Annotated in this window: 57 protein-coding genes, 1 tRNA gene and 2 pseudogenes (2 of these 60 running past the window's edge); 9 read left to right on the top strand and 51 right to left on the bottom strand. The window is 59.6% G+C overall.

What is annotated here, in order from left to right; genetic code table 11:
- The 28 genes and pseudogenes from AS189_RS05370 to rpsJ all read right to left on the bottom strand — a co-directional run.
- A protein-coding gene (locus AS189_RS05370; RefSeq protein WP_062286655.1) for a P1 family peptidase crosses the window boundary here: on the bottom strand, window positions 1–858 show its 5' portion. 135 nt of this gene lie to the left of the window's left edge; only the first 858 of its 993 coding nucleotides appear in the window; the start codon lies at window positions 856–858; its stop codon lies off the left edge, out of view.
- A 265-nt stretch (window positions 859–1,123) separates the two neighbouring features.
- Window positions 1,124–2,473: an ABC transporter substrate-binding protein gene (locus AS189_RS05365; RefSeq protein WP_062286654.1), complete on the bottom strand. Its 1,350-nt coding sequence runs from the start codon at window positions 2,471–2,473 to the stop codon at window positions 1,124–1,126.
- Window positions 2,474–2,576: 103 nt separating this feature from the next.
- Window positions 2,577–3,503, bottom strand: coding sequence for a carbohydrate ABC transporter permease (locus tag AS189_RS05360; protein ID WP_237759973.1), 927 nt, complete (start codon window positions 3,501–3,503; stop codon window positions 2,577–2,579).
- Window positions 3,503–4,396, bottom strand: a complete 894-nt coding sequence (locus tag AS189_RS05355) for a carbohydrate ABC transporter permease (protein WP_237760042.1) — start codon at window positions 4,394–4,396, stop codon at window positions 3,503–3,505. Before AS189_RS05355 ends, AS189_RS05360 begins: the two co-directional genes overlap by 1 nt.
- Window positions 4,397–4,482: 86 nt before the next feature.
- A complete protein-coding gene (locus AS189_RS05350; protein WP_129587163.1) occupies window positions 4,483–5,340 on the bottom strand; it encodes a glycerophosphodiester phosphodiesterase in 858 nt (285 codons plus the stop codon).
- 253 nt (window positions 5,341–5,593) lie between these two features.
- Complete coding sequence (gene map, locus AS189_RS05345; protein ID WP_062286651.1) at window positions 5,594–6,430, bottom strand: type I methionyl aminopeptidase; 837 nt, start codon at window positions 6,428–6,430, stop codon at window positions 5,594–5,596.
- A gap of 113 nt (window positions 6,431–6,543) precedes the next feature.
- A complete protein-coding gene (locus AS189_RS05340) occupies window positions 6,544–7,128 on the bottom strand; it encodes an adenylate kinase (RefSeq protein WP_062286650.1) in 585 nt (194 codons plus the stop codon).
- Window positions 7,125–8,450, bottom strand: coding sequence for a preprotein translocase subunit SecY (secY, locus tag AS189_RS05335; RefSeq protein ID WP_062286649.1), 1,326 nt, complete (start codon window positions 8,448–8,450; stop codon window positions 7,125–7,127). Before secY ends, AS189_RS05340 begins: the two co-directional genes overlap by 4 nt.
- Window positions 8,451–8,671: 221 nt before the next feature.
- Window positions 8,672–9,151, bottom strand: a complete 480-nt coding sequence (gene rplO / locus AS189_RS05330; protein WP_062286648.1) for a 50S ribosomal protein L15 — start codon at window positions 9,149–9,151, stop codon at window positions 8,672–8,674.
- 1 nt (window position 9,152) lies between these two features.
- Window positions 9,153–9,365 carry a 50S ribosomal protein L30 gene (gene rpmD, locus AS189_RS05325; protein WP_062286647.1) on the bottom strand — a complete coding sequence of 71 codons (213 nt, stop codon included), beginning with the start codon at window positions 9,363–9,365 and terminating at the stop codon, window positions 9,153–9,155.
- Window positions 9,365–10,048 carry a 30S ribosomal protein S5 gene (gene rpsE, locus AS189_RS05320; RefSeq protein ID WP_193393512.1) on the bottom strand — a complete coding sequence of 228 codons (684 nt, stop codon included), beginning with the start codon at window positions 10,046–10,048 and terminating at the stop codon, window positions 9,365–9,367. Before rpsE ends, rpmD begins: the two co-directional genes overlap by 1 nt.
- A 26-nt stretch (window positions 10,049–10,074) precedes the next feature.
- The gene (gene rplR, locus AS189_RS05315; protein WP_044576453.1) at window positions 10,075–10,446 is read right to left on the bottom strand and encodes a 50S ribosomal protein L18; all 372 of its coding nucleotides are present in this window, start codon (window positions 10,444–10,446) and stop codon (window positions 10,075–10,077) included.
- 2 nt (window positions 10,447–10,448) lie between these two features.
- Window positions 10,449–10,985, bottom strand: a complete 537-nt coding sequence (gene rplF / locus AS189_RS05310; RefSeq protein ID WP_062286645.1) for a 50S ribosomal protein L6 — start codon at window positions 10,983–10,985, stop codon at window positions 10,449–10,451.
- Between the two features lie 23 nt (window positions 10,986–11,008).
- Window positions 11,009–11,407 (bottom strand): 30S ribosomal protein S8, encoded by a 399-nt coding sequence (gene rpsH, locus AS189_RS05305; RefSeq protein ID WP_062286644.1) that lies wholly within the window; start codon window positions 11,405–11,407, stop codon window positions 11,009–11,011.
- A 103-nt stretch (window positions 11,408–11,510) separates the two neighbouring features.
- Complete coding sequence (gene rplE / locus AS189_RS05300; RefSeq protein WP_062286643.1) at window positions 11,511–12,095, bottom strand: 50S ribosomal protein L5; 585 nt, start codon at window positions 12,093–12,095, stop codon at window positions 11,511–11,513.
- Window positions 12,092–12,454, bottom strand: a complete 363-nt coding sequence (rplX, locus tag AS189_RS05295; RefSeq protein WP_062286642.1) for a 50S ribosomal protein L24 — start codon at window positions 12,452–12,454, stop codon at window positions 12,092–12,094. Before rplX ends, rplE begins: the two co-directional genes overlap by 4 nt.
- 3 nt (window positions 12,455–12,457) lie before the next feature.
- Window positions 12,458–12,826, bottom strand: coding sequence for a 50S ribosomal protein L14 (rplN, locus tag AS189_RS05290; RefSeq protein WP_062286641.1), 369 nt, complete (start codon window positions 12,824–12,826; stop codon window positions 12,458–12,460).
- Window positions 12,827–13,419: 593 nt separating this feature from the next.
- Complete coding sequence (rpsQ, locus tag AS189_RS05285) at window positions 13,420–13,650, bottom strand: 30S ribosomal protein S17 (protein WP_062292996.1); 231 nt, start codon at window positions 13,648–13,650, stop codon at window positions 13,420–13,422.
- A gap of 62 nt (window positions 13,651–13,712) precedes the next feature.
- Entirely contained in the window at window positions 13,713–14,036 is a 324-nt protein-coding gene (rpmC, locus tag AS189_RS05280) for a 50S ribosomal protein L29 (RefSeq protein WP_062286640.1), read from the bottom strand.
- A gap of 2 nt (window positions 14,037–14,038) precedes the next feature.
- Window positions 14,039–14,455: a 50S ribosomal protein L16 gene (rplP, locus tag AS189_RS05275; protein WP_062286639.1), complete on the bottom strand. Its 417-nt coding sequence runs from the start codon at window positions 14,453–14,455 to the stop codon at window positions 14,039–14,041.
- Window positions 14,456–15,304, bottom strand: a complete 849-nt coding sequence (gene rpsC, locus AS189_RS05270; protein WP_062286638.1) for a 30S ribosomal protein S3 — start codon at window positions 15,302–15,304, stop codon at window positions 14,456–14,458.
- Window positions 15,305–15,670: a 50S ribosomal protein L22 gene (gene rplV, locus AS189_RS05265; RefSeq protein WP_062286637.1), complete on the bottom strand. Its 366-nt coding sequence runs from the start codon at window positions 15,668–15,670 to the stop codon at window positions 15,305–15,307. It lies immediately after the preceding gene.
- A gap of 38 nt (window positions 15,671–15,708) precedes the next feature.
- Complete coding sequence (gene rpsS, locus AS189_RS05260) at window positions 15,709–15,990, bottom strand: 30S ribosomal protein S19 (RefSeq protein ID WP_019481497.1); 282 nt, start codon at window positions 15,988–15,990, stop codon at window positions 15,709–15,711.
- Between the two features lie 12 nt (window positions 15,991–16,002).
- Window positions 16,003–16,842 carry a 50S ribosomal protein L2 gene (rplB, locus tag AS189_RS05255; RefSeq protein WP_062286636.1) on the bottom strand — a complete coding sequence of 280 codons (840 nt, stop codon included), beginning with the start codon at window positions 16,840–16,842 and terminating at the stop codon, window positions 16,003–16,005.
- A 30-nt stretch (window positions 16,843–16,872) separates the two neighbouring features.
- Window positions 16,873–17,178: a 50S ribosomal protein L23 gene (gene rplW / locus AS189_RS05250; protein ID WP_062286635.1), complete on the bottom strand. Its 306-nt coding sequence runs from the start codon at window positions 17,176–17,178 to the stop codon at window positions 16,873–16,875.
- A gap of 239 nt (window positions 17,179–17,417) precedes the next feature.
- Window positions 17,418–18,011 (bottom strand): annotated as a pseudogene (rplD, locus tag AS189_RS05245) (50S ribosomal protein L4); the annotation flags it as partial.
- A 4-nt stretch (window positions 18,012–18,015) separates the two neighbouring features.
- Window positions 18,016–18,666, bottom strand: a complete 651-nt coding sequence (gene rplC / locus AS189_RS05240) for a 50S ribosomal protein L3 (protein ID WP_062286633.1) — start codon at window positions 18,664–18,666, stop codon at window positions 18,016–18,018.
- 17 nt (window positions 18,667–18,683) lie between these two features.
- Entirely contained in the window at window positions 18,684–18,992 is a 309-nt protein-coding gene (rpsJ, locus tag AS189_RS05235; RefSeq protein WP_062286632.1) for a 30S ribosomal protein S10, read from the bottom strand.
- A gap of 431 nt (window positions 18,993–19,423) precedes the next feature.
- On the opposite strand from rpsJ, the gene AS189_RS05230 reads away from it, so the two are divergent.
- A complete protein-coding gene (locus tag AS189_RS05230; protein ID WP_237759972.1) occupies window positions 19,424–20,713 on the top strand; it encodes an MFS transporter in 1,290 nt (429 codons plus the stop codon).
- 136 nt (window positions 20,714–20,849) lie between these two features.
- Here the strand turns inward: AS189_RS05230 and AS189_RS05225 are convergent, their stop codons facing one another.
- Entirely contained in the window at window positions 20,850–24,014 is a 3,165-nt protein-coding gene (locus tag AS189_RS05225) for a hypothetical protein (protein ID WP_424581244.1), read from the bottom strand.
- A 366-nt stretch (window positions 24,015–24,380) separates the two neighbouring features.
- Between AS189_RS05225 and AS189_RS21200 the strand changes: the two genes are divergently transcribed.
- Window positions 24,381–25,001, top strand: coding sequence for a hypothetical protein (locus AS189_RS21200; RefSeq protein ID WP_424581242.1), 621 nt, complete (start codon window positions 24,381–24,383; stop codon window positions 24,999–25,001).
- Between the two features lie 268 nt (window positions 25,002–25,269).
- Here the strand turns inward: AS189_RS21200 and AS189_RS05220 are convergent, their stop codons facing one another.
- The 7 genes from AS189_RS05220 to rpsL form a co-directional block, all read right to left on the bottom strand.
- Complete coding sequence (locus tag AS189_RS05220; protein ID WP_062286630.1) at window positions 25,270–25,755, bottom strand: SRPBCC family protein; 486 nt, start codon at window positions 25,753–25,755, stop codon at window positions 25,270–25,272.
- A gap of 4 nt (window positions 25,756–25,759) precedes the next feature.
- Window positions 25,760–26,311, bottom strand: a complete 552-nt coding sequence (locus tag AS189_RS05215) for a hypothetical protein (protein WP_062286629.1) — start codon at window positions 26,309–26,311, stop codon at window positions 25,760–25,762.
- A gap of 110 nt (window positions 26,312–26,421) precedes the next feature.
- Window positions 26,422–26,598 carry a hypothetical protein gene (locus tag AS189_RS20155; RefSeq protein ID WP_160320794.1) on the bottom strand — a complete coding sequence of 59 codons (177 nt, stop codon included), beginning with the start codon at window positions 26,596–26,598 and terminating at the stop codon, window positions 26,422–26,424.
- A 425-nt stretch (window positions 26,599–27,023) separates the two neighbouring features.
- On the bottom strand, window positions 27,024–28,214 hold the full coding sequence (gene tuf, locus AS189_RS05205) for an elongation factor Tu (protein WP_062286627.1): 1,191 nt from the start codon (window positions 28,212–28,214) through the stop codon (window positions 27,024–27,026).
- Between the two features lie 156 nt (window positions 28,215–28,370).
- On the bottom strand, window positions 28,371–30,485 hold the full coding sequence (gene fusA, locus AS189_RS05200) for an elongation factor G (RefSeq protein ID WP_062286626.1): 2,115 nt from the start codon (window positions 30,483–30,485) through the stop codon (window positions 28,371–28,373).
- A 73-nt stretch (window positions 30,486–30,558) separates the two neighbouring features.
- A complete protein-coding gene (gene rpsG / locus AS189_RS05195) occupies window positions 30,559–31,029 on the bottom strand; it encodes a 30S ribosomal protein S7 (RefSeq protein ID WP_038464713.1) in 471 nt (156 codons plus the stop codon).
- A gap of 1 nt (window position 31,030) precedes the next feature.
- A complete protein-coding gene (gene rpsL, locus AS189_RS05190) occupies window positions 31,031–31,405 on the bottom strand; it encodes a 30S ribosomal protein S12 (RefSeq protein WP_038464715.1) in 375 nt (124 codons plus the stop codon).
- Window positions 31,406–31,818: 413 nt separating this feature from the next.
- Between rpsL and AS189_RS05185 the strand changes: the two genes are divergently transcribed.
- The gene (locus AS189_RS05185; protein ID WP_062286625.1) at window positions 31,819–32,811 is read left to right on the top strand and encodes a patatin-like phospholipase family protein; all 993 of its coding nucleotides are present in this window, start codon (window positions 31,819–31,821) and stop codon (window positions 32,809–32,811) included.
- A 169-nt stretch (window positions 32,812–32,980) separates the two neighbouring features.
- Here the strand turns inward: AS189_RS05185 and AS189_RS05180 are convergent, their stop codons facing one another.
- Both AS189_RS05180 and rpoB read right to left on the bottom strand, forming a co-directional pair.
- Window positions 32,981–36,883 (bottom strand): DNA-directed RNA polymerase subunit beta', encoded by a 3,903-nt coding sequence (locus tag AS189_RS05180; protein ID WP_062286624.1) that lies wholly within the window; start codon window positions 36,881–36,883, stop codon window positions 32,981–32,983.
- A 101-nt stretch (window positions 36,884–36,984) separates the two neighbouring features.
- Window positions 36,985–40,503, bottom strand: coding sequence for a DNA-directed RNA polymerase subunit beta (gene rpoB / locus AS189_RS05175; RefSeq protein WP_062286623.1), 3,519 nt, complete (start codon window positions 40,501–40,503; stop codon window positions 36,985–36,987).
- Window positions 40,504–40,937: 434 nt separating this feature from the next.
- Here rpoB and AS189_RS05170 point away from each other — a divergent pair, with 434 nt between their 5' ends.
- Window positions 40,938–42,137 carry an acetyl-CoA C-acetyltransferase gene (locus tag AS189_RS05170; protein ID WP_062286622.1) on the top strand — a complete coding sequence of 400 codons (1,200 nt, stop codon included), beginning with the start codon at window positions 40,938–40,940 and terminating at the stop codon, window positions 42,135–42,137.
- Window positions 42,134–42,619: an aminoacyl-tRNA deacylase gene (locus AS189_RS05165; RefSeq protein ID WP_062286621.1), complete on the top strand. Its 486-nt coding sequence runs from the start codon at window positions 42,134–42,136 to the stop codon at window positions 42,617–42,619. Before AS189_RS05170 ends, AS189_RS05165 begins: the two co-directional genes overlap by 4 nt.
- Window positions 42,620–42,749: 130 nt before the next feature.
- On the opposite strand, the gene rplL is transcribed toward AS189_RS05165, so the two are convergent.
- The 9 genes from rplL to AS189_RS05120 all read right to left on the bottom strand — a co-directional run bounded on the left by rplL (window position 42,750) and on the right by AS189_RS05120 (window position 48,784).
- A complete protein-coding gene (gene rplL / locus AS189_RS05160; protein WP_062286620.1) occupies window positions 42,750–43,124 on the bottom strand; it encodes a 50S ribosomal protein L7/L12 in 375 nt (124 codons plus the stop codon).
- A 124-nt stretch (window positions 43,125–43,248) separates the two neighbouring features.
- The gene (gene rplJ / locus AS189_RS05155; protein ID WP_062286619.1) at window positions 43,249–43,836 is read right to left on the bottom strand and encodes a 50S ribosomal protein L10; all 588 of its coding nucleotides are present in this window, start codon (window positions 43,834–43,836) and stop codon (window positions 43,249–43,251) included.
- Window positions 43,837–44,196: 360 nt separating this feature from the next.
- On the bottom strand, window positions 44,197–45,282 hold the full coding sequence (locus tag AS189_RS05150; protein ID WP_062286618.1) for a GNAT family N-acetyltransferase: 1,086 nt from the start codon (window positions 45,280–45,282) through the stop codon (window positions 44,197–44,199).
- Between the two features lie 24 nt (window positions 45,283–45,306).
- Window positions 45,307–45,807, bottom strand: coding sequence for a GNAT family N-acetyltransferase (locus AS189_RS05145; RefSeq protein WP_237759971.1), 501 nt, complete (start codon window positions 45,805–45,807; stop codon window positions 45,307–45,309).
- 159 nt (window positions 45,808–45,966) lie between these two features.
- The gene (gene rplA / locus AS189_RS05140; RefSeq protein ID WP_062286617.1) at window positions 45,967–46,674 is read right to left on the bottom strand and encodes a 50S ribosomal protein L1; all 708 of its coding nucleotides are present in this window, start codon (window positions 46,672–46,674) and stop codon (window positions 45,967–45,969) included.
- A gap of 154 nt (window positions 46,675–46,828) precedes the next feature.
- On the bottom strand, window positions 46,829–47,260 hold the full coding sequence (rplK, locus tag AS189_RS05135; protein WP_062286616.1) for a 50S ribosomal protein L11: 432 nt from the start codon (window positions 47,258–47,260) through the stop codon (window positions 46,829–46,831).
- A 129-nt stretch (window positions 47,261–47,389) separates the two neighbouring features.
- Window positions 47,390–48,214, bottom strand: coding sequence for a transcription termination/antitermination protein NusG (nusG, locus tag AS189_RS05130; protein WP_062286615.1), 825 nt, complete (start codon window positions 48,212–48,214; stop codon window positions 47,390–47,392).
- A gap of 88 nt (window positions 48,215–48,302) precedes the next feature.
- Window positions 48,303–48,593 carry a preprotein translocase subunit SecE gene (secE, locus tag AS189_RS05125; RefSeq protein WP_062286614.1) on the bottom strand — a complete coding sequence of 97 codons (291 nt, stop codon included), beginning with the start codon at window positions 48,591–48,593 and terminating at the stop codon, window positions 48,303–48,305.
- 118 nt (window positions 48,594–48,711) lie between these two features.
- Window positions 48,712–48,784, bottom strand: a tRNA-Trp gene (locus AS189_RS05120).
- A 252-nt stretch (window positions 48,785–49,036) separates the two neighbouring features.
- On the opposite strand from AS189_RS05120, the gene AS189_RS05115 reads away from it, so the two are divergent.
- Window positions 49,037–50,269: a pyridoxal phosphate-dependent aminotransferase gene (locus tag AS189_RS05115; protein ID WP_062286613.1), complete on the top strand. Its 1,233-nt coding sequence runs from the start codon at window positions 49,037–49,039 to the stop codon at window positions 50,267–50,269.
- Window positions 50,270–50,426: 157 nt separating this feature from the next.
- Here the strand turns inward: AS189_RS05115 and AS189_RS05110 are convergent, their stop codons facing one another.
- Both AS189_RS05110 and AS189_RS05105 read right to left on the bottom strand, forming a co-directional pair.
- Window positions 50,427–51,083 (bottom strand): LuxR C-terminal-related transcriptional regulator, encoded by a 657-nt coding sequence (locus AS189_RS05110; protein ID WP_062286612.1) that lies wholly within the window; start codon window positions 51,081–51,083, stop codon window positions 50,427–50,429.
- A complete protein-coding gene (locus AS189_RS05105) occupies window positions 51,080–52,354 on the bottom strand; it encodes an ATP-binding protein (RefSeq protein WP_062286611.1) in 1,275 nt (424 codons plus the stop codon). Before AS189_RS05105 ends, AS189_RS05110 begins: the two co-directional genes overlap by 4 nt.
- A gap of 115 nt (window positions 52,355–52,469) precedes the next feature.
- Here AS189_RS05105 and AS189_RS05100 point away from each other — a divergent pair, with 115 nt between their 5' ends.
- The 3 genes and pseudogenes from AS189_RS05100 (at window position 52,470) to AS189_RS05090 (ending at window position 55,494) form a co-directional block, all read left to right on the top strand.
- Entirely contained in the window at window positions 52,470–53,942 is a 1,473-nt protein-coding gene (locus tag AS189_RS05100) for a PspC domain-containing protein (protein ID WP_062286610.1), read from the top strand.
- Window positions 53,943–53,989: 47 nt separating this feature from the next.
- Complete coding sequence (locus AS189_RS19280; RefSeq protein WP_129587162.1) at window positions 53,990–54,346, top strand: hypothetical protein; 357 nt, start codon at window positions 53,990–53,992, stop codon at window positions 54,344–54,346.
- A gap of 123 nt (window positions 54,347–54,469) precedes the next feature.
- Window positions 54,470–55,494 (top strand): annotated as a pseudogene (locus AS189_RS05090) (6-phosphofructokinase).
- Between the two features lie 185 nt (window positions 55,495–55,679).
- On the opposite strand, the gene AS189_RS05085 reads toward AS189_RS05090, so the two are convergent.
- Together AS189_RS05085 and AS189_RS05080 are read right to left on the bottom strand one after the other, a co-directional pair.
- A complete protein-coding gene (locus AS189_RS05085) occupies window positions 55,680–56,576 on the bottom strand; it encodes a class C sortase (protein ID WP_082634090.1) in 897 nt (298 codons plus the stop codon).
- Between the two features lie 78 nt (window positions 56,577–56,654).
- Window positions 56,655–57,671 carry the 3' portion of a SpaH/EbpB family LPXTG-anchored major pilin gene (locus AS189_RS05080; protein ID WP_062286609.1) on the bottom strand. It continues 438 nt past the right edge of the window, so 1,017 of the gene's 1,455 nt are visible here — the last part of the coding sequence; its start codon lies off the right edge, out of view; it ends in the stop codon at window positions 56,655–56,657.

The raw sequence follows: 57,671 nt of genomic DNA, 5'->3' as shown, positions 1-57,671 counted from the left end.
GGGCATGGCCGGGTTTGGCACCAGCAGTTCGGCACAGGTAGCGAGCGTAAAGATGGTGTCGCCGTCGGCCAGTGTGTGGACAGGGTTCAGCGCCCGTGCCATGCCGGCATGTGCTGCGGTTGACGTCCGTTTTGCCTCGGCAACCGTGAGCCGCGCGTTCGTTGCCACCACCGCCAGTGTGGTGTTCAGCCCCTCCCCCGCCAACGGCGCCCGCACACCCGGCTGCCACGGGATGCCTGCGGCGTTAACCACGGCCAGTGCCCCCACCACAATGTGCGCATTCTCGCCCGTGAGCCGCACCGATGCTGTGCCCAGTCCTCCTTTGAAGCGCCCTGCCCCAAGGGCCGCGCCTGTTCCGGCACCTACATTTCCACGAACGACGTCGGCCCCTTCCGTTGAGCTCGCTGCGTCAAGTGCCGCCTCGTACCCCATGTCCGGGGTGGGCCGTGCCGAGAAGTCACCCCCACGCCCCAGATCGAAAATGGCGGCCGCCGGAACAATGGGCACCACGCCACCGGGCACACGGAAGCCGCGGCCATTCTCTTCGCACCATCTCTGCACTCCCCCGGCGGCGGCCAGCCCGTAGGCGCTGCCTCCGGTCAGCGCCACCGCGTCAACGGTGGAGACCATGGTGGAAGGATCCAGCGCGTCAGTCTCGTGGGTGCCGGGTCCGCCACCGCGGACATCAACGGAGCCAATGGTCTCCGGCGGTGGCAGCACCACGCTGACACCGGTGAGCCAGCCGTCGGTGCGGCGTTGGGCCTGCCCCACCCGAATGCCGGGCACATCGGTGATGGATCCGAATGAACCCACGTCGGTACTTCCCTGTGTTCGTCCCTGTGTTGCTCCCTGAGACATCAGCTGAACTCCCTCGTCGCCGGTGTTGTGGTGCATTAATCTGCTGCGCGCCGAAATAACTGCGTGCCGAACTAGCTGCCGTGTCTTGATTATCTACCGGGGCTCCGACATTCACCACGTAATCGACCCGCCATCGACACAGAGCCGACACGAAATCGACAGGGGGTGTTACCTCCAACCACAAAATGGCCCGCAAGTGACGGCGAAGGGTCCCCGGGCGGAGTCTTTTCACCCGTTGATTGCGGGCCATTGAAGAGTGGATCGTTTACAGGTAAGGCTTCACGTTTTCTTCGTAAGACTTCGTGATGGAGGCCGCGGCCGTGGCAAATGCCTCGCTGGGATCGGCCTGCTGGAGCATGATCTTCTCAATCGCTGTGGTGAGGTCCTTGTCGCCATTGGGAACGAACACGCGGCCCCAGTCCTGGACACGGGTGGTGGCTAGCTGATCGACAGCTGTGCGGAACTGCGGCTTCTCGGCGTAAACGGCCTTCATGGTCTCGCCCTCCACCGCGGAGGTACGTACCGGCATGTAGCCGGTGTTGGAGGAGAAGTAGGCAGTGTTCTCGGCGTTCGTCAGGAACTTCAAGAACATGCCAGCTGCGAGCTGCTGCTCGGGCGACTTCGATGCGGGGATCGCCAAGCCGGTGCCGCCGGTGGGGCAAGCAACGCCTTTGGCGCCTTCGGGCAGGAAGCCGGTTCCGACGTCGAACTTTGCAGCGTCCAGAAGTCCTGTGAGAGATCCTGTTGAGGCAATGGTGCAACCGGTCAGCCCGGCGCCGAAGTCGGCTACCTGGTCCTTGGCGGTAACGGCGGCGCTCTTGTCCTCATACACAATCTTCTGCAGGTACTTGGCAGCCTCGAGTGCCTCCGGAGTATCCAGGGTAACGGCCCAGTCCTTGGAGTACGCTCCACCGGCGCCCCAAAGCATGTTGCAGAACCACCATGCACTCCAGGACGTGCCCTTGCCCAGACCCAACGGGGTGACGGTGGTGGCTGCTGCAATCTTGGGTGCCCATTCATCGAATTCAGTCCACGTCTTGGGTGCGCGGTCGGGCAGCCCGGCCTTCTTCCACACTGACTTGTTGTAGTAGAACAACGGTGTGGAGCGGGCGTAGGGCACGGCCCAGTGTGAATCACCGAACTGGTAATCGTTGTAGAGGGTGGTGTTGAAGTCCGCGGTGTCCATCTCCAGGTGCTTTGCGAGCTGGTCCAGCGGCAGAATCTGGCCGTTGATCATGTAGCGGAACCACCAGACGTCGCTGGCAATCACCAGGTCCGGGACGTTGCTGGAACCTGTCGAGGCCTGGAACTTCTGTGCCACCTCGTCATAGTTGGCACCAGCGGTGACGAGGTTGACCTTGATGCCGGACTCCTTGGTGAATCGGGTGATGAGCTCAGCTTCAAGGTCCTTGGACGTGCCGGGGTGGTTGGACCACCAGGTGATCTCCTTAGCGGCTGTTACAGCCGTCCAGTCGATGGCCTTCTCAGTGGCTGCGCCACCGGCTTCTCCAACCGCGGGTCCCCCGCAAGCTGCCAGCGCTGCGGATCCACCAACAAGAGCTACCAGTTGCAGCAGCTGGCGACGGTTCAGGTTGGCAAAGGGTGAAGCGTTCATGCTGTTCTCCTTGACTTTCGTTGCCTCACCCGCAGGGCTGCGGAGGGCACGATTATGGTGTTGCGGATTCGAGGGGAATTAGTGGGAAAGGGAAGAGAGCGGCTCAGCCGGACACAGCGCCGGAGGTGAGTCCCGTGACGATGCGCCGCTGCAGTAGGAAGAACACGATCAGTACCGGCACGGTGATGAGCACGGTCCCGGCCATGAGCACGCCCCAGTTGGTCACGCCGTCGTTGTTCTGCAGGAGGGTCAAGCCCACAGGCAGGGTCATCATCTCAGCACGGTCCACCACCAGCAGCGGCCAGAGGTATTCGTTCCACTCCGACACGATGGAGACAAGCGCCACGGCGGCGATGGTTGGTGCGGAAATGGGCACCACAAACGTCCACAACCGGCGCCAATGGCTGGCCCCGTCGAGCGCTGCCGCTTCAAGGACGGAGATAGGCAAGGTCAAGAAATGCTGCCGGAACAGGAACGTGCCAAATGCGCTGGCCAGGCCCGGAACGATCAGCCCCTGATAGGTGTTGATCCAGCCCAGATCAGAAATCAGGGTGTAGTTGGGGATGATCACGATCTGTTGTGGGATCAGCAGCGCGAAGACCACCAGAGCAAACACAAACTTTTTGAACGGGAACTCCAAGAACACCACCGCATAAGCAGTGGTCAGGCCCAGCGCGATCTTCAAGGTGGCGCCCACTACCGTGGTGATGAGTGAGTTGATGAAGAAGTTGCCAAACGGTACGGCCTCCAGCGCGGCGAAGTAGTTGGAGAGCTCAAAACCGGCGGGCAGCCACTGGATGGGGACGGTGTAAATTTCGTCCCGCTTCTTGAAGCTTGCCAGCATCATCCACACCAGCGGCAGAATCATGGCGGCAACGGCAACCGCGAGCAGCAGATATCCACTAAGCCGGCCCCGGGAGGCCCATCCGCCCTTGCTGGGCGTGGCCGAAATTTTCCCCTTCACCGAGCCGTTCATCGAGCCATTCACAGCGCCGTTGACAGCGTGCTTGTGTTTCGCATCAGTGCTCATCAGTAATGCACCTTCTTTTGAACAACCAGCATCTGTACCGCAGTGATGATCAGGAGCACCACGAACAACACTGTGGCAATCGCCGAGGAGTAACCGGCCCGCCCGGTAGCGAAACCTTCCTGGTAGATCTGGTACATCATGGTGGTGGTGCCCTCCAGCGGCCCGCCCTGCGTCATCGCCTGAATGATGTCGAAGGACTGCAACGAGCTCAGCAATGTGGTTACGGACAGGAAGAACGTGGTGGGGCCCAGCAGCGGCAGCACCACGTTCCTAAAGGATGCGAAGGCGCCTGCGCCGTCCAAGGTCGCGGCCTCGATCAGCTCGCGGGGCACTGCTTGCAGCGCAGCTAAATAGATCAGGGCCACGTAGCCCACGTTCTTCCACAGGTAAACCACGATGAGCATGGGTAGCGCCCATTGGGGATCGTTATACCAGTCCGGTGAGCTCAAACCCACGGCTTTCAGTACCGCCCCAAGGATCCCGAAGTTAGGGTCAAAGACAAAGAGCCAGAGAAGTCCGACGGCGACTCCGGAGAGTACGTAGGGCGCGACGACTACCGTTCGGGCCAGTCCCGTACCGCGCAGCTTGCGGTTCAGCAGGAGCGCCAGCGAGAGTCCCAGCACCATGCCGCCACCAACGGTGAATACCGTGAAGATGACGGTGACACGGACAACGTTAGCGGTGGCTGGATCGCTGAACCAGTTCGTGTAGTTATCCAGCCCAATAAAGCGGGCGGTGGCGGAGCCAATGTTCCATTGCAACAGCGAGTACTGCAACGATTGAATCAGCGGTTTGTATGTGAAGATGATCAGCAGCGCTACATTGGGGCCCGCGAAGGCGACGAACAGCAGCCAGGACTTCCACGGTGTACGCCGCTTGCGCTGCGGCACCATGGGGGCTTTTTGGGTCATTTGCCTGTTGTTGCCAGTCGCGTTGGTGCTGGGGTTGTTCTTGCCCGACTGCGCCGTGGCGAGTTGGGTCACGGTTTAGCACCCAGCGAAGCGGACTCCAACACAGCGAATTCCGGTACAGCCGACTGTGCTTCGGCTGAGCACTGCGCTGGCAAAATCTGCTGGATGAGTTCCGGGTCATCGGTGCAGACCGCATCAGCGCCCATATCAAGCAGTTCCAGTGCGCGTTCGGGATCATTGACAGTCCAGACCCAGACCTTTAGCCCGGCCGCATGGATGCGGGCAATGTCGTCCTGGTCCAGACCGCCTTCCCAAATGGAGACGCCTTCACCGCCGTTCTCAACGGCGAAATCAATGGCCGCCTGAATTCCACGGCCCGCGAACTGGTCTGCGTCGTCGTCTCCGGACAAGAGAGCGCTCAGCTTGTCTAGGTTCCCTACGCACAGTGGATACGTCTTGGCATCGGGCAACAGTCTGCGCAATTCTGCCAGCGCTCCCCAATCTGCCGAGGAAGCAAACCAATCAACACCAGTCGCCTCAGTGACTACCTGAACGACTGGCTCCACAGACGTGGCGTCTTTGAGTTCGATGTTGACACGCAGTTTCCCGGCAGCCATGGCCAGTACCTCGGACAAGGTGGGAACAGATTCCCCGGCGCCGGCATCAAGGAGCCCCAGCTGCCGGGCAGTGAATTCACCGATGTCTCCCGTGCCATTCGTGGTGCGGTCAGCGGTGTCGTCGTGAATCACTACGGGGATGCGATCAGCGGACAAGTGGACATCAAGCTCGATGCCGTCGATGCCAAGTTCAATGGCGCGCGCGAAGGCCGCTTTCGTGTTCTCCGGCAAGTGGGCTGATACGCCCCGGTGGGCAAAGATGCGCATGATGGTGCACTCCTCTTTGTGGTTTTCAAGGAGGACTGCCATTGTGTCTTTGCGCAGTCCTTGGGCTTCCTCGACCAAGGTACGCAGCGCAGTGTCCCAATGTATGGCGGCAAGGTGGACGGCAGGCAAATACGACTTAAATAGTTGAACCCCGGCTCCAGTAAAGACTGGAGCCGGGGTTCAACTGTGACTAATTGGGCCCACACTCCCGAGCAAAGCAGGGCGTTGGGCCCACGCTCCCGAGGGACCCAATTTCCAATCGCGCCAGCGATTGGAAATTGGGAGGGAGTGGGGACTAATCTAGCGCGACCGGGGTGACGCCATACGGCGCAAGTCGCTCCGCACCGCCGTCGTCCGCGGTGAGCACCCAAATGCCCTTGGCATGCACGGCCACTGAGTGTTCCCAGTGAGCTGCGCGTGACTTGTCCTTGGTGACAACCGTCCAGTCATCGTCAAGGGTGATGGTTTCCAAGTTGCCGCGGACCAGCATGGGTTCGATAGCCAGGCACATGCCTGCCTTGAGCTTGGGGCCGCGGTGCTTGGAGGAGTAGTTCAGCACGTCCGGGGGCATGTGCATGGCGGATCCGATGCCGTGACCGACGTAGTCCTCCAAAATACCTAACTCTTTGCCGGGCTGTGAGGTGACGTACTCATCGATGGCGTCGCCAATGTCGCCCACATACTTGGCCGAGGCCATGGCTGCAATGCCGGCCCACATGCTTTCTTCGGTGATGTCGGACAGACGGCGGTCAGCCGGATCCTCCGCGGCGGCGCCGCCAACAATGGTGCTGCGCGCCGAGTCGGAATGCCAGCCTTCCACAATGGCGCCGCCGTCGATGGATATCAGGTCCCCGGCTTTCAATACGCGGGCGCCGGGAATGCCGTGCACCACTTCCTCATTGACCGAGGTACAAATGGTGGCGGGGAAGTCGTAGTACCCCAAGAAGTTGGACTTGGCTCCGGCCTTTTTCAATTCCCCGGCAAAGATGGCATCCAGTTCGCCCGTGGTTACGCCCGGGGCGACAGCTGCGATGGTGGCTTTCAGTGCCGCGTCTAGGATCAGCCCGCTGCGGCGCATGATGCGCATCTGATCGATGGTCTTGTACTCAATTCTTTGCTGGCCAAACGCCATGAAAGAATCCTTTCGTTTCGAAAATGATTGAGGGCTCCTCCCCATGGTGCGGGAAGAAGCCCTCCTTCACAACCAGCGCCTGTGCGGCACGGGTTGATAAAACTACTGCATTGCTAGGCGCTCTCGCCCTTGAACTTGTTGATGGCTTCCATGACACGTGATGTCACGTCGTCCATCTCGCCGAGACCGTCGACCTTGGCCAAAATGCCGCGCTCCGCATAGCGGGACACTACAACCTCAGTCTGCTCGCGGTAGAGATCCAGCCGGTGGCGGATGACTGCTTCAGTGTCATCGCTACGACCGGTCTCCTGCGCACGGCCCAACAGGCGCTTGACGAGCTCTTCGTCGTCGGCGGTCAATTGAACGACAACGTCCAAGCTTGCGTTCACCGATCCCAGGATGTCATCCAGTTCGTCCACCTGGGGTGAGGTGCGCGGGTAGCCGTCCAAAAGGAAGCCTTCTGCCACATCACTCTGAGCGAGCCGATCGCGAACCATCCGGTTGGTGACGCTGTCAGGCACAAAGTCACCGTTGTCGATGTACTTTTTCGCCTCAACGCCTAGGGGTGTCTCACCTTTGACGTTGGCGCGGAAGATGTCGCCCGTGGAGATCGCTACGATGTTCAGTTCTCCACAGATACGTTCGGCCTGTGTGCCTTTTCCTGACCCGGGAGGTCCAATAATCAGCATTCTTGTCATCGCAATAACCCTTCGTAGTGGCGCTGTTGGAGTTGCGCATCAATTTGCTTCACTGTCTCCAAACCAACACCGACCACAATGAGGATTGAGGTTCCGCCGAATGGGAAGTTCTGGTTTGCCCCAACCATGACTAGCGCGATCAAGGGGATCAAGGCAATAATGCCCAGGTACAGCGCACCCGGGAGCGTGATGCGAGAAATAACGTACTGCAAGTAGTCCTGTGTGGGACGGCCTGCACGGATGCCGGGAATGAATCCACCGTACTTCTTCATGTTGTCTGACACTTCTTCAGGATCGAAGGTGATGGCAACGTAGAAGTATGTGAAACCGATGATCAACAGGAAGTAGAACATCATGTAGATCGGGTGGTCACCACGGGTGAGGTAGTTGTTGATCCATTCAACCCAGCCAGGCAGATCAGTGCTGTTCGCCGGCGTGGCAAACTGCGCGAGCAAGGCCGGCAGGTACAGCATCGAGGAGGCAAAGATGACGGGGATAACGCCAGCCATGTTGACCTTGATCGGGATGTACGTGCTGGTACCGCCCATGGTGCGGCGGCCAACCATGCGCTTGGCGTACTGCACAGGGATGCGTCGTTGAGACTGCTCAACGAAGACGACCAAAGCAACCACGACCAAACCAATGACCAGCACCGTCAAGAAGGTGCCCCAACCCTGAGTCTTCAGGATGGCGCCAAGGGAGGTGGGGAACTGTGCGGCGATAGCCACGAAGATCAGCAAGGACATGCCGTTGCCGACACCCTTTTCAGTGACGAGCTCACCCATCCACATGATCAATCCGGAACCGGCAGTCAAGGTGATGATGAGCAACAAGATCGTGATCAGGTTGTCGTTGGGAATCAAGGCGCCCGGGGAGCCTGCAGCACCACAACCAGCAAAGAGCTGGCCAGAGCGTGCAAGGGTTACCAAGGTGGTGGCATTGAGCAAAGCCAGTGCAATCGTCAAGTAACGCGTGTACTGGGTGAGCTTGCCCTGGCCCTGAGCACCCTCAAGGTGCAGTTCCTGGAAGCGGGGGATCACTACGCGGAGCAGCTGAACGATGATGCTAGCCGTGATGTAAGGCATGATTCCCAAAGCAAAAATGGAAACCTGAAGCAAGGCGCCGCCGCTGAACAAGTTCACAAGCTGGTAGATACCTTGGCTTGTGTCAGCAGCATTCACGCACTGTTGGACATTTCGGTAATCAATTCCAGGCGAGGGGATGAAAGCGCCCAAGCGGAAGATGGCAATAATTCCCAGCGTGAACAACAACTTGCGTCGCAGATCAGGCGTGCGAAAGGCGCGGCCAAATGCGGTAAGCAAGCGTCCTCCTGACGTGTAGTGATGAAAGTGGCTTCTTAAATGAGGCCCAAGGAAAGAGTCTAGTGGGTGATGCAGCTCGCATCGGAACTGTTACGCATAACATAGGCGGATTATCCGGGTGCTCGGAAACATCCGCATAAAACAAAAGACTCTTGGTGGACGGAACCGTAAGTTCCATCCACCAAGAGTCTAGTCGCTAGATGTGCGCATTCGTGAACTCTTTAGAGTCCAGTAGTGGTTCCACCTGCAGCAGCAATCTTGGTGATTGCGCTTGTGGAGAATGCGTGAGCGGTGATGTCAACCTTGACGGTGATATCGCCGGTGCCCAGCACCTTCACGGGCTGGTTCTTGCGAACCGCGCCCTTTTCAACGAGTGCCTCGACGGTGACGACGCCACCTTCGGGGAAGAGCTCGTTCAGCTTGTCCAGGTTAACAACCTGGAACTCAACGCGGAACGGGTTCTTGAAGCCACGCAGCTTGGGCAGACGCATGTGCAACGGCAGCTGGCCGCCAGCAAAGCCAGCCTTTACCTGGTAGCGAGCCTTGGTACCCTTGGTACCGCGACCTGCGGTCTTACCCTTGGATCCTTCACCACGGCCAACACGGGTTTTAGCCGTCTTGGCACCCGGTGCGGGACGCAGGTGGTGGACCTTGAGTGCATTCTGCTTTTCAACAGTCTCAGCAGTGTTCTTTTCAGCCACTTTACTTCGTCTCCTCAACCTTGAGCAGGTGCGGAACCGTGTTGATCATGCCAACAGTCACAGCGTCAGCCGAGCGAACAACGGAGTGACCGATGCGCTTGAGACCCAGTGAGCGAAGGGTATCCTTCTGGAACTGCTTGACGCCAACGACGCCCCTGATCTGAGTGATTTCCAGCTTCTTGTCAGAAGGCTGAACGTTCTTCGGTGTAGTCATTACAGACCCGCCTTTTGCATATTGCGCAACAGCACAGCCGGAGCAACTTCATCCAACGGCAAGCCACGGCGAGCCGCAACAGCCTTGGGGTCTTCCAGGCTCTTCAAGGCAGCAACAGTTGCGTGAACAATGTTGATGGCGTTTGAGGAACCGAGAGACTTGGACAGCACGTCATGGATGCCAACGCATTCCAAGATGGCGCGAACCGGACCACCGGCGATAACACCGGTACCAGCTGCAGCCGGACGCAACATAACGACGCCTGCAGCGGCCTCGCCCTGAACGCGGTGAGGAATGGTCTTGCCAACCATGGGAACGCGGAAGAAGGACTTCTTAGCTTCTTCAACACCCTTGGCGATAGCGGCAGGAACTTCCTTAGCCTTACCGTAGCCAACACCGATCATGCCGTTGCCGTCACCGACGATTACCAGAGCGGTGAAGCTGAAGCGACGACCACCCTTGACAACCTTGGCGACACGGTTGATGTTGACAACGCGCTCGATGAACTGGCTCTTCTCAGCCTCGCGTCCACCGTCACGGCCACCGCGGCCACGGCCACCGTCGCGACCGCCTTCGCGGCCTCCACGAGCACCGTCGCGACCGCCACGGCCACGGGCGTTATCGGCGCCAGCAGCAGTTTCGGTCTTCGCGGTTGCACCGTCAGCTGCAGTTGCTTCTGACACAGTGTTCTCCTTGTTGATGTTTTCGGTCACAGTGCCAGACCGCCTTCACGTGCGCCGTCAGCAATAGCTGCAACACGGCCGTGGTAGCGGTTACCGCCGCGGTCGAAGACAACAGCTTCGATACCGGCAGCCTTGGCGCGCTCTGCAACGAGCTCACCAATGCGCTTAGCCTTGGCGGTCTTGTCACCGTCAAATGCGCGCATGTCTGCTTCCAGGGTCGATGCTGAAACCAGGGTCAGACCCTGAGTGTCATCGATGACCTGAACAAATACGTGGCGGGCTGAACGGTTGACGACCAGGCGCGGACGCACAGTCGTTCCGCTGACGCGCTTGCGAACTCGCAGGTGACGACGGCCGCGTGCTGCGGCCTTGGACTTTCCTCGTACGGATAGTGCCATGGTTACTTACCAGCCTTTCCGACCTTGCGGCGGATGATCTCGCCAGCGTAGCGAACGCCCTTACCCTTGTACGGGTCGGGCTTGCGCAGCTTGCGGATGTTGGCAGCAACTTCGCCCACCTGCTGCTTGCTAATTCCTGACACGGAGAGCTTTGTGGGGCTCTCTACGGTCAGTGTGATGCCTTCCGGTGCCTCAATGAGGACCGGGTGGCTGAAACCAAGAGCGAACTCGAGGTCCTTGCCCTTGGCGACTACGCGGTAACCGGTACCAACAATTTCCAGCTTCTTTTCGTAGCCAGCAGTGACACCGATGATCAGGTTGTCAATGAGCGTACGAGTCAGACCGTGGAGTGAACGCGAAGTGCGCTCATCGTTGGGGCGGCTAACGGTGATGATGTTCTCGTCGATCGAAGCCGTGATGGGGCTGGAAACATTGAGTTCCAGCGTTCCCTTCGGGCCCTTGACGGAAACAAGGCTGTCTGCAATCTTGACCTCAACGCCGGCAGGCACGGAGATGGGGAGACGTCCAATACGTGACATAAGTTCTTTCCCTTCTCTCTCTACTACCAGACGTAGGCGAGGACTTCCCCACCCACGCCCTTCTTGGCAGCCTGACGGTCGGTCAAAAGACCTGAAGACGTCGACAGGATAGCGACACCCAAACCACCCAAAACGTTGGGGAGGTTCGTGGACTTTGCGTAAACGCGCAGTCCGGGCTTGGAGATACGGCGCAGGCCAGCGATTGAACGCTCACGTGCGGGGCCGTACTTCAAGTCGATGGTCAGCTTCTTGCCAACCTCAGCGTCTTCAACCTTCCAGGCAGAGATGTAACCCTGTGCCTTGAGGATGTCGGCGATGTGGCCCTTAAGCTTGCTAAACGGCATGGTCACGGTGTCGTGGTGTGCCGAGTTTGCGTTGCGCAGACGCGTAAGCATGTCTGCGACAGGATCTGTCATTGTCATTTGGGCGCTTGCCCTTCCTCGAAACGGTTTCCTTCGCGTGGCAATAAAGTGGACGAATTGAATTCGCGCACTTTATACCCGCTGAACGGACCTGTTACGTAGATTATTTATCTTCGGATTTGAACGGGAAGCCGAGTGCCTTAAGCAGCGCACGGCCTTCGTCATCGGTCTTGGCTGTGGTCACGACAGTGATGTCCATACCGCGGGGGCGGTCAATGGAATCCTGATCGATCTCGTGGAACATAACCTGTTCGGTCAGACCGAAGGTGTAGTTGCCGTTGCCGTCAAACTGCTTGCCACTGAGGCCGCGGAAGTCGCGGATACGGGGCAGAGCCAGCGTGACCAAGCGGTCCAGGAATTCCCACATACGATCTCCACGGAGAGTCGTGTGGCAACCAATCGGCATGCCTTCGCGCAGCTTGAACTGAGCGATCGACTTGCGAGCCTTGGAAACCTGGGGCTTCTGGCCAGTGATGGCGGTGAGGTCGCGGACTGCGTGGTCAATGAGCTTGGAGTCCTTAGCGGCATCTCCAACACCCATGTTGACAACAACCTTGACCAAGCGCGGAACCTGGTTAACGTTTGAGTACTTGAACTCCTCAACCAGACCAGCCTTGATTTCCGCTGCGTAGCGGGTCTTCAGGCGAGGTGTGATCTTGGGTGTGTTCTCTGCTACTGCGGCGCTCATGCCAGATCCTTCCCCGAGGTCTTGGCAACGCGGATGCGTACTTCACGCTTGCGGCCATCGCGCTCAACGATTTCGGTGCGGTAACCAACGCGAGTCGGCTTCTTCGTGGACGGGTCCACTACAGCAACGTTTGAGATGTGAATGGGAGCCTCGACGATTTCGATGCCACCAGTGTTGGTGCCACGTTCCGTCTGACCGGCCTTGGTGTGCTTGGTGACACGGTTTACGCCTTCGACCAACACGCGGTTGGTTTCGGAGTAGACCTTCAGGACCTTGCCCTGCTTGCCACGGTCGCCGCCACGCTCAGCCTTGGCGCCTGTGATGACCTGAACCAGGTCACCCTTCTTGATCTTTGCCATAAGTTACAGCACCTCCGGAGCCAACGAGATGATCTTCATGAATTTCTTATCACGAAGTTCACGGCCAACCGGGCCGAAGATACGGGTACCGCGGGGGTCCCCGTCAGCCTTGAGAATGACAGCTGCATTCTCATCAAACTTGATGTAGGAACCATCCGCACGGCGGCGTTCCTTCTTGGTGCGAACGATGACAGCCTTGACGACGTCACCCTTCTTAACGTTTCCGCCCGGAATTGCATCCTTGACGGTAGCGACGATTGTGTCGCCAATGCCTGCGTAGCGGCGCCCAGATCCACCGAGAACGCGGATTGTCAAGATTTCCTTGGCACCCGTGTTGTCGGCAACCTTAAGCCGCGACTCCTGCTGAATCACTAGTGTCTCCTGTTCGTCGCGCCGGTTCTTGGACACAATGTATCTGTGAACAAGCCTTGCGGAACGTATTGTTCGGGATGTCTCTCGACGTGCCTGGATTTTGCCAAAACACGCCTAAATACCTCATGCCAACTGCACTTTCCGCACCGGGAACGTGGATAAATCCGCGCATCGAACGGCAGTTTGTAGTGGCACGAGCATTTACGAGGTAATTGCGCACCCACTGTCACTGCCGAAAACGGCGGCACAGAAAAGGCGCAGCAATAGACAATCCTAGCACGACGGCTGAACCTAACGCGACGCTCTCAGCCCACCTCAGGCGTTACCTCCCCCACACCCCGCACCTTCGCTGAGTCAGGGTTCCGAGCCGGCGGCGGGGCTGGTGTTCTCGTAGGCTGCGTCAGGGAGACCAGAGGCCGCCCGCGGCCGAAGGTCGGAAAGCAGCCGAGAGAATGCCGGCTTCGCCGCCGGGCCAGCCGCCAAGGTCTCAACGCCGTCGAGCATTGGAGGTTAAACGACGTTGGGCCCGCCGCCACAAGTGGCAACGGGCCCAACATTTTAGCAATCAACCACGCACAAGTGCGTGAGTTGGCTTACTTAGCCTTCTCTACGATCTCAACCAGGCGGAAACGCTTGGTTGCGGAGAGCGGGCGGGTCTCGCTGATGACGACGAGGTCGCCGATGCCGGCGCTGTTCTCTTCGTCGTGGGCCTTGACCTTCTTGTTGCGGCGAAGAACCTTACCGTAAAGAGCGTGCTTTACGCGGTCTTCAACCTCAACGACGATGGTCTTGTCCATCTTGTCGGAAACTACGTAACCGCGCATCTTCTTGCGCTCGTTACGAACGAGAGTCTCCGCGCCGTTTTCGGTGTTGTCTACAGAATCGCTCACTTGGCGTCCTCCTCTGTTGCTTCAGCCTTCTTGGAGGCCTTCTTGGCTTCCTTGTCAGCCTTCTTGGAGGCCTTCTCCACGGGTGCAGCGGCAACGACGTCCGGGCGAATGCCCAGCTCGCGCTCACGCAGCACTGTGTAGATGCGGGCGATGTCGCGCTTTACAACGCGCAAACGACCGTGGCTTTCCAGCTGGCCGGTGGCCGACTGGAAGCGCAGGTTGAACAGTTCTTCCTTTGCCTTGCGGAGTTCTTCGACAAGACGTGCATTGTCAAACCCGTCAAGCTGTGCAGGGGCAAGTTCCTTGGAACCAACTGACATCTCTACTCACCACCTTCGCGACGCACAATGCGTGCTTTCAACGGCAGCTTGTGGATTGCCAGGCGCAATGCCTCGCGTGCTACCTCTTCTGATACACCGGAGAGTTCAAAGAGAACACGACCCGGCTTGACGTTTGCGATCCACCACTCGGGAGAACCCTTACCGGAACCCATGCGGGTTTCAGCAGGCTTCTTCGTCAAGGGACGGTCGGGGTAGATGTTGATCCACACCTTACCGCCACGCTTGATGTGGCGAGTCATTGCGATACGAGCAGACTCGATCTGACGGTTGGTTACATATGCCGGCGTGAGGGCCTGAATGCCCCACTCGCCGAATGAAACCACGGTGCCGCCAGTAGCCTGACCCGAACGACCGGGGTGGTGCTGCTTACGGTGCTTTACGCGACGTGGGATAAGCATTTACGCCTCTCCTCCTTCTACTGCCGGAGCCGCAACCTCTGCAGCTACAGGAGCTTCAACCGCGGCAGCTGCCTCGGTGCGCTCAGGACGGTCGTTACGACGACGGTCGCCACCGGCGCGGGGACCGCGGGCTCCGCGGTCATCGCCGTCACGACGCGGGCCACGGCCACGAGCAGGAGCAGCAGCTGCCTGAGCAGCCAGTTCCTTGGACGTGACATCGCCCTTGTAGATCCAGACCTTGACACCAATACGGCCGAACACGGTCTTGGCTTCGAAGAAGCCGTAATCGATGTTGGCACGCAGGGTGTGCAGGGGCACACGACCTTCGCGGTAGAACTCGGTACGTGACATTTCAGCGCCACCCAAGCGACCGGCACAAGCGACACGGATGCCCTTGACACTGCCAGTGCGCTGTGCGGACTGCATTGCCTTCTTCATCGCGCGGCGGAAAGCCACACGTGAAGTCAGCTGCTCTGCGATGCCCTGGGCAACGAGCTGAGCGTCAGCTTCCGGGTTCTTGACTTCCAAGATGTTCAGCTGAACCTGCTTGCCGGTGAGCTTTTCGAGCTCGCCGCGAATGCGGTCTGCTTCTGCTCCACGACGACCGATAACAATACCGGGGCGTGCGGTGTGGATATCCACACGTACACGGTCACGGGTGCGCTCGATCTCAACCTTGGAAATACCTGCGCGGTCCATGCCCGTGGACATGAGTGCGCGGATCTGGATGTCTTCTTTTACGAAGTCCTTGTAACGCTGGCCGGGCTTGTTGCTGTCCGCGAACCAATGTGAACGGTGATCCGTGGTGATACCGAGTCGGAACCCGTGCGGGTTTACTTTCTGTCCCACTTAGCGAGCCTCCTCTTTCACGGGGGTAGCGACAACCACTGTGACGTGGCTGGTGCGCTTCTTGATCTCGAACGCACGACCCTGAGCACGCGGTTGGAACCGCTTCATGGTCGGGCCCTCATCAACGAAAATTTCGCTGATGTAAAGATCATTTTCGTTGAACGCGATGCTATCGCGATCCGCCAGAACGCGGGCATTTGCCACTGCGGACTGGACTACCTTGAAGACCGGCTCCGAAGCTGCCTGGGGGGCAAACTTCAAAATCGCCAATGCCTCATTCGCCTGCTTGCCACGAATCAGGTTGACGACGCGCCGGGCCTTCATAGGCGTTACGCGCAGATGACGCGCACTTGCCTTGGCTTCCATTGCTATCTCTCTCTCGTCTTTGCCGTATTGACAAGCGCCTAGCGGCGCTTGCCCTTACGGTCGTCCTTGACATGGCCGCGGAATGTCCGCGTTGCGGCGAATTCGCCGAGCTTGTGCCCGACCATCGACTCAGTTACAAACACGGGGATGTGCTTGCGACCATCGTGTACGGCGATCGTGTGACCCAGCATGTCCGGGATGATCATCGATCGACGGGACCAGGTCTTAATTACGTTCTTAGTGCCCTTGTCGTTTTCCCTAGCTACCTTTACAAAGAGGTGCTGGTCAACGAAGGGACCCTTTTTCAGGCTACGTGGCATGTCTCCAGGCTCCTATCGCTTGTTCTTGCCAGTACGGCGGCGACGAACAATCAGCTTGTCGCTCTCTTTGTTGGGACGGCGGGTACGGCCTTCGCGCTTACCGTTCGGGTTAACCGGGTGACGTCCACCAGAAGTCTTACCTTCACCACCACCATGAGGGTGATCGACCGGGTTCATGACAACACCGCGGACGGTCGGGCGTACGCCCTTCCAGCGCATACGGCCAGCCTTACCCCAGTTGATGTTGGACTGCTCAGCGTTACCAACTTCGCCGATGGTCGCGCGGCAGCGCGCATCAACGTTGCGGATTTCGCCGGAGGGCAGACGCAGCTGGGCGAACTTGCCTTCCTTGGCGACGAGCTGAACCGAGGCACCAGCTGAACGAGCCATCTTGGCACCGCCACCGGGACGCAGCTCCACAGCGTGGATAACAGTACCCACGGGGATGTTGCGCAACGGAAGGTTGTTGCCAGGCTTGATGTCAGCTTCCGGACCGGCCTCTACGAAGTCGCCCTGCTTGAGCTTGTTCGGAGCGACGATGTAACGCTTGGTTCCATCAACGTAGTGCAGGAGGGCGATGCGTGCGGTGCGGTTGGGATCGTATTCGATCTCAGCAACGCGTGCGTTTACGCCATCCTTGTCGTGACGACGGAAGTCGATCAAGCGGTACTGGCGCTTGTGGCCACCACCCTTGTGACGAGTCGTGATGCGACCGGTGTTGTTACGGCCACCCTTTTTGGGCAGAGGACGGACCAGAGACTTCTCCGGCGTCGACCGCGTGATTTCAGTGAAGTCGGCAACGCTCGAGCCACGACGGCCCGGGGTTGTCGGCTTGTATTTACGGATTCCCATAGTATATTTCCTCGTTAAAGTGGTCTCCGCTTATGAAAGCGGACCGCCGAAGATGTCGATCGTGCCCTCGCGGAGGGAGACAATGGCGCGCTTGGTGCTCTTGCGCTGTCCCCATCCGAACTTGGTGCGCTTACGCTTACCAGCACGATTGATGGTGTTGATCGAGTCGACCTTGACGGAGAAGATTTTCTCCACGGCCAGCTTGATCTCGGTCTTGTTTGAGCGGGGGTCGACCAAGAAGGTGTACTTACCTTCGTCGATCAAGCCGTAGCTCTTTTCCGAAACGACAGGTGCAAGCACTACGTCGCGCGGATCCTTGATGGTAACGGCGCTCACTTGCCGTCCTCCTTAATGGTCTGGGCAGCTTCGCCGCCGGCCGGGACAAAGCCAGCGGCCTTAGCGTCCTCAACCGTGGTGAACCAAACTTCGGCCTCAGTGGCGTCATACCAGCGTGAACCAGGCACGTGGTACTTCATGGAGTCCTTGTTGCCCTTGATGGTGCCTTCGGCGTCATCGTCGGAATCTTCGGAAACCAGGTCTTCAACCAACAGCATGCTCGAAGCGAAAGCTTCAGAAGCGGCGCGGCCGGAAACGAAAACATCGTATGCAGCCTGAGTGAAGACGATGTCATCAGAAACGAGTACGTCGTAGGTGTTGAGCTGGTCAACATACAGAACGTGCAGGTTGGTGATGTTACGTACGCTCAAAGCGGCAACATCGTTGGCGCGCTCAATAACAACCAAGAGGTTCTTACGTGAGGAAACGCCGGCAAGAGTAGCCATAGCAGCCTTGGTGGAGGGCTTGGAGCCTGCAACCAATTCAGCAATAACGTGGATACGGCCGTTGCGTGCGCGGTCAGACAGGGCACCGCGGAGAGCAGCAGCCTTCATCTTCTTGGGCGTACGCTGGCTGTAATCGCGAGGGGTCGGACCGTGGACAACGCCACCACCGGTCATGTGAGGAGCACGGATTGAACCCTGACGGGCGCGGCCGGTACCCTTCTGTGCATGCGGCTTACGGCCTGCACCAGAAACTTCGGCGCGGGTCTTGGTCTTGTGTGTACCCTGGCGGGCAGCAGCGAGCTGAGCTACGACAACCTGGTGCAGCAAGGGCACGTTGGTCTGTACGTCGAAGATCTCTGCGGGCAGATCTACTTTGACAGTAGTCATTTACTTATGCTCCCTTCACGGCGGTGCGTACGAGTACGACCGAGCCGCGGGCGCCGGGAACGGCACCCTTGATCAGCAGCAGCGACTTCTCGGCGTTAACACCGTGAACCGTAAGGTTCATGGTGGTTACGCGCTCGGCACCCATACGGCCTGCCATGCGCATACCCTTGAAAACGCGGCCAGGGGTGGACGCGCCACCGATGGAACCGGGCTTACGGTGGTTCTTGTGAGCACCGTGTGATGCCGGAGCACCCTTGAAGCCGTGACGCTTCATAACACCGGCGAAACCCTTACCCTTTGAAGTACCGACGACGTCGACCTTCTGGCCGGCTTCGAAGATCTCAACGGAGAGCTCCTGGCCGAGGGTGTAGGTGTCGGCGTCTGCGGTGCGCAGTTCGACAACGTGGCGGCGAGGCGTAACGCCTGCCTTTTCAAAGTGACCAGCCAAAGGCTTGGTGACCTTGCGGGGATCGATCTGGCCGTAGCCGATCTGGATCGCTACATAGCCATCAACCTCTGCGTTACGCAGCTGGGTGATGACGTTGGAGTCGGCCTGGACGACAGTTACAGGAACAAGCAAGTTGTTCTCGTCCCAGACCTGGGTCATGCCGAGCTTCGTGCCCAGGATGCCCTTAGTGTTTCGGGTCGCGGTCATAGTTTCTCAGCACCTCCCTACAGTTTGATTTCGATGTTCACGTCGGCCGGCAGGTCGAGACGCATAAGCGAATCAACTGCCTTGGGCGTGGGATCAATGATGTCGATCAGACGCTTGTGCGTGCGCATTTCAAAGTGCTCGCGGCTGTCCTTGTACTTGTGAGGAGAACGAATTACGCAAAAAATGTTCTTCTCGGTGGGCAGCGGCACGGGGCCTACTACCGTTGCGCCTGCGCGCGTGACCGTCTCAACGATCTTCCGGGCTGAAACATCAATAACCTCATGGTCATATGACTTCAGCCGGATGCGGATTTTTTGTCCCGCCATGGCGTCGTGACTCTCTTTCCTGTAACGAAGCAACCTGTAGTAGCGATGCTGTTGACGTAAACGCTGTTTACTTTTGACTGTTCAATCTGTGGCACTCACAGCCACGCTCCCGATGAACTGAATCCGGATAAATCCGGGTTCCTCAATCCATCGCAGCTCCGCCCCCCGCGGTCGGGCGTGTCGCGAATAATTCGCGCACGTACCCGCACTAGTTATGCAAGGGACTTGTTGCACCTGGTCTTTAACTTGGACCCTGCGACGAGCATTATCTCGACCGGGACACGAAAAAGCACTTGGGCAACTCAATAAGTATGCCGGATTCTGCCGATTAATACCAATCGGGCCAAGGCTGGCGCTGGCCCCGAGCGCGAGAGCAAAGCCCCGACGCCACCGTCATTTAGCGCTCTTGACGACCGTGAGATGCTTCAAGCGTGAGCAATGTCACCGGCGATGCGGGTATCCCCGCTCCCCCAATCCAGGAGTCCTTTGCGGCTGTCCCCACCCGGAGAGTTGGCGGACGGTGGATTTTGTTCTTTGCGTTGAGCTGGTTTGGTGTCTGGATTGCCCAGTTGACGCCTGTCCAGTTGCTGCTTCCTTTGCAGGTGGAGAAGTACCTGCAGGCAACGGACTGGGTGGAGAACGTTCTGGGGTTTGGCCTGATCTCGGGAATCGCCGGAGCCTTCGCCCTGCTCGCCTACCCTCTCACCGGAGCATTATCGGACCGCACCACGTCCCGTTTCGGCCGCCGTCGTCCATGGATCGCTTTGGGCACGGCGGGATTCGCCGCGTCCTTGCTGATCTTGGGTCTGCAGACATCGCTGCTAGGCATCGGGATTTGCTGGGTGGCCGCGAGTACGTTTTTTTGTGTCCTGACGGCAGCGTTGACGGCGGCCATCTCCGATCAAGTGCCCGTGAACCAGCGCGGCTACGTGTCCGGCTGGATTTCGGCCCCGCAAGCCATTGGCATCATTGCCGGCCTGGTTTTAGTAATGGCACTGGGGTTGAGCACCTTTGGCGGCTACGCCCTGATGGCCGGACTCCTGGTTGCCCTGGGCCTACCCTTCTTACTCCTTGTCCCTGACGCCGTGCTGCCCCCGAGGATCGTTGCGCCGCTGACGTGGCGAACGTTGCTGGAGGGCATGTGGATCAGCCCGCGCAAGTATCCGGATTTTGGCTGGACGCTTCTGAGCCGCATCTTGGTTAACTTGGGCAACGCCTTTGGCACCAGCCTGCTGCTCTATTTCTTGATGTACGGTCTCAAAGTGGACGACGCCGAAAGCTCGCTGATAGTACTGACACTCGTGTACATGGTCTTCGTGATCATTGCCTCGCTGTGGCTGGGCCGGCTTTCCGACAAATGGGGCAGGCGCCGGGCTTTTGTCTTTGGCTCCTCGATTCTCCAAGCCGCCGCAGCCCTGATTCTTGCTTTCGTACCCACCATGGGCGCGGCAACCTTCGCCGCCGCCCTTCTAGGTCTGGGCTATGGCTGCTTCCTCTCGGTGGACCAGGCTTTGGCCACGCAAGTACTGCCGGATCAACTCTCGCGCGGGAAGGATCTGGGGATCATGAACATCGCCCTGACGGTTCCGCAGGCCTTCGCCCCCATGCTAGGCGCCCTGCTTGTCAGCGCGGTTGGCGGCTTCACGCTGTTGTTTGTGGTCTCCGGTGTCACCGCGCTGGCCGGGGCTTGGGCTGTCAGCCAAGTCAAGGGTGTCCGGTAAGCACGACGGCGTGTCCCGGCACCCACTGCTGCCCCACCCGGGTGCCGCAAGGCTGGGTGCCGGCGGGCTGGGCGGGATGTTCCGCCGTCTGCGTCCACTGCCACCGTCCACCTTCTCGATAACGGCTACTTCCCGATCAGCGCTGGGACGGCGGCTGCTCTGGCGACCCGGGCTGCTGCCCCGCTGACTGTGGCGGCCCCGGCTGCTGCCCCGGTTGTTGTGGCGCGGACTTTGGCGGGGATGGAGTCTGCTGCCCCATCATCCCCGGATGCCCCGTCTCTGGACGGGCCGTCATGTATGGGGGCGGGGGTGGTTGGATGCCCGGATCCATGGGCATCCCTTCCGTGCCCTGCGGCTTCTTGCGATTCAACCGCCAAATGGCGAAGGCAATCAGGCCCAACGCCAGCAGCGCAAGCAATATGTAGGTGAAGCCGCGCAGGTACCAGATGACGGCGGTGGCAACTCCTACGGCACCCCAGATGGTGAAGACGCGTTCGTCCAGTCCCATGCCAACGGCCAGCAACGCCACGAATACCAGCAGCGAGACGAGCTGCTGCAGGGTGTCGCCACTGAAGATGGTCAGGAAACCGCCCAGGCTTGCCGCAACCGCCGCGGCCATGAGCATTCCCTTGCCGGCGGCTGCCTGCTTGGCCTGATAGCGGATCACGGCTAGGGCGGCCAACGCTAGGGCAGTCCACTGGACGAACCAGAAGAAGCCCAGGTCCACATACACGCTGCAGGCCCAGAACCAGGCAACGGCGCAGGCCAGCACCGCAATGTCCATGACCAAACGGCGGCGCGCGGGTGGAACGTCCACGCAGCCGAGCACCGCAACAACTGTGAAGGCCGTGGCGCCCAGCAGCGCCGTGGAGTCGTATCCCACGGCCCACAAAGCGAAGACGGCTCCGCCGCCGAGTGCCACGGTGAGCAGGCTGCCGCGCCGCACCTGCGGATCCCGGACTAGGGACAGCAGGACCATGCGCACAATGTATAGCGTGCCCACAACCACCACGAATGCCGCTAAGGAAGCGTACCCGGTGCTGTCCACGAGATCGTCCACCTGGATGCCGAAGATGACGGCTGACAACAGCACCATGAGGGAGCCGGGCAGTGTCAGCCACGGGACCTTCATGACATGGGTACCCAGCAAGAGCGCTAGGCCCGCCACCAGCCACATCGCAGCAAAAATGCCGATCGCGGCGGCGCTATCGACAATGGTGGCAGTGACCAGAAAACTGCCCGTGGCCACCAGCCAGTACCAGCGCATCTCAGCTGCGGCGGGCTCGCTGGCGCAGCGCCACGCGATAGCCGCGACGCAGAGTCCAAGGAGTATCAGCGCCGTGGCACCGGGCCACATGACCGGCGCGATCACGGCCGCCCCGCCCATGACGGCAACAATGGCCAGGTATGAGGCGCCGCGCTGCTTCAACCACTGTTGTGCTGCCAGCGCCGAAGCAGCCAGGACCACCAGATCCACCGCAACCACCCAGCGAAGGGCCGTTCCCGAGGGCTGGAATCCTAGGGACAGGACCACATAGGCGAACGGCACCAGCACCTGTGCGCCGAGTAGCAGCCAGAGGCCGGTCCGCAGGAACTGCTCCTGACCCACCGCCGCATTGAACCGCCCCGGGACGCCGGCAACATACTGCAGCCCCAGCTGAAGCAGCAGGACTCCCGTGAGAACCAGCGAAACCACCTCGAGGTTGTCCGTCAGCTCCCTGACCACAATCCAGGCCAGTCCGAATACGGCCGCACGGGCGAGCAGGAAATGCCCTCCTCGGAGACCGCCGGTGCCGGCCCGGGCCGCCAGGAACCCGGATGTGAGCGCAAAGATCCCTACGACCACGGCAGCCTGCGGGCGGTCGGCCAGCGATAGTAGTGAGAGGAGTGCCAGTGCCCCCGGCCCGGCCCACAGCACCGTGGACATGGCGGCGCTGCGCAGAGTGCCGCACGCGGCAAGGGCAGCCACCGCTGCGGCTGCCAGTACCACGGCGGTCCGCGCCGTCCAGAACCCAGCTTCCGGTGCGACGATTCCCGGTGTCGCCATGAGAACAACGGCGGCCAGCGTCAGCCCGACGTCGACCGACAGCCCCCAGACGCGCCGGCCCTGCACTGCCACCACCGTGAGGATCACCAGCTGTGGCAGCAAGGCCAGCAGCATGATTGCGCCAAGACCCACGGGGGTGCCGGCAAGGGCTGTAGCCGGATCGGACTCCCGCCACAGCTGGAAAAGCGCAATGGCCAGCAGCAGGGAAACTGCCCGTGCCGCCCGCCAGTAGGCCCAGCGGTGCAGCGTTTCCTTCTGCCGGCGCAGTAGGCTGCCCGCGAGGAGTAGGTAGGCCAGCCCGGCAGCCCAGGCGACGCTGGCCCCACCGGCGGCAAGGACCGGTCCTGTGCACAGTGCGGCAATGACAAGGTACGACGGCGCCACGACCTCCGCGCGGGAGAACCCTCCGGCATGGGGCAGCTTGGTCAGGGAGAGCACGGCCGCGGCCAGCCCCATGGCAAGGGCCGCAACCAGGAACTCCACCCGCAGCTGGGGCAGTGTGGCTGTGCCAAGGAAGGAAAGGCTGGACTGGCCTGCGTAGGAAACCGAGAGCAGCACCACGAGCCCAGTTCCCACCACTGCCCAGGCGGCGGCCGAATAGCTGGTGGCCGGGTTTGCCGCGCCGAACCTGGCCAGCATGGCATCGGCCAGCAGCTGCAGCGCGGAGACTCCGGCCATGACGGCCAGGATCAAGTGGACCTTGCCCGGTTGGGCGGGGATGAAGTGCGCCAGCGCCGCTGCGGCAAAGGCGCCAACCAGCACCCGGGCCACAATCAGCATGGCATGCCCCAGGGTGGTATTTCTCGCGGACAGGTGCCTGGCGGCCGAGTAGACCACGCCGATCGCCGTGAGGACCATCCAATCCGATGCGGCCAGGAAAGGCGAGCACAGCAGGGTGAGCGCCACGGCTGGCAGCGGCAGCCACTCCCCTTTGGGCAGGAACGCTGGCACCACAGCGGTTGCGGTGACCAGCGCAACCACCAGTCCCAGAGCAGCAAAGGGTTCGTTGCCCGATTCCGGGCCGAAGGGAACGGCCAGCCCGACGGTCCACGCCACAGCGCCTGCGGCCACCACCGGGACACTGGTGAACACGTCACGGTCAACCCAGCGGCTAGCGCCGAGGAAGGTGGCCAGCTGGTCCCGGCGATAGGCCAACACAATAGATTGCAGGGCCAGTCCAAGCGTGAACGCCCCGGCTGACCACGCCAGTTCGGGCTGAATCAGCCACCCTATAAAGGGTGCCGCAAGAGTCACGGAAGCCCTGAGTCCAAGGTAGTTCCACCTGCGCATGACAGGGGCACAGATGGTAACCATCGCGGCGTAATAGATGGTACCCGCGAGCAAAACGAGGGTGTGGTCGGCCGCGTTCAAGGCGAGCGAGAAGACGAGCGAACCGGCAATGCCAACGGGCGCAAACCAGGGTCCCAGATCGGACAGCGGCTTGGCGTACAGGCTGGCTTCGCCCTCGCCATTGTCCAGCAGGTGTCCGGCCAGGGACAGCAGTGCCGAGAAGACAACCAATGCGGCGAAGTACCAGGCCAGAGCCGCGCCAAGGACCGCTACGGAAGACCATGCGGTGGACAGTAGGAATGCTAGGGACAGATAAACAACCAGCCGGCTTTGCAACCGCACGGCCGCGACCACATAAGCCACGGTGCCAATCAGCGACGTCACGAGCCACACGGCTGGGGCGTCGGGGAAGCCGAGGTTGTACATGGCCAGGCCTGCGAAGGGGATGATTGCCAGGGCGGTGCCGGTGAAGGCAACAGCCGCCGGCTTGAGCCTGGCAACCTTGCTGTGGAGCATCAGGCCCGCGGCATAGAAAAGCACCGTGGCCAGCCATACCCCAACGAGCCGGACGGGCACCGGCTGGCTGCTGCCAACGAACAAGGCAGCAGCGGCCACCATCAGCAGGCTGGCAACGTACAAGGTGATGTTGATGTTCTGGGTTTCCCGCCGACCCTTCCGGGCAGCCAAGGCGGCCGGGTCAAGGGGAACCTGCGTCGGACGCTGCGCCATGATCGGCGCGGCCATAGGGCCAGGTTGGCGGCGCACGGGCTGTGGCATGACGTTTGGCGGGGCCATGGCGCCGGCCATGACGGGCCCAGCGGGGAAGGCCTGGCCCTGCATGTGCTGTTGCACTGGCTGTTGCAATGCATGAGGCGGGGGAAGCTGCTGTTGTGGAACCTGCGGCCCAGCAAAAGGCGGCGCAGCGACAGGAGGGGTATCAACAGAAGGTGATACAACAGGTGGCGCCGGAGCGTCCTGTAGCATCTGGGCACCAAACGCAGCTTGGGCTACCTGGGCTGCAATGGCGTCGCGCCAACCGGCAAGGTGGCCGTCCAGGTAGCCGCTGCCGTAGGCCTGCTGAACGGCAGACGGTGCAGGCGGCTGAGCGGGAATTTCAGGTACCCGATGCTGGTTCATGCGACTCCCCTAGTGACTGTAAGTTCTCATCCTAAGCCACCGGACGGACAAAATCGCCATTTAGGCCATCAAATGGATATAACTATCCGGCGTCTGAAATCGACCGCATTTCAGCAATTAGGGCATCGTCTCCGCACGCCGTGGCAAACGCTGAAATACGCCGCTCAATCTCCCGCCCCAGCAACCATTCGCCAACGGGGTGGGCCAGCCACCGCAGCCATCCCGGCCGGCAGGAGAAGGTGTACTTCCAGACCAGGCGGGTTCCGCCGTCGTGCTCGGAAAAACGCCAGCCACCGCCAAACTGATCAAAGAACCACGGCCCGGAAACCATCTTCATGCCGACGTTCCGGCCGGGCACATAGGAAACGTACTCGCTGACCATGAGCAGCCCCATCCTCGACCGCGTCCGGGTGCGCACACCCTTGGCCGCCTGCGTGGCACCGCCTTCCAAATGCTGCGAGTGGATGAACGGGTCCCACTTCAGCCGGAAGTCGCCAGTGGTCTGGGAGAGTTCGAAGGCTGTGGCAGCATCCAGCCGCACGGTCCGTTCGGCAATGACCTGGGGCATGGAATCAGCCCTCCCGAATCCGGCGCATGGCGCGCACTAGGCTCACGGTTCCGCCAACGCCCGCACCAACGCCGAGGACCATGAGCCCCAGGCCCAGATAGTTGGGGAAGCTCCAGCCCGCAGTGACCAGGACCGGAATTTCTCGCTCAAGCTCGACGGCGGGACTCTCACCCAGGCGGTAGCGCACGGGCTGGCCCACGATCTCAGCCTTCGTGGGGAAGTCCTCAACCCATCCTTGGGTGGACGTGCTGGGCGCTGGATCACGGGGAAAGTGGTTGGTAGTGAGCGAGTGCTCCGTCCCGTCGCTGCCCATGAAGATCAGTTCCACGCGAAAGACGTGCTGTAGCCCGTCACCGCCATGGCCCACATTGACCCGGGCATCGGTGACAGTCCCAGGCAGCCCTGACCCCTGCAGCTCCCGGGCAGTACTCCCTGGATTGCTCCCCACCTGAAACATGTTCAAGCCAAACAGCAGCACGGCTGCGGCAAATGCCAAGATGATGATGGAGGCAGTTCGGAGGGTCCCCGCAGGAACCTGTTGCTTGCTGATTGCCATGGTTCAAGCCTATAGCGCGGCTGCTGCCACACCATGGGCACTACTGCCCACCGGAAATTTTGTACATATCTTCTACGCTGGTCATAAGAACTTGTGGCCCCGCACCACCCTCAGCCCAGGCTAGGGAACAGGGAGGCGCCTCCAGTAAAAGCAGGCTTGGCCCCGGCTGCGGAAATGGCGAGGGAAACGCCGGTGGTGGAAACAGTGGCAGCCGCAGCGAGCAGGACGTGCTCGACAGCTAGGACGGTCTCAGCGACATCCAGCAGAAGGAACTGCTGGACGGCCATGATGAATATGGCATCCCCAATACCTACTACTTGGCTGCCGTCTTGGACTGGCCCCCGGAAGACCAGCGCACCATCCGCGAACACCTCGTGGGGGCGGCAAAAAAGTCCACTCCGTGGACTCCCACACCGACAAGATCGGGGTTGACGGGCAGATCGGAGACACTGCCCCCAGTCAATCATGGACGGCATCTCACCCATGCACCAACTGGCGTTGCCCGGGCCGGGACCACCTTGGCCACATCCGCACGGAAGGCCGCATCCGCCGTCGAACATTTCCATCAGCTCCCATTTCCATCAGCTCGGCAGTACGTCGCGAAACCCGCCCAACTGGCATGTCGAGCATGTCAAGCGTGCAGCCAAGCCTTAAACGGGAAGGGCCCCAGCCGAAGCTGGGGCCCTTCCTTATAGATCTAAGTAATTAGAAATTACTTGATGATCTTGGTGACACGACCTGAACCAACGGTGCGGCCGCCTTCGCGGATAGCGAAGCCGAGGCCCTCTTCCATGGCGATCGGCTGGATCAGCGCGACAGTCATTTCGGTGTTGTCGCCAGGCATAACCATTTCCGTGCCCTCAGGCAAGGTGATGACGCCGGTAACATCCGTGGTGCGGAAGTAGAACTGCGGGCGGTAGTTGGAGTAGAACGGGTTGTGACGACCGCCCTCATCCTTGGCCAAGATGTAGACGTTGGCTTCGAAATCGGTGTGCGGGGTAATGGAACCCGGCTTCACGATAACCTGGCCACGCTCTACGTCTTCGCGCTTGATACCGCGGAGAAGCAGACCACAGTTCTCGCCGGCCCAAGCCTCGTCGAGCTGCTTGTGGAACATTTCGATACCGGTAACCGTGGTCTTCTGGACCGGGCGGATACCAACAATCTCAACCTCAGAGTTGATGCCCAAGGTGCCACGCTCGGCGCGGCCCGTAACAACGGTGCCACGACCGGTGATGGTGAAGACATCTTCAACCGGCATCAAGAACGGCTTGTCCTTGTCGCGGATCGGGTCAGGAACGTTGTTGTCAACGGCTTCCATCAGGTCCTCAACGGACTTGACCCATACGGGGTCGCCTTCCAGAGCCTTCAGGCCGGAAACGCGGACAACAGGTGCCTCGTCGCCGTCGAAGCCCTGTGAGGAGAGCAGTTCGCGAACTTCCATTTCGACCAAGTCGAGGAGTTCTTCGTCATCAACCATGTCGGACTTGTTCAGTGCGACCAGCAGGTAGGGAACGCCAACCTGGCGGGCCAACAGAACGTGCTCGCGAGTCTGAGCCATCGGGCCGTCAGTTGCAGCAACTACCAAGATAGCGCCGTCCATCTGAGCAGCACCGGTGATCATGTTCTTGATGTAGTCAGCGTGACCGGGGGCGTCTACGTGTGCGTAGTGGCGCTTCTCGGTCTGGTACTCAACGTGAGAGATGTTGATCGTGATACCACGCTGGCGCTCTTCCGGCGCCGAGTCGATGGAGCTGAAATCACGCTGCTCGTTGAGATCCGGGTACTTGTCGTACAGTACCTTGGAAATGGCAGCAGTCAACGTGGTCTTACCATGGTCAACGTGACCGATGGTGCCGATGTTAACGTGCGGCTTGGTCCGCTCGAACTTTGCCTTTGCCACAGGTTCCTCCTAGAACATTTAGAAAACTTACTCTCAGAGACGCTGTTCGTCACTGAAATCAAAATAAGTCTACTGGGGGCTTTTGATATTTAAGAAATTGCTTCAGATTGGGTCGCATCCAGCCTAATGCCAGATGCGACCCAGTCAAAAGAGCGACTACTCGCCGCGGGCCTTCTGGATGATTTCGTCGGCAACAGCCTTCGGAACCTCAGAGTAGCTATCGAACTTCATCGAGTACACGGCACGACCCTGGGTCTTGGACCGCAGATCACCGATGTAACCGAACATGCCGGACAAGGGAACAAGAGCCTTGATGACCTTGACACCGCTTGCATCCTCCATGGACTGCATCTGGCCACGACGAGAGTTGATGTCACCGATTACTTCACCCATGTATTCCTCAGGGGTGCGGACTTCAACTTCCATCAACGGCTCAAGCAGAATGGGGTTGGCCATCCGAGCAGCTTCCTTGAACGCCATACGACCAGCGATCTTGAAGGCCATTTCGGAGGAGTCAACATCGTGAGACGCACCGTCAAGCAGTGTGGCCTTGATGCCAACCATCGGGTAACCGGCCAGCACGCCATCAGGCAGTGCGGACTGGATGCCCTGGTCAACGCTGGGGATGTATTCACGGGGAACACGGCCACCGGTGACCTTGTTGCTGAACTCGTACATTTCGCCTTCAGAAGTATCCAGGGGCTCAATGGCGATCTGGATCTTAGCGAACTGACCTGAACCACCGGTCTGCTTCTTGTGCGTGTAGTCGTGCTTAGCAACGGCGCGCTTGATGGTTTCGCGGTACGCAACCTGCGGCTTGCCAACGTTGGCTTCAACGTTGAATTCGCGACGCATGCGGTCCACAAGGATGTCCAAGTGGAGCTCGCCCATGCCGCCAATTTCGGTCTGGCCGGTGTCTTCGTTGAGGTTGACGGTGAACGTCGGGTCCTCAGCGGAGAGCTTCTGGATAGCAGTGGAGAGCTTCTCCTGGTCACCCTTGGTCTTCGGCTCAATGGCAACGAAGATCACGGGAGCGGGGAAGGTCATCGACTCAAGAACGATGGGGTTAGCCGGATCGCACAAGGTATCACCGGTGGTGGTGTCCTTGAGGCCAATCACAGCGTAGATGTGACCCGCGTGGATCTCGTCTACGGGCATTTCCTTATTGGCGTGCATCTGGAAGAGCTTGCCAATGCGCTCTTTCTTGCCCTTGGTCGAGTTCATCAGCTGCGTACCGGAAGTTACCTTGCCGGAGTACACGCGGATGAAGTTCAACTGACCGAAGAACGGGTGCGTAGCGATCTTGAACGCCAGAGCCGAGAACGGCTCCGTTTCGCTCGGTTCGCGCCTGATCTCAATGGACTCGTCGCGAGGATCGTGACCGATCATTGCGCCAACGTCGATCGGGTTCGGCAGGTAGTCGATGACAGCATCGAGCATCGGCTGAACGCCACGGTTCTTGAATGCAGAACCACAGAAGACCGGGTAGATCTCAGAGTTGACGGTCATCTTGCGGATGCCAGCCTTGAGTTCCTCGATGGAAGGCTCTACGCCCTCGAGGTACTTCTCCATGAGCTCTTCGGAGGACTCTGCAACGGCCTCAATGAGGGCTGCGCGGTACTCTTCAGCCTTTTCCTGAAGATCAGCGGGGATCTCCTGGATTTCGTAAGCAGCACCCATGGTGACGTCACCCTTGGAGTCGCCGGCCCAGACGAATGCCTTCATCGTCATCAGGTCAACAACACCGGTGAATTCACTCTCGACGCCGATCGGCAGCTGCATAACCAACGGCTTGGCACCCAAGCGGTTGATGATGGTGTCTACGGTGAAGTAGAAGTCAGCACCGAGCTTGTCCATCTTGTTGACAAAGCAGATACGCGGAACGTTGTACTTGTCAGCCTGACGCCAAACGGTCTCAGACTGCGGCTCAACGCCTTCCTTGCCATCGAAGACAGCAACGGCGCCATCGAGAACTCGCAAGGAGCGCTCAACTTCCACCGTGAAGTCAACGTGGCCGGGGGTGTCAATGATGTTGATCTGGTTGTTGTTCCAGAAGCAGGTCACGGCGGCGCTCGTGATGGTGATGCCGCGTTCCTTTTCCTGTTCCATCCAGTCAGTCGTCGAAGCACCGTCGTGCGTTTCGCCGATCTTGTGGTTCACACCCGTGTAGAACAGGATGCGCTCAGTGGTAGTGGTCTTGCCAGCATCAATGTGGGCCATGATGCCGATGTTGCGGACCTTCAGAAGGTCTGTAAGCACGTCCTGTGCCACGGTTTCTCCCTTGTCTAGAGATGAGCTGAAAGCTTGCCGGCGGGTTGAGCCGCCGGCAAGCTATTTGCTCTAGTTACCAGCGGTAATGGGCGAAGGCCTTGTTGGACTCTGCCATCTTGTGGGTATCTTCGCGACGCTTAACAGCGGCACCAAGACCATTGGAGGCATCCAATACTTCGTTGCGCAAACGCTCGGTCATGGTCTTCTCGCGGCGAGCCTTTGAGTAACCAACCAACCAGCGAAGAGCAAGTGCGGTCTGACGACCCGGCTTGACTTCAACGGGAACCTGGTAGGTAGCGCCACCAACACGGCGGGACTTAACTTCAAGGCTCGGCTTGATGTTCTCCATGGCCTTCTTCAAGGCAACAACGGGATCAGCACCGGTCTTTTCGCGTACACCTTCGAGTGCACCGTAAACGATGCGCTCTGCGGTGGACTTCTTGCCGTCAACGAGGACCTTGTTGATCAGCTGAGTGACCAGGGGGGAACCGTATACGGGATCTACAACTAGCGGCCGCTTGGGGGCCGGACCCTTGCGAGGCATATTACTTCTTCTCCATCTTTGCACCGTAGCGGCTGCGAGCCTGCTTGCGGTTCTTAACGCCCTGGGTATCCAATGCGCCACGGACGATCTTGTAACGAACACCGGGAAGGTCCTTAACACGGCCTCCACGAACGAGCACGATGGAGTGCTCCTGGAGGTTGTGGCCAACACCGGGGATGTAAGCAGTAACTTCCACGCCGCCGTTGAGGCGCACACGTGCAACCTTACGCAGAGCCGAGTTCGGCTTCTTCGGAGTGGTCGTGTAAACGCGCGTGCAAACGCCGCGACGCATGGGGCTACCCTTCAATGCGGGAGCCTTGGTCTTTGTGACCTTGGGTGTCCGGCCCTTTCGGACCAGCTGGTTAATCGTAGGCACTTTCGTGTTCTCCGTTGTTTTCTCGAGTGGATTCTCGTGTTGCTGGCCCCGACGCTCACATTAAACAGCCGCCAGGGAAAGCCTTTTACTGGTAGTCGCAGACTTGGCGACTTCACAGCGCCTAGGCATGCAAAAATGTGGCATTCGCTGTACAAGAACCGTACAACCCGGACCCGCATCCACTTCCTCCGTCGAAACGTAAGAAAATTGACACTCTTATCCACTGCCACACTAACAATTACTTATTACATTACCACGGGTTACCCCTCTGGCACGAATCGTCCTCCAGACGCGTACTTGACAGGCGCAGCAAGCAGGCGCACGCTCAAAGATACCCCACGACGCCGTGCGCCGCGCTTGCGACTCCGCGGAGCCTCACTTGTGGGGCGGCTTGCAGATTGAGCGGGTGCGTCATGACTGATGCAGATTTGGTTCTTGAAGGTGGCGGTGTGAAAGGCTCCAGTTTGGTCGGCGCGGTGACCGCTTTGGCCAACCACAGCGATCCATACACTTTTCACCGAATTGCCGGCACGTCCGCAGGGGCAATAGTTGCTGGTCTACTTGCCTCTGGCATGGGTGTTTCACAGGTAAAAACTGTGATGGATCAGCTGGATTTTTCGCGCTTCGAGGATGAGGTGGGGTTCTTTTCACATATCCCCGGGGTGGGTGCAACGGCAGGTTTGCTCCTCCATGAAGGTCTCTACGCTGGTGGATTCCTGCATGATTGGCTCACCGATACCCTCGCCGAACATGGGGTGCGCACATGGGCTGATCTAAAGGAGGACGATCCAGACAGTGCGCTGCCACCGTCCCAGAGATACAAGCTGGTGGTGATTGTCTCTGATGTTTCACGAGGGCTGATGCTCCGCCTGCCATGGGACTATGAACAGCTTCTGGGTGTGGACCCCGACACGGCATCTGTGGCAGACGCCATCCGCGCTTCCGCCTCAATTCCGTTCTTCTTCCGCCCCTGGAAGTTGCCCACCGATGTCAAGACCACAGGCCATGATCACATTGTTTGCGTTGATGGCGGCATGCTCTCCAACTTCCCCATGTCAATCTTTGACCGGCATGACAGCGCACCCTCACGGTGGCCCACACTCGGAGTGAAGCTCTCCGGCCGCTCCACCATCCGATCCGAAGACTGGGTTGCGGATGACAATGGTGTCCAATTAGCCAAGTCGCTGTTGAGCACCATGATTGGGGCCCATGATCGCAGCTATGTGAATGACCCACAAGCGATCTCTCGCACCGTTTTCGTGGACACCTCCGCCTACCACTCAACCGATTTCAAGCTCACAGCCCAAGACAAACGGGACATGTACGCCAAGGGTCATGCCAGTGCGAGCAAGTTCCTTTCCACCTGGGACTGGGAGAAGTGGAAGTCCGGCGACTATTCCCTGTAGTGGTGCAGGAGCGTTTGCCAAAAAGCCGCATTATCTGAGGAAGCGTTACTTAAAGTACGACGGCAGTTGGTGAGTTTCGCAATGAAACTCACCAACCGCCCGTTCGCTGCCTCCCAAACCTCGCAAGCTCGGCTTGGGACCCTCGGCAGCTCTCTTATTCAGCTATATGTCAGCCGGAGAAGTTGGTACCGAGATCGTAGTCATCCAAGGGGATGGCACGGAACTCGTTACCCAAATCTCCTACGCCGCCCACATAGTCAAAGTCGCTGAATGCGCTCGGACCCGTGAACAGGTTGGCCTTGGCTTCTTCCGTGGGCTCCACCGTGACGTTGGTGTAGCGCGGAAGGCCGGTGCCGGCAGGAATCAACTTACCGATGATCACGTTCTCCTTCAGACCCAACAGCGGGTCCGACTTACCTTCCATGGCCGCCTGCGTCAGAACGCGGGTGGTCTCCTGGAAGGATGCGGCGGAGAGCCATGATTCGGTAGCCAAGGAAGCCTTGGTGATACCCATCAGTTCGTTACGACCTGATGCCGGCTTCTTGCCTTCGGACACAACGCGACGGTTTTCCGTCTCGAAGCGACCGCGCTCGGCGAGCTCGCCGGGCAGCAACTTGGAATCGCCGGACTCAATGACCGTCACGCGACGGAGCATCTGGCGGACAATAACCTCGACGTGCTTGTCGTGGATACCCACACCCTGGCTGCGGTAAACGCCCTGAACTTCCTCAACGAGGTGCTTCTGAGCGGCACGCGGGCCGAGGATACGCAGAACCTGCTTGGGGTCAACCGCACCCACAATGAGCTTCTGGCCAACTTCAACATGCTCACCGTCAGCAACCGTCAGACGTGCACGGCGAAGAACCGGGTAAGCGATCTCTTCGGTGCCGTCGTCCGGTGTCAGGATCAAACGCATGGTCTTCTCGGACTCATCAATGTTGATGCGGCCGGCAGCTTCTGCGATCGGAGCAACACCCTTGGGGGTACGTGCTTCGAAGAGCTCCTGAATACGGGGCAGACCCTGGGTGATGTCCTCGCCACGGCTGGCAGAAACAGCACCACCGGTGTGGAAGGTACGCATGGTCAGCTGGGTACCGGGCTCACCAATGGACTGTGCGGCAATAATACCGACGGCCTCACCAATGTCCACGGTCTTGCCGGTGGCCAGTGAACGGCCGTAGCAAAGAGCACAGGTTCCAACAGTTGACTCACAGGTCAGTACCGAGCGGACCTTGATCTCTTCAACACCAGCTGCGAACAGCGCGGCGATGAGAACATCTCCGACATCGGCTCCGGCTTCAGCCAAGACCGTGCCTGAGGAGTCCACTACCTCGGACGCCAAGGTACGAGCGTAAACGCTGTTCTCGACTTCCTCGTGCAGGACGAACTCGCCATTGCTGTCAACGACAGCGATGGGCAGAGTCAAACCGCGCTCGGTGCCACAGTCGTCTTCGCGAACGATGACATCCTGTGAAACGTCAACCAGTCGACGCGTCAGGTAACCGGAGTTTGCCGTACGCAGAGCGGTATCAGCAAGACCCTTACGGGCACCGTGAGTAGCAATGAAGTACTCCAAAACCGACAGGCCCTCACGGTAAGAGGACTTGATCGGGCGAGGAATAATTTCACCCTTAGGGTTAGCCACCAAGCCACGGATACCGGCAATCTGGCGAACCTGCATCCAGTTACCACGAGCACCGGAGGAAACCATACGGTTAATCGTGTTGGATGCGGCGAAGGATGCGCGCATAACATCAGCGATCTCGTTGGTTGCCTGGTTCCAAATGTCGATGAGCTCCTGGCGGCGCTCCTCGTCAGCAATCAGACCCTTGTCGTACTGAGCCTGAACCTTGGCGGCCTTGATCTCGTAGCCTTCCAAGATGGCGGGCTTGGCTTCGGGCACCTTAATGTCCGAGATAGCAACTGTGACACCTGATCGGGTGGCCCAGTAGAAACCGGAATCCTTCAGGTTATCCAGTGTTGCTGCCACAACTACCTTGGGGTACCGCTCGGCGAGGTCGTTGACGATCTCGGAGAGTTGGCCCTTGTCGGCAACTGCTTCGATCCACGGGTAATCCGCAGGCAGAGTCTCGTTGAAGATGACCTGACCCAGGGACGTGTCGATGATGGCGGAATCGCCAGCAACGAAGCCTTCCGGACCCTTGCGCTCGACGCCCGGGATGAAGTTATCCAAACGGATCTTCACCTGAGAGTTCAAGTGCAGCTCACCGGCGTCGTGGGCCATGATGGCCTCGGCAGCGGTGGAGAAGCTGCGGCCTTCGCCAACAGAACCTTCGCGCTTGGTGGTCAAGTGGTACAGACCGATGATCATATCCTGTGACGGCAAGGTCACGGGACGGCCATCAGAAGGCTTCAAAATGTTGTTCGAGGACAACATCAAGATGCGAGCTTCAGCCTGAGCTTCGGGGCTCAACGGCAAGTGAACTGCCATCTGGTCACCGTCGAAGTCAGCGTTGAAAGCACCACAAACCAGCGGGTGAAGCTGGATTGCCTTACCTTCAACAAGCTGAGGCTCGAACGCCTGGATACCCAAACGGTGCAGGGTTGGTGCACGGTTCAGCAGTACCGGGTGCTCGGTGATGATCTCTTCGAGAACATCCCAAACCTGGGGACGGAAACGCTCAACCATGCGCTTGGCGCTCTTGATGTTCTGTGCGTGGTTGAGGTCAACCAAGCGCTTCATCACGAACGGCTTGAAGAGCTCCAACGCCATCTGCTTAGGCAGACCACACTGGTGCAGCTTCAGCTGCGGGCCAACAACAATAACCGAACGGCCAGAGTAGTCAACGCGCTTGCCAAGGAGGTTCTGACGGAATCGACCCTGCTTGCCCTTGAGCATGTCGCTCAGGGACTTCAACGGACGGTTACCCGGACCGGTGACAGGACGGCCACGACGACCGTTATCGAACAGCGAGTCAACAGCTTCCTGCAGCATGCGCTTTTCGTTGTTGACGATGATCTCCGGAGCACCCAAATCAAGCAGGCGCTTGAGACGGTTGTTGCGGTTGATCACGCGACGGTACAGATCGTTCAAGTCCGAGGTAGCGAAACGGCCACCGTCGAGCTGAACCATGGGGCGCAGTTCCGGCGGGATCACCGGGACGGCGTCCAGAACCATGCCAAGCGGGCTGTTGTTGGTGGTCAAGAATGCGTTGACAACCTTCAGTCGCTTCAGTGCACGGGTCTTGCGCTGGCCCTTGCCATTGGCAATGATGTCGCGCAGGATCTCGGCTTCGCCAGCCATGTCGAACGTCGCAAGACGGCTCTTGATGGCTTCGGCACCCATGGAACCTTCGAAGAACATGCCGTAGCGCTCGCGCAGTTCGCGGTAAAGAGCTTCGTCACCTTCCAGGTCGGCAACCTTGAGAGCCTTGAAACGGTCCCAAACCTGCTCGAGGCGGTCGATATCGGCGTCGGCGCGCTTACGCACGTTAGCCATCTGACGGTCCGCGGAGTCGCGAGCCTTCTTCTTATCGGCAGCCTTGGCGCCTTCGCCTTCAAGACGAGCAAGCTCGCCTTCCAGGTCGCGGGCGATCGTGGCGATGTCGCTGTCACGAGTGTCCACCATGCGCTTCTTTTCCAGATCATGCTCGATCTGAAGGTTCGGCAATTCTTCGTGGCGGGCAGCATCGTCGACGCTGGTGATCATATAGGCAGCGAAGTAAATGACCTTTTCAAGGTCCTTCGGAGCCAGATCCAAGAGGTAGCCCAAGCGCGAGGGAACGCCCTTGAAGTACCAGATGTGAGTTACGGGAGCGGCAAGCTCAATGTGGCCCATGCGCTCACGGCGCACCTTGGCGCGGGTGACTTCAACGCCACAACGCTCACAAATGATGCCCTTGAAGCGCACGCGCTTGTACTTGCCGCAGTAGCACTCCCAGTCACGGGAAGGGCCGAAGATCTTCTCGCAGAAGAGCCCGTCCTTTTCCGGCTTGAGCGTGCGGTAGTTGATAGTTTCCGGCTTCTTGACTTCGCCGTGTGACCAGTCGCGGATATCTTGCGCGGTGGCCAGGCCAATCTGCATGAGGCCGAAGGAGGATTCGCTGGACATATGGGTCCTGTTCTCTCTAATTCTCTAAGTCTGAATGTCTAAGCGGGTACGGGAGGAAGTGAAGGTTCGACGGCGGTGGGCTGGCCACCGCCGTCGACTCACTAAACTTCTTCGACAGAGTTAGGCTCGGCCCGTGACAGGTCGATGCCCAGCTCCTCCGCGGCCCGGAAGACTTCTTCATCCGAGTCACGCATCTCAATCGTTGTTCCGTCGGTGGAAAGTACTTCCACGTTCAGGCACAGCGACTGCATTTCCTTGATGAGAACCTTGAAGGATTCCGGGATACCCGGCTCCGGGATGTTCTCGCCCTTGACGATGGCCTCGTAAACCTTCACGCGGCCATGAATATCATCGGACTTGATCGTCAGCAATTCCTGCAGCGTGTACGCCGCGCCGTATGCTTCCAGTGCCCAAACTTCCATCTCACCAAAGCGCTGTCCACCGAACTGCGCCTTACCGCCCAAGGGCTGCTGAGTGATCATGGAGTACGGGCCCGTGGAGCGGGCGTGGATCTTGTCGTCCACCAAGTGGTGAAGCTTCAAGATGTACATGTAGCCCACGGAAACCGGGTCCGGGAACGGCTCGCCGGAGCGGCCGTCAAACAGACGCGTCTTACCGGAGGAATCGATCAGGCGTTCGCCGTCACGAGTCAGCGTGGTGGAATCGAGCAGACCAGTGATTTCAGAGTCACGGGCACCATCGAATACCGGAGTAGCAACCTTCGTCTGACCGATTTCACGCGGCAGGTTCGGCAGGTTCTTGATCCAGTCAGGCTCGCCTTCAACCTTCCAACCAGTCTTGGCAACCCAACCGAGGTGGATTTCCAGGACCTGTCCAACGTTCATTCGACCCGGAACACCCAAGGGGTTCAGGACGATGTCAACCGGGGTACCGTCGGCCAGGAAGGGCATATCTTCGATCGGGAGGATCTTGGAAATAACACCCTTGTTACCGTGACGGCCAGCCAACTTGTCACCATCGGTGATCTTGCGCTTGTTGGCAACGTAAACGCGAACCAGCTGGTTCACACCGGGGGGCAGGTCATCTTCGGAGTCGCGGTCAAAGACGCGAACACCGATGACGGTTCCTGATTCACCGTGGGGAACCTTCAAGGAAGTGTCGCGAACTTCGCGGCTCTTCTCACCGAAGATGGCGCGCAGCAAACGCTCTTCCGGGGTCAGTTCGGTCTCGCCCTTGGGCGTGACCTTTCCAACCAGGATGTCGCCGGCTTCAACTTCTGCACCGATGTGGATGATGCCGCGCTCGTCGAGACCAGCAAGGATTTCCTCGGAAACGTTCGGGATGTCCCGAGTAATTTCTTCAGCACCAAGCTTGGTGTCGCGAGCATCGATCTCATGCTCTTCGATGTGAATGGAGGAGAGTACATCTTCGGCAACAATGCGCTGCGAAAGGATGATGGCATCCTCGTAGTTGTGACCTTCCCAGGACATGAAAGCAACCAAGAGGTTCTTACCCAAGGCAAGCTCGCCCATGTCCGTTGCCGGACCGTCAGCGATGATGCCGCCAACTTCCAGACGCTGGCCCTCAGAGGCCAGAACGCGCTGGTTGTAGGCCGTTCCCTGGTTGGAACGCTGGTACTTGGCGATCGGGTAGCTGATCTCCGTGCCGTCGTCGTTCAACATGACAACGACGTCTGCGGAAACCTCAGAGACCACACCGGCCTTCTTGGCGATGACAACGTCTCCGGCGTCAACAGCCGTTGCGCGCTCCATGCCGGTACCCACAAAGGGGGCCTCGGACTGGACCAGCGGAACAGCCTGACGCTGCATGTTCGCACCCATGAGTGCGCGGTTAGCGTCATCGTGCTCGAGGAACGGAATCAAGGCTGTTGCCACGGACACCATCTGGCGCGGGGAAACGTCCATGTACTCGACGTCGTTGGCCGGGATCAGGACGGGCTCGCCGCCACCACCGCGCTGGCGAACCAGAACAGAATCTTCTTCGAAGTGGCTGTTGGCATCCAGAGGCGCGTTGGCCTGTGCAATGACAACGTCCATCTCGTCATCAGCGGTCAGGTAATCAACCTCGTCAGAGACGAAGCCGTTCTTGACGCGACGGTACGGGGTCTCAATGAAACCGAACGGGTTAATACGTCCGTAGGAAGCCAAGGAACCGATCAGACCAATGTTGGGTCCTTCAGGGGTTTCAATGGGGCACATACGGCCGTAGTGCGACGGGTGAACGTCTCGAACTTCCATGCCTGCACGGTCACGGGACAAACCGCCCGGGCCCAGCGCGGACAGACGACGCTTGTGCGTCAGACCGGCCAGCGGGTTGTTCTGATCCATGAACTGTGAGAGCTGAGAGGTTCCGAAGAACTCCTTGATAGCTGCCACAACGGGACGGATGTTGATCAGTGTCTGCGGCGTAATGGCCTCGACGTCCTGAGTGGTCATACGCTCGCGAACAACGCGCTCCATACGGGACAGGCCCGTGCGGACCTGGTTCTCGATGAGCTCGCCAACGGCGCGGATACGACGGTTACCAAAGTGGTCGATGTCATCGACGTCAACACGGAGGTCAACCTCGGCGCCGTCGCGCTGGCCCTTGGTGGTCTTGTTGCCGGCGTGCAAAGCAACCAAGTACTTGATCATGGCGACAATGTCATCCACGCTCAGGACGGAAGCCTTCTCGTCGCTCAACGGCAGGTCAATACCCAGCTTGCGGTTGATCTTGTAACGGCCAACCTTGGCCAGATCGTAACGCTTCGGGTTGAAGTACAGGTTGTGCAACAGTGCGTCAGCAGCGTCAACTGTGGGCGGCTCGCCCGGACGGAGCTTGCGGTAGATGTCCAGCAGGGCATCCTCGCGGCCTGTGGTGGCATCCTTTTCCAAGGTGGCGCGGATCGAGTCGAACTCGCCGAACTCTTCCAGGATCTGGCCTTCGGTCCAACCCAAAGCTTTCAGCAGTACGGTGACTGACTGCTTGCGCTTGCGGTCAAGACGAACGCCAACCTGATCGCGCTTGTCAATCTCCAGCTCGAACCATGCACCACGTGAGGGGATGATCTTGGCGGTGAAGATTTCCTTGTCACTGGTCTTGTCCGCGGTGCGCTCGAAGTAAGCACCCGGGGAACGAACCAGCTGGGAAACAACAACACGCTCGGTGCCGTTGATAACAAACGTGCCCTTGTTGGTCATGAGCGGGAAATCGCCCATGAAGACAGTCTGCTGCTTGATTTCACCGGTCAAGTTGTTCATGAACTCGGCCTTGACGTACAGCGGTGCGGCGTACGTAGCGTCGCGATCCTTGCACTCGTCAACGGTGAACTTGGGGTCAGAGAATTCCGGCTCCGTAAAGGACAGGGACATGGTGCCCTGGAAGTCCTCGATGGGGGAAATTTCTTCGAAAATGTCGGACAGACCCGACGTGACGGCCACACTGTCATCGCCAGCATCCACGGCACTCTGCATGCGGTCCTGCCAGCGTCCATTACCTACGAGCCAGTCAAAGCTCTCGGTCTGGAGTGCAAGCAGATTCGGCACGTCAAGCGGCTCATGAATCTTAGCGAATGAGATGCGACTCTTTGCACCGTCGGTGCTGTTTGAATCGATAGCGGTTGCAGCGTTATTTACATTAGAGGTGCTCGAGGCGACCAAGAGGGATCCTTCCACAGACCTGCAGGCTTGTTCTTACGAACCCTTACCCGTTTCTCTCCCGGTCATCAAACCCGGAGGAACGCTGGCCAAACAGCCGTGGAAGACGCTTCAAAGTGCAGCAATGCTGCCCTTTGGCGCGTGTTTCCATGACCCTTGACCGAAACAAAGCCCACCGCTATATGAAGGCTGAAGGTAAAGAGGGATACGCAAAGATCTACTCTACTGCATTAAGGGCTCGCGTGTCTACCCCGAGATTTGGAAAATCGCAAGTATGGATATTCTCACCGCCGCTGCACGCTCATAATACCCCGTTTGCTTCGCCGTCGAACAGCCAAAAGGAATTTTCAAAGGGGGCGGTGCTGTTAGATTCTATGGAAGGGATGCACAGTTCAACGAGGAAGTGTGCGGAATAAGATTCAAGGAGCAGTGCGGCCATGGCGTCACAAGCAAATGATGTAGTAATTCTTGCCGGAGCCCGCACTCCACAGGGACGGTTGAACGGTCAGCTGGCGCCATTTACTGGCGCCGAACTTGGCGCAAAGGCTATCGCCGCTGCGCTCACCCGATCGGGCGTGGACGTTGCGGACATCGATCAGGTCATCATGGGGCAGGTTCTCCAGGCCGGTGCCGGTCAGAACCCGGCACGGCAGAGCTCCGTGGGTGCTGGCATTGGCTGGAATGTGCCAGCCCTGACCATCAACAAGGTCTGCCTTTCCGGGCTGACAGCTGTCATTGATGCTGCGCGATTGATTCGAAGCGGGGAAGCTCGCGTGGTGGTTGCCGGCGGGCAGGAATCCATGACTGCGGCCCCGCATCTTTTGCCAGGATCACGCAAAGGCTGGGCCTATGGCGCCATCGAGGCCCTCGACGTGGCGGCACATGATGGGCTGACGGACGCCTTCGACAACGACTCCATGGGCCTGTCCACGGAACGTGGAAACATTCGGCTAAATATCACCCGCACCGCTCAAGACGAGGTGGCCGCAGCCTCACACCAGCGCGCAGCTGCAGCGGCCGCAGCCGGTGTTTTCGCCGACGAGATTGTCCCGGTCATGGTGCCCCAGCGTAAGGGGGATCCGCTGACCCTAGACCAGGATGAGGGAATTCGGCCGCAGACCACCGTGGACACCTTGGCCGGTTTGCGTCCAGCCTTTACCGCCGACGGCGCCATCACGGCAGGAAACTCCTCTCCCCTATCCGACGGTGCCAGCGCCCTGGTTTTGTCATCGCGCGCCTATGCAGAGGAGCACGGCCTGACCTGGCTCGCAGTTGTGGGCGCCCCCGGTCAGGTGGCCGGGCCTGATAATTCACTGCACTCGCAGCCCTCCAATGCCATTGCCAAGGCGCTTTCAACGGCAGGCTGGAATGTGGCGGACCTGGACTTCATTGAGATCAACGAGGCCTTCGGCTCAGTTGCCGTTCAGTCCTTGCGCGATCTGGACTTCCCCTTGGAGAAGTGCAACATCCATGGCGGCGCCATTGCGCTAGGCCACCCCATCGGGGCCTCCGGTGCACGGCTGGCACTGCATGCAGCCATGGAATTGAGCAGGCGAGGGACAGGAAAGGCTGCCGTGTCATTGTGCGGCGGTGGCGGCCAGGGCGAAGCCCTCCTGCTGTTCCGGGACGCACAGTGACCCACGAGTCTTTGCCCGAGGGCCATGCCCGGGTCGCGGCGGACGCAGCAGCACGCGGACTCGCAGTAGAAATCTTTGCCCGCCCTGCAGCCAATTCTTTGGAAGAGGCTGCCACTCTCATGGGAATCACACCACAGGACATTGTGAAGTCTCTGGTGGTCAAGCGAAGCGATGGGACATTCCTGTTTGCCCTGGTGCCCGGCGGCCGTTCCATCTCCTGGCCCAAGCTGCGCACGGTAGTTGGCGTCAACAAGCTGCAAATGCCCAAGGCGGAGGTTGCTTTGGAAGCCACGGGCTACGAGCGCGGCACCATCACTCCCCTAGGCAGCACTACGGCGTGGCCCGTCTATGCCGACGAAAGCATGACCGGGCACAAGGTTGCCATGGGCGCCGGTGAACACGGCTACAGCATGTTCGTCGACGCGGACGCACTTGTAGCGGCCTACGGTGCCGTGGTGGCCGACATCTCCGTGCCGCAATAGCTCGACGCCACCCCAGACGGGCATTCATGGGCAGCGGCCCGGGAATGCCGGTCCACCGCCGGTGGGCACGCGTTAAGACAAAGAAGCCCCGCACCAATTGGTGCGGGGCTTCTTTAGAAGAGCGAGGTGATTACTTGAGGGTAACCGTGGCGCCGGCAGCTTCGAGAGCTTCCTTGGCCTTCTCAGCAGCTTCCTTCGTTGCACCTTCAAGAACAGCCTTAGGAGCCGAATCAACGACCTCCTTGGCTTCCTTCAGACCCAAGGAAGTGATGGAGCGAACTTCCTTGATAACAGCGATCTTCTTGTCGCCGGCTGCTTCGAGGATAACGTCGAATTCAGTCTGCTCTGCGGCTTCTTCAGCTGCGCCACCGGCGGGGCCTGCAACTGCAACAGCAGCAGCAGTTACTTCGAAGGTCTCTTCGAAGAGGGTAACGAACTCGGAGAGCTCGATGATGGTCAGTTCCTTGAAAGCTGCAATGAGCTCGTCGTTGGTGAGCTTAGCCATGAGTGGCGCTCCTTCTGTGTTTTGCCCGCGAGGGGCGAATCCATAAACCTAAACCCTGTTGGATCTAGGGAAATACTAGGGGTGATCACCTGCTGGCAGGCGGCGCGTCCGAAGACGGCGCACGCTATGCTTCGGTGGTCTCGGCTTCTACGGCCGGAGCTTCTTCAGCGGCCGGAGCCTCTTCAGCAGCGGGAGCTTCTTCAGCGGCCGGAGCCTCTTCAACAGGAGCGCCTTCGGCGAGCTTCAAACGCAGGGCGTCGATGGTGCGCACAGCGGCGGCCATCGGAGCCTTGAGGACGGCAGCAATGCGTGCCAGCTGCAGCTCACGAGACTCGAGAGCAGCCAGTGCGGCAACTCCGCTAGCGTCGAGAGCTTTGCCTTCGAAGATACCGGTCTTGATGACCAGCTGCTTGTTGGCTTTTGCAAAATCCGTCAGGCTCTTTGCTGCTGCAACAGCGTCACCCTTGATGAACGCAATTGCGGTGGGGCCGGAGAGCTGACCTTCGAAAGCATCAACACCAGCTTCCTTAGCCGCAATGGCAGTCAGAGTGTTCTTTACAACCGAGAACTTGGTGTCCTGGCCGAGAGAAACGCGCAGCTCCTTGAGCTGAGCTACGGTGAGCCCACGGTATTCGGTTAGGACTGCTGCGGTTGAATCGGTGAAATCTTGCTTGATTTCTGCAACTGCAGCCACCTTTGTTGGCGTTGCCATAACACTCCTTCCGGGAATAGTTGCCGGTCTTTACTCATCCTGCCGTCAACCTGTGAAGGTATCTGGTAAAACAAAAACGCCCCGCACAGATGTACGGGGCGTTTGGTGGCAGTGGATCCATAGGATTTCTCCCGGTTCAACACTGCTACATAAGCTTTGTGCACCTGCGCTGGCCGTCCTATTGAAGGACTTTCGGATGAAAAACTGCCCATATCCAGCGCATCAGAATGCATGCTGCATCATCAAGCTGGGGGTGATTATCATCGACCGACGGTCTTTGGTGTTTTAAGACTACAGGAGCCAGCGCCATGATTCCAAATCGTGGACTTGTGCAGTGGGCCACACTTCCGGCTCACGTAGCTAATCAGCGGCGTTGAAGTCCTTGCGCCACTGCCCCGTTACGCCCGCGCCGACGTACCCCAAGGCTGCGTTGACTGCCAGCATGTATTGGTTCTCCGGAGAATTCCAGGTGTAGAGCGTCCGCAACGCAGGGAAATGCAGTTCCAGCTGTTCCATGTTGGCAACCTTAATGAACAGCCCCACATCCTTGCCCTTGTGGGCTTCCTCCACCACGGTATCGTCCTGGAAAGCTACGTCATCTCGATGCCCCAGCAATGAAATGGAGGTGAAAGCCACTAGCGCCCCTGTTTCCAGGTGCTCGGCCGCACTGACAATGGTGTGCCGGCCACTGAGCCGGGACAGCTCTTCGGCTTCTCGAAGCTGTTTCACATCCCAGGTGCCAAGATCGCCGTCGTCCTCGTTGTGGCCCTTTTCCAGACGGACAAAGTCCGCGGCCCACTCCTCGGGGCAAGAATCCAGCCATTGGTGAACACGGTAGGCACCTTGATGCGTTTCCTCAGCCCGGCGGGCCAGCTGCGCCAGGAGATCTCCGGGAGGGGGCAGGGTGCAGGCACTGAACTGCTCCACACGTTCCAGTGCGTAGCCGGCATTGCTGGCAAAACGAGCTTCGCGGCTCTTGAGCGGGAGATCACTGCCTCCCTGAGCTGCGGGAATCCGTTCCCCAGTGGAGCCGGCAGCTTCGAGATCCGCAGCGGGATGATTGGTCTCAACCACCACAATTTTACGGTTCTCACCCTTCACAAAAAGCTCGGCCGCTTCGAGAAGTTTCCGGCCAATACCGTTTCCTGCCGCCTCGGGCAGCACATCCAAGGTCACGTGAGCCAAGTCGGTGTTGTCATCTAGTGGCATCGCAATACCGGCGCGGCCCATGATCTTTGAGTCATTGCGCGCCACCAGGACCACATACCACTCGTAAGGATCGTGGCACAGAGCGAAAAGCTCTGCAGGCGTATATGCCAGAAGGTCATTGCCCCACGTGTTGATGCGGACTTGTCGGGAGACTTCCACAGCCTCTAGGAAGTCTGCAGCGGAGCTATCCAAAAGATTCTCAGGAACCCGCAATTGTTCGACGGTGGCTTCAGCCATGGCAAAAATACCTGTCTCTTTCTTTCAATCTGACCGCACCATGACGTAATCATGCTCGATCTGTTTCCCCAATTGAAAGCTTCGGGTGCCAACTACGGCGAACCCATGCTTTCGATAAAATTTCTGCGCGCGCTCATTCTCACTGTTGACGCCAAGCCAGGTCTGCTGGCGACCCTGGCTGGCAATCCAATCTAGGCTGGCAGCCATGATGCTGGTCCCCACGCCGTGGCCATGAGTGTCAGGATGTGCGTAACACTTACTGAATTCAATGGCGTCCGGGGCGCTCACGAGTACGGCTACGTCAGCATCGGCAGGGGGCGTGTCTACCAACATGGTGTACGCCAGCAGGCGGTCCGACGACAGGGGGGCTTTGTCTTCGGCGACAAAGATCACCCGCAGCGGGTCTGCCAAATATGCGGCGAAAGTATCAGGCCCAAGATGCGCTTGGACGAACGCTGATATTTCGGCTTTGGGGCTACTGGGAGGACAAGCCAACGGAAAGGTCAGCGCGGCAAGCTCTGCCAAAGCGGGAGCATCAGCTGCGCTAGCCTGACGAATACTAAATCGCATGCGCGCCCCCTCCCCTACGGTTTCAGTCATCTTTCTAACGTACCAGCATGCAAACAAGAAAGGGCTGACGCAGCGTAACGCTGCGTCAGCCCTTTCTCAAGGATTTAGTGAAGCTTAGGCTTCAACCATTACCTTGGTTGCAGCCGGATCCACGGGGATGCCGGGGCCGAACGTCGTGGAGACGGTGGCCTTCTGCAGGTAGCGGCCCTTGGAAGCGGACGGCTTCAAACGAAGCACCTCTTCCAATGCTGCTGCGTAGTTTTCGCCCAGCTTCTCAGCGTCGAAGGAAACCTTGCCGATGATGAAGTGAAGGTTGGAGTGCTTGTCGACGCGGAAGTCGATCTTTCCACCCTTGATTTCGTTAACAGCCTTGGCAACGTCGTTGGTGACGGTACCGGTCTTCGGGTTAGGCATGAGGTTACGAGGACCCAGAACCTTACCCAAACGGCCAACCTTACCCATGAGGTCAGGTGTAGCAACGGCTGCGTCGAAGTCGGTCCAGCCGCCCTGAATCTTTTCGATCAGGTCGTCGGTACCAACGAAGTCGGCGCCAGCTGCGATGGCAGCTTCTGCGCGCTCACCGGTTGCGAAAACCAGGACGCGAGCGGTCTTACCGGTACCGTGAGGCAGGTTAACCGTTCCGCGGATCATCTGGTCAGCCTTGCGAGGGTCTACACCCAAGCGGAAGGCAACCTCAACGGTAGCGTCGAACTTGGAGGGGTTGGTCTCCTTGGCGAGCTTGATGGCGTCGAAGGGTGCGTATACTGTCTCCGCATCGATCTTGGCCTGAGCTGCCTCATATGCTTTACTGCGCTTTGCCATGCTGCGTTTCTCCTTGTGCAGTTGTGGTCGTTAGGACCGCGCGGGCCCTGCCACTACGTCCGCCGTGCCCACTCAAGGTGAGGCATCCGGCGTCGTTCTTAATGAATTGGGTAATACTGTCGGGTCAAGACGAGCTCGACCCGGGTGTTGAGGCTTAGGCCTCGACGGTGACACCCATGGAACGGGCGGTACCGGCGATGATCTTCTCTGCGCCTTCGATGCTCGTGGCGTTGAGGTCAACCATTTTCTGGGTGGCGATCTCGGTAACCTGAGCCTTGGTCAGCTGAGCAACCTTGACGGTGTGCGGCGTACCTGAACCCTTAGCAATGCCTGCAGCCTTTTTGATGAGCTCTGCAGCCGGCGGGGTCTTGGTGATGAAGGTGAATGAACGGTCTTCGTAAACCGTGATTTCAACCGGGATAACGTTTCCGCGCTGGGATTCCGTTGCAGCGTTGTACGCCTTGCAGAATTCCATGATGTTGACACCGTGCTGGCCAAGCGCGGGACCGATGGGCGGTGCCGGGTTAGCGGCGCCTGCCTGGATCTGCAGCTTGATAAGGCCGGTGACCTTTTTCTTGGGAGCCAATGTAGGGTCCTTCTCTCAATATCTTTCCTTGGTCGACGGAGCGCGTCCAAGGTGGGTGGCCAGATGGCGTCCGGCCGAACGTTTCGCAGGGAACTAAGCACGCCCCTGCGGAACGAAATTTAGGGGCAACTAGATCTTGGTGACCTGGTTGAATGCGAGCGTGACGGGGGTTTCACGCTCGAAGATGGAGACCAGAACCACCAGCTGCGCAGCTTCGGGCTTGATCTCGGAGATCGAGGCGGACAGGCCTTCGAACGGACCATCCTTGACGATGACGGCTTCGCCAACTTCGAAGTCAATCTCGGCGTCACTGGGATCGTGACGCAGCGGAACGCCTGTCTCTTCTGCCTGCTGCTCTTCGAAGATCGGAGCAAGCATGGAGAAGACTTCGTCCAGACGCAGCGGAACCGGGTTGTGGGCGTTGCCCACGAAACCTGTAACACCGGGGGTGTGGCGGACAACGCCCCAGGAAGCGTCGGTCAGGTCCATACGGACCAGCACGTAGCCGGGGATGCGGACGCGGTTAACAACCTTGCGCTGCGCATTCTTGATCTCCACGACTTCTTCCATGGGGACCTGAATTTCGAAGATGTAATCTTCCATGTTCAGCGACAGGCTGCGTGATTCAAGGTTGACCTTGACACGGTTTTCGTAACCAGCGTAGGAGTGAATGACGTACCAGTCACCCTCCTGGCGGCGCAGCTTTGCCTTGAATTCCTCGGCAGGGTCAACCTCGGGCTCGGCGTCAGCGGCCGGCTCGTCGGTTGCTGCTTCTGCATCTGCGTCAACTTCTGCATCAACGGTTTCTGCTTCTGCTGCTTCCGCAGTTTCTGCGTCTACAGCTTCCGCGGTTTCTGCGTCAACAGCATCAAGGTCGGCATTGATGGCAGCATCAGCAACCACAGTGTCCTGGTCCTGCTCACTGTACGTTGCCTCGGGCTCCAGCTCAGACACGAATTTCCTGCTTTCCTTGTGCGTTTCTTAAATGGCTCAAACCGACCCATGCCAAAAATTTTCAGCGGGGTCGGCCAGTTTGAGCGTCTTACTGCTCGAGGTTTACGTTTCCACCGAAGATCCACAGCACAGCTTGGCCGAAGCCGAGATCCAGGACGGTAACAATACCCATCACGATAACTACGAATACCAACACGACGGTAGTCATGTTAATCAACTCTTTGCGAGTGGGTGTGACAACCTTCTTCAGCTCGCCGATGACCTGGCGAAGGAAGAGAGCGATGCCAGCGAAAAACCCGGGCTTGCCCGGCTTTACAGCCTTCTTAGCAGATCCCTTGGAGCCGCTTGCCGCAGTTTCGGACACCAGTGCCTCACTCATCGTTCGTTGGAGAACTCGCAAATCCGTAGATTCGGACCGCGCGACGTGCTTAGTATTCGCTTGGAGGCGGAACTCATTTTGCGACGAAGCCGCGAAACAAATGTGCCACTTCCATGCGCAGGGCAGACAGGACTCGAACCTGCAACCTGCGGTTTTGGAGACCGCTGCGCTACCAATTGCGCCACTACCCTTTGGGATTCACACACAAACCGAAACATCATCTGTGTTGAAAGATCCGCTCGGCGTTTGTAAACCATGAATAACCTACAGTCTCAAGGCCGTGATTCCAAACCGGCTTGAAGGCGTGAACCATCATGGTGTTTGAACACCGGTTATCTATTCTACGCATTGATGCGGCGATAGTCGAACCGAGGACCGGATGCACCTAAAGTAGTGGGTGACGAAGTTTGTATTTTGGGCCTCCCACCGAAGAAAGAATCCTGATGTCTGCCGAATTGAGCGCTGGTCAAGTCCCCTCCCGCCGTGTTTCCGCAAGGATCGCAGCGATTGCCGAATCCGCAACCCTGGCCGTTGATGCCAAAGCCAAGGCCTTGAAGGCTGCAGGGCGCCCTGTCATTGGCTTTGGTGCAGGCGAACCGGATTTCCCCACCCCGGACTACATTGTTGAGGCAGCCGTTGCTGCGGCCCGTCAACCAAAATTCCACCGCTACTCGCCAGCTGCGGGGCTTCCCGAACTGCGCAAGGCCATCGCAGAAAAGACCCTGCGCGATTCCGGCTACACAGTAGATCCGGCCCAGGTTCTGGTCACCAATGGCGGCAAGCAGGCCGTGTATGAATCCTTCGCGACCCTGCTCGATCCAGGCGACGAGGTCATCATTCCCACGCCATTCTGGACCACGTACCCGGAGGCCATCCGACTAGCCGGCGGCGTTCCCGTGGAGGTCTTTGCCGGCCCCGAGCAGGGCTACCTTGTCACCGTGGAGCAGCTCGAGGCCGCCCTAACGCCGCGCACCAAGGTGCTGCTGTTCGTCTCCCCATCCAACCCGACAGGTGCTGTTTACTCCCCCGAGCAGACCCGCGAAATTGGTCTTTGGGCCGCGTCCAAGGGCCTCTGGGTTATCACCGACGAAATCTATGAGCACCTGACCTACGACGGCGTTCCCTTCACTTCCATTGCCACTGCGGTACCCGAGTTGGGCGACCGCGTGGTCATCCTCAACGGCGTGGCCAAGACGTACGCCATGACCGGTTGGCGGGTGGGATGGATGATCGCTCCCTTGGATGTCACCAAGGCCGCCACCAACATGCAGTCCCACGCAACCTCCAATGTGGCCAATGTCTCCCAGATGGCTGCCTTGGCCGCAGTGTCCGGACCGCTGACGGCAGTGGATGAGATGAAGGTTGCCTTCGACCGTCGCCGGCAAGCCATGGTTGCCGCACTGAACTCCATCGACGGCGTGGAATGCCCCACCCCGCACGGCGCCTTCTACGCCTACGCAGACGTCCGCGGCCTGTTGGGACGTGAAATTGGTGGCATTCGCCCGGCCACGTCCGCCGAACTGGCTGCTCTGATCCTGGACAAGGCTGAAGTTGCCGTGGTGCCGGGTGAGGCCTTTGGTCCCAGCGGCTTCATGCGTCTGTCTTACGCACTCGGCGATGACGATCTAGCCGTAGGCGTGGCCCGTCTGCAGGAATTCCTAGGCTCAGCGAAGTAATCCGCCCAAGCGTTGACCTTATGCGCACAACTCGACTCGGGTTGTGCGCATAAGTGTTTATGCGCGCAACTCAAGCTGAGTGCAACGCATAAGCGCGGGCCAATTACCTTATGCGCACTACTCAGGGCGGAGTTCAGTGCATAACATCAGAAATCCCTTACAGCAGGCGGCGGTCTGCGGCCCAGCGCGTCAATTCGTGGCGTGAGGAGAGCTGAAGTTTGCGCAGTACGGCGGAAACGTGGGATTCCACTGTCTTGATTGAGATGAACAGTGCCTTGGCTACTTCTTTATAGGAGTAGCCGCGGGCAATGAGCCGCATGACTTCCAGCTCCCGGGCTGAGAGTTTGTCCAGCTCGTCTTCCACGGCGACTTCGGCCGTGCCAAAGGCATCCAGCACAAACCCAGCCAGCCGTGGGGAAAACACCGCGTCCCCTCCGGCCACTCGCCGGACAGCGTCGGATATCTCAGCACCGGAAATGGATTTCGTCACATAGCCGCGCGCGCCGGCCCTAATCACCGAGACCACGTCTTCGGCAGAGTCGGAAACGCTCAGCGCAAGGAACTTGGTGTTGGCCAGCAACGCGGCACAGCCTGCGATGACTTCACGTCCGCCCTGACCGCGCCCGCCTGGCAGGTGCACATCCAACAGCACCACGTCGGGCTGCTCGGCAGTGACGGCAGCGATGGCTTGTTCAACGGTGGCAGCTTCAGCCAGAACCACAATGTCTTGGGCGAGATCGGCCTTGAGGCCCGAGCGAAAGATGGCATGGTCATCCACAATCACAACCCTGATGGGTGTTGGCAGCATTGTCATTTCGCTTCCTCGGTGGCTGGAGTTTCGCTGGGCAGGTGCAGCCGGACTTCGGTTCCGTCTGCCGAACTAATGATCTCAGCAGTCCCCCCGTTGCGCTGCATGCGTCCGACGACGGACTCCCGGACTCCCAGCCTGTCCGCCGGAACCGTCTCGACATCAAACCCTGGCCCGCGGTCCTTGATAAACACATCCACTCCCTGCGCCCCGGATTCAACATAGACCGAGACGGTGGTACCACCGTGCCGCACGCCATTGAGCACCGCTTCCCGGACTGCTTGAACCAGTGCGCCGCCTCGGTCGGTCAGTTCGGCATCCCCCACGGCGACCACTTCCACGGCTTGTCCGTACAAATCCTCCGCTTCAGCGCACACGGCCTTGACCCGTTCCACGAGCGCCCCGGCATCATGCGCGGCGTCCTGATAAATCCATTCACGCAGTTCCCGTTCCTGAGCGCGGGCCAATCGAGTTACATCCGCGGGCGAGTTTGCGCTTTTTTGAATCAGTGCCAGGGTCTGCAGCACTGAATCATGCAGATGAGCGGCAATTTCCGCCCGCTCGGTTTCGCGAATGCGCCCGGCTCTTTCGGACTGGAACTCCCGCCAGAACTTTAGTGCCCAGGGTGCCAGCACCAGGGCCACCCCGGCTAGTACCGCCAAGGACGCCACCACTGAGGACCACACGAGCGTCCAGGAACCGGAGCCGGCAACAATGACAATCACTCCGGCGATGACTAGGGCGATGCCGCCACCCAACCGCAGCAGGGCCATGGGTGTATTCATTTTGGCGGCACTGAGCAGCCCGATCCGGCGGGTGTCATCAAGCTGCATCCACGCAAGCACGGCTCCCAAGACAATGATCAGCAATGGAATGAGGGTGCCCAGCTGAAGATTCCATCCGCTCTGCTGCCCAAAGAGTACGACGGCGGCAATGACCAGTCCGCCGCCGATCGCCACTTCCCGGAAACCGAGTGAGAGACGCTGACGAGTCGGGTTGCTATTACTTTCCTCCCGAGCGCCGGGTGCGGGCCGGAACAGCGCCAGCCGGGGGTTGCCGTCCTCGTCCAGCAAAGCGCCGCGCTCCCGGGCTTCATCCCCCGCCATGGGCACCAGCAACCACAGCCACCCATAGAAGACCAGACCTGCTCCGAAGAAGAAGCTGGAGCCAATCATGATGGCACGCACCAGCCCCACCTTGATGCCGAGGTGTTCAGCCAGTCCCCCGCAAACCCCGGCGACTATGCGCTCCTGGCTGCGATACATCTTTGCGCTCATGGTTCAATCCAAACACGCCCCGGAACCATTCGACCCTCTTTTCGGGGGTGCCTCAGGGTTCTTTCAGGGTCACCCCCAATAGCCGCCGGGGTGCTCCGCGGGACACCATTGAACTATGACTACCCCACATGACGGCCCAGAAGAACCAGCCGGCCCCGCTCCGGAACCGAAAGCACAGGAACCGCAAGACCCGGCCCCGCCAGCACAAGACCCACACGAGGTACCGGTGCAGGAGGAACCCCAAGCTCAGGAACCGGCACCAGCTTTCGCCCAGCCGCAACCGCAATCCGCAAAATTCTTCCATTGGCTCCGAGGGCTGGGCATCCGGCGCGGAAACAACCGCTGGTTGGGCGGCGTCTGCAGCGGCCTGGCCGATAAATGGGGCATTGACCCTGTGATTGTGCGCGGGCTCGCCGTAGTGCTGACACTCTTCTTCGGCGTCGGCTTGCTGGCCTATGGCGTGGCGTGGGCACTCCTGCCCGAGCCGGACGGGCGCATTCATGTTGAGGAGGTGGCCCGTGGACAATGGAGCGCCGGCATGACTGGTGCCGGCATCGCCACGCTGCTGGGCTTGGGCGGCTCCGGCACAGGGGCGTTCCGTGACGGGGACTGGTTCTTTTGGCCCGTCATCTGGGTCGGCGGCATTGCCTGGCTCATCTACTGGGCCATCAACCGCGACAAGACCAAGGATGCCCACCCCATTAACCTCGGTGCCGCACCGCAGCAGGGGGCTCCGGGCCCCGAATCAGGGCAGCAGCCCGGCCAGTCCTGGTACGGCCACAGCGTGAAATCGGCGGACTACAGCCCCAGCACCCCCGCCAACCCGTCAAGCACTGCCAACCCCACTCCCCCGTCCATGTTTTCCGGGCCGGTAACGCCCTACCTCCAGCAGCCATACCTGCCCACTGCGCAGATGTACGTCAAGAAACAACCCGTAAAGTCTAAGCCCCGCCTCGGCGCGGCGGGCAGCTTCCTGGTGATCGGCGCTGCAGCTGTGGTTGGTGCGGCCGTCATGCTCCTGGACGCCGGCAATGTCATCCACCTCGGCGGCTACGAGGCCGGCGTCGCGGCGGCAGCCGCTGCCATCACAGCCGGACTCGGCATTGTGGCCGCAGGAATGAGCGGCCGCACAGCTGGCGGACTCGGGACGTTTGCCGTTCTGGCCCTGATGTTCGCCGGACTGCTCAGCCTTCCCGCCAGCAACACCCCAGTCGACGCATTCAACAACACCAGCTGGACCCCCAGCTCCGTAGCTTCCGCAGAAGGCGGCAGGTCGGTGGTGCTGGGCAATGCCACCTTCGACCTGACCCAGCTCGGAGACGGCACCACCCTGAGCGCCGACGTGGACGTCCCGCTCAAGGCAGTCACCGCCAACATGACCGTCATGGTGCCGGCAGGCATCCCCGTGACGGTGAAGAGTGAGCTGGCGGCCGCCCAGTTCTCCATCGATGGAAAGAACGACGGCGGCGTCCTCACCCAGGATATGACCAGCACCATCAATCCCAGCGCCACAGGCTATGGCCTGGTCATCACTTTGCAGGCCGTGGCAAGCAACATTGACATCGTCACTGTGCCGGCACTTCCGTGACGGACAACAAGCACCTCCCAGACACCTCAGACAGAGTGGAGCACACCGTGAACAATCCAACCGAACCCCTCGAGCAACCGGAGCACACCACGGGTGGTGGCAGTCATCGCCCGCCGGCCGGATATTTCACGGACCCCTCACTCTCTCCGACCCGCGAAGCTGCGGCCGGGAGCGAAACCCCGGAACGCCAGAACTCGCCCGCCGGCACGCAGCCCGGGCGGCACCCGGCCCGCGTAGGCACCATAGTCTGGGGCGCCGTAGTTCTTGTGGCAGGGATCCTGCTCATCCTGGCCACCCAGCTGAACCTCAATCTGGACGCCGGCCTGACCACCATGTGGCTGCTGCTCGGGGCAGGCGTTGCCATGGTGGCAGGGGGCGCCGTCAACCTGATGCAAAGGAAATAGCGAAAGTCCACGGATCGGTCGTGAGGTTGCCGAGATCACATCTACGTCTAGAATGGTCTGATGAGGAGCTCAATGATGCGCTCAACCCACATTGACTCCATCCCTCGAAGGACCTAAATACACATGAAGATTGGAATTCTCACCAGCGGCGGAGACTGCCCCGGGCTGAACGCAGTGATTCGCGGAATCGTTTTGAAGGGCATCAAGTCCTACGGCCACGAATTTGTTGGTTTCCGTGACGGCTGGCGCGGCGTGGTCGAGGGCGATGTCATGGACCTCCCCGCCAGATGGTCCGCGGCATCTCAAAGCAGGGCGGCACCATCTTGGGCACCTCCCGGACCAACCCCTTCGAAGGCAACGGTGGCCCCGACGTCATCAAGGCCAACATGGAACGTCTCGGCGTTGATGCGCTGATCGCTATCGGCGGCGAAGGCACCCTTGCCGCAGCGCGCCGCCTCACCGATGCTGGCCTGAAAATTGTGGGCGTACCCAAGACCGTGGACAACGATCTTGACGCCACGGACTACACCTTCGGCTTTGACACTGCTGTGCAGATTGCCACCGAGGCCATCGACCGTTTGCGCACAACGGGCGAATCCCACCACCGCTGCATGATTGCCGAGGTCATGGGCCGCCACGTTGGTTGGATTGCCCTGCATGCCGGCATGGCCACCGGCGCCCACGCCGTGCTGATCCCGGAGCAGAAGACCAGCATGGACCAGATCGTTGAATGGGTGAAGGAAGCACACGACCGTGGCCGTGCGCCTTTGGTTGTAGTGGCTGAAGGATTCGTCCCAGACCACCAGGACTCGGCACACTCTGAGCGCGGCCTTGACACCTTTGGCCGTCCCCGCCTCGGCGGCATTGGCGACCAGCTGGCACCCGAGATCGAAGCCCGCACGGGGATTGAAACCCGCGCCACGATCCTGGGCCACATCCAGCGTGGCGGCGTCCCTTCCAGTTTTGACCGTGTTCTGGCCACCCGCTTGGGCATGGCCGCCGTGGACTCCGTGGTGGAAGCACGCTGGGGCACCATGGTGGCGCTCAAGGGCACCGAGATTGAGCATGTACCCTTCGAGGCCGCCCTGGGAAACCTCAAGACCGTACCGCAGCATCGCTATGACGAAGCCGCCATCCTGTTCGGCTAAGCCTTGAATCGAGAACGCCCCGCAGCAATTCATTGCTGCGGGGCGTTTGTTTTGTCTTGGGGTTGCTGAGTGTTGGCAGTAGACAAGAAAAGCCCCTCCGGGGACAGAGGGGCTTTTCTTTTCACTGCTCTCCGGGCAGCCGCCTGGGGGTGCGGCTGCCCGGATTTTCCTGGACCTTGGGGGTCTCAGGATTCTGTGCGTTCCTTAGCGCGGCGTCCGCCCACCACAAGGATGGTGATGGAAGCGGCCGCTGCGGTTCCCAACCCGACTGCCCACCAAGGGAAGTCGAGGTCGATTGACGTGCCGCCATTAGCAGTTTCCTGGGGCGGGGTGTCAATCCGTTCGCCGGTCACGACGAGGCGGTGGGTGTTGATGCCGATGGGGGTACAGGTGATCAGGGAGAGCAGGTCTTCGCCTTCCACCGGCCGCAGTGATTCAGTCTCGGTGGGCAAAATGGTTTCAACCTGGGTCACCCGGTATGTGAGAACTTCACCGTAGACTTCCACCGAAATATCCTGGCCAACCTTGACCTTCTCCAGATCGGTGAAGAGGGTTGATTCCGGAATTCCCGAGTGGCCCGTCAGCACCGCATGAGTGCCGACGCCGCCAACCGGAAGGGCGGTGCCAAACAAGTGCCCCACGCCCCGCCGCAGCACCGGATCGCTGGTCCCATGAAGGACAGGCAGGTCCGCCTTGATTGAGGGGATCTGCAGGCGTGCCATCACACCGTCCGAGCTCAGCGAAAGCTGCTTTCGGTATTCCTCACCAGCTTCCGTCTGCTCACCTGCTGGTGCGTTGCTGAACGGATCCAGCAACGCACCGCCGGTCAAGGTCTGGTTGTAGGCCCTGGCCGCGGCGAGGGCCTCGCTGCGCCCTTCCGGGCCAAGAACCTCAACGCTATTGCCATAGGTGGCCAGATCCTCGGACTGCTGCAGCGTGGAGAACCAGCTCGCGGTGGCCGGGTAGAGGAGGACACTCACACCAACGAAGACCAGTACGGCGATGAACACCACTGAACCCGACACCCTTGCCCGCAGGCTCGGTGCCGTGCTGGCCGGTACCAGCGTGTTGTGTCTTCCCATGTGCGGGCGGACTCCTCAATCAAGGTCTCTGGAGGGAGACGCGGCGTGCGCCTCCCTCCAGAGTCATGCGGGTGTTGACTATGCCTGAACCGTGCGGCGAGTGCTGCGCTTGCGCAAGGCCACACCACCGGCAACAGCAAGCAGTCCCAGACCAACGGTCATGAACATAGCCGTGCCGGAGCCACCCGTGAGGGGAAGCGTGAACGGCTTGGTCTGGACGTTCTCAACCTCGATGTCAACGGTGGTCGCGATCTCGGTGTTGACAACGAAGGACTTCGGCGTGGCTGCGCTTACGGAGGTGGAGATGTTGTAGCCGAGGGGCGCCTTGGTCTCTACCAGCCAGTAGGTGATGTCCGCCCCGGCTCCATTGTTCTTGGCCTTCAGGCCGGCAATGTTGACGATGCCGTCAGCGTTGGATGTGAAGACCGTCTTGCCTGACACGGAGATGGCGTTGTCGCCGGCCTTGGCATCAGCTTCAGTTGCGTAGACCTGGAACTCGGCGCCTTCCAAGTTCTTGGTCTTGTCAGCTGCATCGGTCTTGCGGATGATGACGTTGCCCCAGTTGGTCTGGACCTTGTCAGAGGTGGCCTCGTTGCCGTTGACGAAGACGCTCGCATCATTCGTGATGATGCCGCTGCTGTTGCCATCGAGTGTGGTCACGGTGGTGTCCAGGGCTACCTCGACGCTGGTGCCGGGTTTGAGCTTGGCCAGGCCGGAAGCCTTGAAGTTAATCTTGACGGCGCCGGACTCAGGGGTGCTGTCGACTTCGTAGTCAGTTGCGAGCAGGCCGTTGGCCGGAACCAGCGATACAGTGGCGCTGCTGAACGTCAGACGGGGATCAAGCTTGTCCTCAATGGCAAAGCTGGCCAACTTGTTGCCTTCAGATGCGTTGGGCACCTTAGCGGCAATGTTCCAGGTGACCTTGCTGCCAAGTCCCTTGGCAGCCGAGTCGTTTACCGTCTTGGTGATCGAAGACAGTGAGTTCTTCGGGTAGACGTGGACGTCATAGATCCAGGTGTTCTTCGTGCTGTCGGGCAGCGGCAGAGTTACCAAGAACGGCTGGGCTGCGAAGGCGATGTTGTTGGCGCCCGGCTT

Origin of the sequence: Arthrobacter alpinus (genome assembly GCF_001445575.1) — a bacterium.
Lineage (GTDB): Bacteria > Actinomycetota > Actinomycetes > Actinomycetales > Micrococcaceae > Specibacter > Specibacter alpinus_C.
This window is presented reverse-complemented; position numbering and strand designations above follow the sequence as displayed.

Coding starts and splice junctions, on each gene's coding strand:
- AS189_RS05100 (WP_062286610.1), top strand. CDS start 52,470: ATGACTACCCCACATGACGGCCCAGAAGAACCAGCCGGCCCCGCTCCG.
- rpsG (WP_038464713.1), bottom strand. CDS start 31,029: ATGCCTCGCAAGGGTCCGGCCCCCAAGCGGCCGCTAGTTGTAGATCCC.
- rplV (WP_062286637.1), bottom strand. CDS start 15,670: ATGGAAGCCAAGGCAAGTGCGCGTCATCTGCGCGTAACGCCTATGAAG.
- AS189_RS05350 (WP_129587163.1), bottom strand. CDS start 5,340: ATGGCAGTCCTCCTTGAAAACCACAAAGAGGAGTGCACCATCATGCGC.
- rpsQ (WP_062292996.1), bottom strand. CDS start 13,650: ATGCGCGGTTACGTAGTTTCCGACAAGATGGACAAGACCATCGTCGTT.
- secE (WP_062286614.1), bottom strand. CDS start 48,593: ATGAGTGAGGCACTGGTGTCCGAAACTGCGGCAAGCGGCTCCAAGGGA.
- AS189_RS05110 (WP_062286612.1), bottom strand. CDS start 51,083: ATGACAATGCTGCCAACACCCATCAGGGTTGTGATTGTGGATGACCAT.
- rpmC (WP_062286640.1), bottom strand. CDS start 14,036: ATGTCAGTTGGTTCCAAGGAACTTGCCCCTGCACAGCTTGACGGGTTT.
- rpsH (WP_062286644.1), bottom strand. CDS start 11,407: ATGACAATGACAGATCCTGTCGCAGACATGCTTACGCGTCTGCGCAAC.
- AS189_RS05340 (WP_062286650.1), bottom strand. CDS start 7,128: ATGACAAGAATGCTGATTATTGGACCTCCCGGGTCAGGAAAAGGCACA.
- AS189_RS05105 (WP_062286611.1), bottom strand. CDS start 52,354: ATGAGCGCAAAGATGTATCGCAGCCAGGAGCGCATAGTCGCCGGGGTT.
- AS189_RS20155 (WP_160320794.1), bottom strand. CDS start 26,598: ATGGCCGTCCAGCAGTTCCTTCTGCTGGATGTCGCTGAGACCGTCCTA.
- AS189_RS05365 (WP_062286654.1), bottom strand. CDS start 2,473: ATGAACGCTTCACCCTTTGCCAACCTGAACCGTCGCCAGCTGCTGCAA.
- AS189_RS05115 (WP_062286613.1), top strand. CDS start 49,037: ATGTCTGCCGAATTGAGCGCTGGTCAAGTCCCCTCCCGCCGTGTTTCC.
- rpsS (WP_019481497.1), bottom strand. CDS start 15,990: ATGCCACGTAGCCTGAAAAAGGGTCCCTTCGTTGACCAGCACCTCTTT.
- rplC (WP_062286633.1), bottom strand. CDS start 18,666: ATGACCGCGACCCGAAACACTAAGGGCATCCTGGGCACGAAGCTCGGC.
- rpsJ (WP_062286632.1), bottom strand. CDS start 18,992: ATGGCGGGACAAAAAATCCGCATCCGGCTGAAGTCATATGACCATGAG.
- rplP (WP_062286639.1), bottom strand. CDS start 14,455: ATGCTTATCCCACGTCGCGTAAAGCACCGTAAGCAGCACCACCCCGGT.
- rplE (WP_062286643.1), bottom strand. CDS start 12,095: ATGAGCGCCGCAGTAGCAGAGAACACACCCAAGATCACACCTCGCCTG.
- rplF (WP_062286645.1), bottom strand. CDS start 10,985: ATGTCACGTATTGGACGTCTCCCCATCTCCGTGCCTGCCGGCGTTGAG.
- rplA (WP_062286617.1), bottom strand. CDS start 46,674: ATGGCAAAGCGCAGTAAAGCATATGAGGCAGCTCAGGCCAAGATCGAT.
- AS189_RS05185 (WP_062286625.1), top strand. CDS start 31,819: ATGACTGATGCAGATTTGGTTCTTGAAGGTGGCGGTGTGAAAGGCTCC.
- rplX (WP_062286642.1), bottom strand. CDS start 12,454: ATGGCAAAGATCAAGAAGGGTGACCTGGTTCAGGTCATCACAGGCGCC.
- rplR (WP_044576453.1), bottom strand. CDS start 10,446: ATGGCACTATCCGTACGAGGAAAGTCCAAGGCCGCAGCACGCGGCCGT.
- rplL (WP_062286620.1), bottom strand. CDS start 43,124: ATGGCTAAGCTCACCAACGACGAGCTCATTGCAGCTTTCAAGGAACTG.
- AS189_RS05355 (WP_237760042.1), bottom strand. CDS start 4,396: ATGGTGCCGCAGCGCAAGCGGCGTACACCGTGGAAGTCCTGGCTGCTG.
- AS189_RS05085 (WP_082634090.1), bottom strand. CDS start 56,576: ATGGGAAGACACAACACGCTGGTACCGGCCAGCACGGCACCGAGCCTG.
- rpmD (WP_062286647.1), bottom strand. CDS start 9,365: ATGACTACACCGAAGAACGTTCAGCCTTCTGACAAGAAGCTGGAAATC.
- AS189_RS05360 (WP_237759973.1), bottom strand. CDS start 3,503: ATGAGCACTGATGCGAAACACAAGCACGCTGTCAACGGCGCTGTGAAT.
- map (WP_062286651.1), bottom strand. CDS start 6,430: ATGGCGTTTGGCCAGCAAAGAATTGAGTACAAGACCATCGATCAGATG.
- rplB (WP_062286636.1), bottom strand. CDS start 16,842: ATGGGAATCCGTAAATACAAGCCGACAACCCCGGGCCGTCGTGGCTCG.
- AS189_RS05170 (WP_062286622.1), top strand. CDS start 40,938: ATGGCGTCACAAGCAAATGATGTAGTAATTCTTGCCGGAGCCCGCACT.
- AS189_RS05215 (WP_062286629.1), bottom strand. CDS start 26,311: ATGGCAATCAGCAAGCAACAGGTTCCTGCGGGGACCCTCCGAACTGCC.
- rplJ (WP_062286619.1), bottom strand. CDS start 43,836: ATGGCAACGCCAACAAAGGTGGCTGCAGTTGCAGAAATCAAGCAAGAT.
- AS189_RS05220 (WP_062286630.1), bottom strand. CDS start 25,755: ATGCCCCAGGTCATTGCCGAACGGACCGTGCGGCTGGATGCTGCCACA.
- AS189_RS05150 (WP_062286618.1), bottom strand. CDS start 45,282: ATGGCTGAAGCCACCGTCGAACAATTGCGGGTTCCTGAGAATCTTTTG.
- AS189_RS05180 (WP_062286624.1), bottom strand. CDS start 36,883: ATGTCCAGCGAATCCTCCTTCGGCCTCATGCAGATTGGCCTGGCCACC.